Consider the following 57,671-nt stretch of genomic DNA (forward strand, 5'->3'; position numbering starts at 1 on the left):
CGTCTTTGTGATCAAAGTCTTTCATATTATGCGTTTCAGGATTATAACTGATCACGCCATTGTTGGTAGAAAGCCACAAATTGTTCTGATCATCCTTTACTATTCCCTGTACAGTGCTGTTCTTGAAAGTCTCATGAATATCTTCAGCAGAGAAGGTCAGCTTTTTCGTATCAAAGGAAATGAGTCCATCTTGTTTTGTGCCCAGCCAAAGTATATTCCCGTCTTTACACATATCCAGAACATTGTAAATATTATTGCTGTTATCCCACTGATAGACAGCTAAGCTATCTTTGGCCGGATCAAAATATACCACTCCCCTTCCAAAAGTTCCCATCCATAATTCATCTTTTTCCGTGCCCGATATGGCCCGGATATCCAGATCATAAACGCCTGATTGCCTGGTGAGTCGCTCATTTTTTTCATCAAAGTAATACAGCCCTCCCCAGTTGGTGCCTGCATAAATTGTATTAGAAGGAGATTCATAAAGGCAGCGAATATCGTTTACCGTCAATTCAGAATCAGCACTACCTGTTCGAAACGATTGCACCTTCCCGGTTCGCCGGTCATACACGTACAGTCCATTTTGGTAAGTTCCTATCCAAACACGGGACTTATGATCTTCCAAAACACATAAAACAGCTTTATTCTGAAGCTGAGGCACGTCCAGGTCCATTACTTCTCCTTTTTTGGAGTCGTATAGGTTCAGTCCCTTCCCATCGGTACCCACCCAGATCAAACCTTCTGACGACTCGGCGACCCCCCATACATTCTGATAATTTATGGTGTTCAAACTATTCGGAAGATGGGTAATGGTCTGCACCTTTACTCCTTCAGGATCGAACACATTTATCCCTCCGTTATGCGTTCCCAGCCACAGCAGTCCGGTCCTGTCAGTAAATGTTTTGCTGATCGTCCGGTGGGAAATACTGTTATCGTTGATAGATGGCAAAAAGTGCATAACTGCCGCCTTCCCCTCAGCATAGGCGGACATTTCAAATCCAAAAAGCCCGTTCTGCCGGGTCCCCATCCACAAATAATTGTTGTGGTCCAGACTCATGCTGAGGTAATCATCAGCCGGTAACTGATCCGGCAACGCCCTGACAATGCCATAGCTGTCGTTTTCCTCCTTTTGTATCAGATACGGACCATTATCAGTACCCACCCAGACACGTTCCTCTTTGTCGGCAAAAATTTCATAGATACGGGTTTTACGCTGACCATAAATCTCTTCAGGCCTGAAATAGGTGAAGGTGTTATCCTCCAGGTTCATACCCAACACTCCGTTTTCCCAATAGGTCATCCAAAGTACATCGCCGGCAATGGTCATATTGGTGATCCGATAGTGGTAAGGGTCAGTATCGTTTCTATGACCATAAAGAGGCAGAAAATTAATAGTGTCATTAGCGATGCGCCATAATCCTCCGTCCTGTTTATCGACATAGCATACACCGCCAGTACAGAACATAGCCTGGGTGGCTTCATGGATCTTGTCAGGGGCGAATCGCACAATAGCGTCATTTTCATAACTATATTTCCCTATTCCTGCCTGTGTCAGTATCCAGAGGTCATTTCTTTCATCTACATACAGGCCATTGATGTGATTGTTGGGTAAAGAATTATTGTTGTGGCTTTCTTTCACAAACTTTTGGAAGCCATCATCCCCCAGGTAACGGAACAAGCCGTCTTCGGTTCCCACCCAGATATGACCCAACGTATCCTGAATAATATCATTGATAATATTGTTGGTAAGTCCTTCCTCTTCTGCTAAACGATTGAATTTATGCTGTTTGAAAAGGGCATGTTCCTGACACCATATACCGGTCCGGAACAATAAGACATTAAAAAATAGAATGGGTATCCACTTTCTCATACACGTCTACCTATGCACTACACAAGTTACAAAAGATCTTTCGGGTACTTCGATAAGCTCATTTAGATTTCTCTCTCCTTTATACGCCAGATTATCGCCTTCTTTGGCTGAAGTTTGATAAACCTCAACTATCTTAAAATCAAAAGGTAAGCCTGAAATTTTAATGCTCTTTTCCCTATTGCTCTGATTGACTAAAACGAGTACATATTCCTCATCCCCCTGGTACGCTGAGATCAGAAGTTCAGTAATGCTTAGCACCTTACTAAGGCCGTCAGATCTGGAAGTACCTATTCTGATCATACCAGGCCTCACAAACCTTGAATAGTGCCCCAACGCCCAGAGCATTTTAGACTCATATATATTTCCTCCGGACTTACTATGATCAATATATACCAAACCATCCTTATAATCATAAGGACTCACCGCCAGCCACCACTGCCACGCAGCAGCGTGGGCAAAAACGAGGTCTGCATGGATGACACGGGCCATGTAAAGCGCAGGTTCCATCCCCAGATCACGTCCGTTTCCTTCTATTTCGTCATTGTTCTCGAGAAGGGTATACTCACTCATCCAATACTCCAGGCCAGAATAACTGCGAACCTTGTTATGAAGTGCCTGTCTGTGGTCAATGAGCTGTTCGACACCCCATGTAGTGAAATAGCTATGGCCGGCTATCTTTTTGGCTACCGTGTTCAGGTTGCCAATATAAAACTCAGACGACATGTCAAAAAAAGCGCTCACCTGATCATCTCTGTTGGAATCTCCCAATTCCTTATATAAAAAATCGATCTGGCCGGCTTCTGTCACCTCAATTTTGGAAGTGATATTATTGGCAATAAAAGTGCTGTCAAGCGTTCGTACCATTTGAGCAATTTCATGATTATTCCACGGCGAACCTTCCTGTCCACAGCATTTCCATTCCCATTGAGGTTCATTGAATGGGCTGATATAATCAAAAGTAACCCCGGTCTCAGTAGCAACACCTTTTACCACATTACTTAAAAATTCAGCAAATTTTCCATAATTCTCTTTACTTAGATTAGCCGACTTCCCATCTTCAGACCATGCTTTTCCATTTCTGGTAAACACCACCGGAGGGCTGTTTACAAAACCGGTAAAAGTCTCAACACCTCGTGCTTTTGCCTCGCGCAAAAACCATAATTGACCGCTCTGTCTGGTCCAGTCATAGGTCTCATTTCCATCTATAAAACTCTCTGCTCTCCGCCATTCATCTTCGATCTTACTTCCTGCTCCCTGCGCTGCACTACCCCCGCCAATATTGAATCTCCACGCAGTAAGACCTATTCCTTTTGGGCTTCCGTCTTGGGCATTCTCCGTGCTGAAGAGAAGCTCGGCTATTTGCTTTCTGCTGGATTCGGGCCAAAATTTACCTACAAATTGAGCAGACCAGGCATCGGAAGCCCCAAAATTGCGGATCGTCTGAAAGGTGGCCGTGGTGTCCAGGCTAATGGTTATGAACTTAGCGGTATCAGCTACATCCGGTGGTACATTGGAATCTTTAATTCCGGAATCATCTCCGCATGCGGTTACGCAACAAAGGAACATTATCCCGTAAAACAACATTATTCTTGTCATCATAAATGTCTTTTTGTAGTCCTTATCTACTTCTCTGTTTGCCATAAGCAGGAAAGGACCACTGCTTTTATTAAGATTATGCCTATTTTTAAATAATTGAAAATCAAATATATATGTCTGAATTTGGCCATACAGAACTCATTGTTAATAATAATACCAATGGCTCAGAAAGAGCTTGTTTTGAATGATACCCGAGGATAAAGGAAACACTATTTCCGGACAAAACAGGGGTTACTATTATGCATAAACAGGGGGATAAAGACTAAATTCATAGATCCAATAGGTAATCCGTTAAAAGGCTGCCCCCGAAAGGGCAGCTTTCAAAATTTGTGTGTAGCATCCTATTGGTGACGGTTTTTATAAAAACCGTCAACTGATCCTACCACATTCTCAGTCGGTCAACATGGACCCAGTCAACGTGCATGTAAGTATCTCCTCCCGGCCCGTTATTACCGGACGACCCTTCCATCTGCAGGTTAAGGATAACCCACAGGTCTTTATTGGCAAAATTAGTACCCCTATGCTGTGCCTTCCAAACACCATCTATGTAATAATGAAGATCCACATCATTACCATCTTTTCTCATCCACATTTTGTAAGTATGGTAAGCGGTTGGTGTAGCAATCCAGGTCTCCTGCCCTTCCCAGGCCAGGTCATAGGTATTTTGCCGGCAATAGTTGCTACCTACGAATTCCATAATGTCGCTCTCTGCATCCCAGGGACCATCATGTGTGAGCCAGAAGGCAGGCCATATTCCCGGGCCGGTATTCGTAGCCACTCTGACCTGGGCGCTCCATTCCGGAAACTGATCCGTAACCCGTACTTTGTTTTTGGCATGGATGGCTCCTGAATGATATCGGATGGGCAACCATGGGTCATGAGAGCTGTTACCTTCATTCCAATTGATCCTGGAGGCTTTCAATACCAGGTATCCCGACCCGCTTTTGTAAATATGATTATGGTCGGTAGGGCTTCCATACATACGGGCAGAGCCATTGTGGTCGCTGCCCCAGGGGTACAGGTAATTCCACGTATTGTGAAAACCGCTGTAACCGGAACCATCAAAACCATCCCAAATAACGGTTTCCCAACTTCCCGAAGCAGCAGTTGACGGAGTTGCTGTGGACTCATCACCCGCTGCTGTCGTTAAAGGTTCCACAGCCGGTACGGCAGAGGGTTCAAGTGTATTCTCATTACAGCCAAAAAAGCAGGCGCTTAAAGTGGCATACATAATAGCAATAATTATCTTTTTCATGTTGGTATTTGTTTTGGTTATAAAAGATTTGCACGATCTACTGTTCTTCTTAAAAAAAATCAAACGTTCCACCCATCGCCATGAAGATCGTTATCTCCTGACAGGAATGATTTCAGGTGTAGTGAACACCTGAATTTTTAGGAGCGTTTTAGTGAGCATCGTTCAGTGCGTAATTCACCGTTGTGATTGAAATAACGCCATATTTTTTCAATTCAATGGGGGAACTATTAATCCGAATTCGGGGATAAACGGGTGTTGAAAGGTATTTTTTATTGTTACTTCTTTTTCATTGATAATGGCGTGATGAAAAGTATGTTGAAATTCACTTTTATCATTCTGTTATCACCATTTCAGGTATTCTTTAAAAATCGTAGAACGGGCTCTAATCCCTAAAAGAACAGGGCGCGTATTACACCGGGAAATGACGCCCAGTCTCTGAACTCCGGATTATTGCTGCGAAACTATTGTTTTATCAGTTTCCTGATCCGTAATCCTGTGGACGATTGTATTCTTACCATGTAAACACCTGTACTCAGATGACGTACATCAATAGATGTATCCATAGCATGGTTTTCATAAAATCCAACAGAGGTGCCGCTTGCATCGAGAATCTCAACATTTGAATTATTCATTAAGGTCATGCCCTGATCCTTAAAAGACAATTCCCCCTTCACCGGATTGGGGAAAAACAATACATCTCTGACATTTTCAGGGTCAATAGATAGTACAACGGAGGGCGCTTTGTAAAATTCAATTTCTGCTACCGTACCATAACTATTGTCAGGAGACAGGTACCTGACATAACGATACTCCTTCAAAATATCCGTACTGATACACTGCCAGTCATCCCCGCTGATGTGGTCAATGGTATAAAGGCCCGTAGCTTCATCAAAGCCCGCTGAATTTGAGGCCTGGAACTTACCTCCGATCATTTTGTCTGATTCATGCGCACGTGGGTGAAACCGTAATGCGCTGATTTTATTCTTAGCCCCGAGATCATAACCAATCCAGTGGCCATCCGCCGTTCCCGCTTCAAAATAGGTGCCGACGGATCCATCAAAAGCTTTTCCTGTCACGTTTTCATCTATGACCGAACTGATCAAAGATCCTGTCAATACCTCATCGCTATAATAACACATGGATCCCGGCGATACGATAACGTCCAGCTCTGCCAGGGATGACCATGGATTTTCATCAAATCCTGAAAGGGCATCAAAACGTATGTATCTGCCTTCTTTGGGACTAATGGTCACTTCTTTTTCGGAACGGGACAGTGTGAAGTTGTTTGACGAGACAGGGTTACCCCAGTTTTCCGGTTGCTTACTTATGTACAGATCATATCGCTTCACCATTCCGTTTGAATTGCCGTCCTGACGTGGAAGAAGCCTTAGTTTTTCAATGGTATAATTAGCCCCCAGATCAATTTGGAACTGATGAGGGTGGGAAGGCCAATGGTCTTTCCAATCAGAATGCCAGAAGGTGAGTGGGTCGTTGTCATAAACATTCTCTGCCATACTACCATCAAACGCCTCCTCACTACTCACATACTCTAAGGTCCATTGCCGCTTATCTATCGCCTGGGGATCTGTATAATCATTCCAGTTACCGGTATTGACATCAATTTGCCATCTCAGACGATAGTTAAGTGTAAGTTTGTTACCGGAAATTTGCAGCGGCAACCAGATATACTTAGACCTCTGCAGATCAGGATCCTGCCAACGATCACCGGAATAAATAAAAGTAGTTTTTTCAGTACCCACTACAGGTATAATGTAATTGGGCTGTGAATCAAAGGTAGAGCCATTGCCCAGGTCCATCAGGTCTGACCATGGACCTTCAATGGATTGAGCGTAGGCGTATTTACCCTGATTGGGGTCCCATCCGGTGGCACCGGAGGTGACTAAAAAGTAATACCCATTATGCTTGAACATGGCCGGGGCTTCACGCCACCGGCCTGGCCAAAGGGTCCGGATATTGGCCTCTACATCAAGATAATCCGCTGTGAGCCTATATATCTCTATATCGGCATTTTCGTTGGCAGCTGCAATGAAATAAGCCATACCATCATCATCCTTAAAAAGGGTACAATCTCTGGCCATTTTACCAAAGGGTCGAAAATGACTATGCTGAATGTAATCACCGTCGATCTGATCACTATAGAAAACACCAGCCTGAGCCATACCATAGTTGCCGGACTCATAGTGGAGCCATACAACATATTGCCGCGTTTGATCATTGTACAGGATCTTTGGCCGTTCTATGACCCTATCATTGTTATTCAGATCAGTGTGAGTATTTTTATCAATGATTGTCTTTACAAATGTCCAGGTCATGAGATCTGGTGATGAATAGAGATTCACTCCTTTAAAAAGATGTGCGTTGTGGGATTTGTCCTCACCGATCATATAGTATGTGCCATCCCTGTAGATAAATCCGGAGCCATGTGCTTCTATTGTGTTGCCATCCGTATCCTTCCAGATAAAGCTGTTTTCTATTACATTTTGGGCCGGGAGGATCAGTGCATTGAAAAGCATTATCAAAATGAAAGTATTACAGACCACTCTGTTTAATATTTTTCCTGAATCTATTATCATAAGAACCCTGGTCTTTGGTGTCATATTAACCTCCCTCTAAGTAGGTAAACACAGCGTTTACTGACAGGTGAAACATCACTTTAAAATGGGGTATTGATCAACCAACCCCCATGCCACAGGTTGTTTACGCCCCTGTCTTTACTCCTTTTCAGGAATGGGATTCAATGGGTATATCATTCTTACTCTACTGATCATTTAAGGCTATGGTCAAACCATCAGTGACCTCTCCTTAATCAGCATGTCTCTTATATACCCTCACATAGTCTACCTCATATCTACGGGGGAACCGGGTTTCTGAAGGATCACCTCCGTTCGATCCCAGCGCGAGGTTCAGTAAAATGTAATGAGGTTGATGAAAAGGATTAAAGCCGTCGCTATTGACTGTTTTTGTCAGATCTACTTCATTGAGCAATTCGTCATCCAGGTATAGCCTGATATCCTCCTCCGTCCATTCCATTTTCCAGACATGGAACTTATGGGGCCAGTTCGGATCCTGTTTTAGAAAGTGATCCAACGAACGTTGTTCATCATCCCAAACAGTACTATTCCAGTGATCTCCCCACGCGGCATTGGCCAGTATACTTGGTTGACTCTGAACCCGGTAGAACTCCATCACATCAATTTCTCCATTGGAAGGCCAGGGTTTTGTCTCGCCCAGTGTCCATATGGCCGGCCACATCCCTTTTGCCGTATCTATTTTGGCCTTCACTTCAAGGATACCATATTGAAAGAAAAACGTGCCTTTCGTGTTGATACTGGAAGAGGTGTATTCAGCAAATTCACGCTGTTTTCTCCAGTCGTCACTTGCAGGATCATACTCCTCATTTTTCAGCTTTTCCCTTCTGCCCTCGATTACGAGTACCCCATCCTCACAAATGGCGTTTTCAGGCTGATACCACTGCAATTCATCATTACGGACAAAACCATGCTCATAAGCCCATCGGGTAGTGTCAGGCTTTCCATCCGTATCAAATTCATCACTCCAGATCAGGTGATGTCCCGGTATTTCCCCGGGAGGATCAAGAGATTTTCGATTGGCACCATCGCTTTGACAAGCCAAAAAACAAAAAAAACCGAAAAACAAGGTACTGTCGCCCAACCATGATTTCATTCTATTCACTTTTTAATCATTTGTATTTTTTTCACCCTCGTTACTCCAGTCTGGTAAGCGATAGCCTTTTGATCTTAAAGCCTTGCCCACTTCCGTCAACAAAGTCTACCGCCACACCCAGAGAGACCTCAGTGGCCACGGCCAACGTAAATTCAACCTTGCCGCTACTCAGAGAGCTGTAATTCAGCGCATTGTTGTTCAGGGCATTGATATCCGGTAATCCGTTCCCTTCCGCTATTACAAAATACGCGGGATCACTATTGATACCATTCCAATCCCATTCCGCTACTTCAAAAGCGTATTTTCCGGCCGGAAGTGTAGTGGTCTGATATACCTTACCGTTGGGTATATTCGGTGATCCCCAACCTGATTCCAATCCAAACGTTCCTCCCGCATCGGAGTTGAAACCACCATATCCGCCATGGCTCCTGGCCGCATCATTGGCTGACCAGTCATCCAGGTTTCCCCAGCGTCCCCCTTCGTATTCTCTTTCCGTTGAAATAAAGGGATAACCTGTGTTTTTGAGATACTTCTCTGTCACATCCCCGATCTCACTCAGTTCTATGGCGGCTTTTGTATTAATTAAAATAATGGCGGTATTCTCAGGCCCCATCAGTGTATGGCTTGAGGTACCCGTAATACTCACTGCTATAGCGAGGGTACTGCCAAAAAAATCTTCAAGAGTACTGAAATCCACTACTAAGTGAAGTGGTGCACTTATTGTATTGGCCTGGACCTTTACTTCTGACGGTATGGAGTAGTCACCCTCAGGAAGCAATACAGTATTTTTAAGGGTGCCATTGGAGATTAGTTCGGTAATAATAGCCGTATTCACTGACACATCCACTTTGAATGAATCCAGCGTAACCGTAGAAAGTGTTACTCCAAGCGGAATTCTGAACTCTGTTTTATCAGGGTCAACCGAAAAATTTCTTTCTTCTGTCACATTCAGCTGTTCCCCGCCCCACCGGATCGAAACATTCACTAAAGGCTGGGTTATTATTACTTCTTCGGGATCTTCCTGGCAGGAAAAAAACATGCCCGCCAAAAGAAATAATTGCCCGCAAGCTATTTTGGTCATTATTCTCTTTATATGTCTCATGATGTCAATGTCTTTTTTGTATTTCGTATGGTCTACCAACCGGTATTTTGAGTCAATGTACCATTGGTTTTAATGATCTCCTCTCTTGGAATTGGATACAAATACATCTTTTTTTCAAAGATTCTCTGCTCTACCGGGTCGTTTGAATATTCATAAAGAAAATCGTCTGAATTTTTAGTGACCCTTACTCCATAGATAGGGCTCCCCAGAGACTCTTCGCCAATCATCCAGCGCCTGGCATCCCAGAACCTGTGTTCCTCAAAGGCGAGCTCAACACGCCTCTCCCTTCGTATTCTTTTTCGGAATTCTTCCTGAGAACTCTCAGCTATGTCAGGCATATTGATTCCGGGCCTTTGCCTCACCATATTCACAGCATCTTGGGCACTTAGTGAAAATCCAGCGCTGTTATCCGGGCCATAAGCCTCATTCATCGCCTCTGCATAGTTGAGTAATACTTCAGCATACCGAAAATAGACCCAGGTATGCACGCTGGTTCGATTTTGCGTAAGATCCAACCCTTCATCAACGTATTTTTTCAGGTAGTAGCCTGTTCGGGTACCTCGGGGCTTATCCGGTGCGTCTTTGCCGCCGTCCCAGATCTCTATCCTTCGCCCTTTGTATTCCGAATCATTGACTATGACCGTCATCGAGAGCCTTGGGTCACGATCCACATAAGGGTTCAAAGAGTCGTACGAAGGGTCGTCAGCAATGGAGAGTCCATTGATCGTTTCATATACATCCACCAGGTTTTGTGAGGGGTTGGTACCCCCCATGGCTCCCTCGAAACCTACAGGATAGTTTAACCTTTCAAAATCAGCGCTGGCAGCGTAGCGACGGGCAAGGATAAACTCATCACTAGTGATCGACCTGAAAAGGTTCCTGTAGTTTCCTTCCAGAGAATATTGGTTCAGTAGTATTACTTCATGGGCCGCTTCAGCAGCCTTCTGCCATTTCTCTATGCTATTGCCCGTATTATGTAACGGACTGGCTGCATACAATAATGCCCTGGCTCTAAGGGCTAAGGCTGCCCCCTGTGTTGCCCGGCCTACCTTTTTGTCGTTATCGAAACCGCTCCATGTCAGTCTGAGATCATCCATAATAGAAGTGATCTCTGTATCAATAAAGCTGATACATTCCTCAAAGCTATTACGTTCCCGCGCCGGGCTTTCCGGTGACAATACTTCGGTAATGATGGGAACGCCACCATAACGTTTTGCTAATTCAAAGTGAAAAAACGCTCTTAAAAAACGTGATTCGGCCCTGAGCCATTTCAGATCATTGGTTTGATTCCAATAATTCTGCCGGCCCTCATCCGAGATGGTATCGCGAAAGACGATGGTTTCATAATCTACGGTTTTTTCCAGGAACAAATTCACCTTTCTGATCCCTGAGTAAAAACGCCCCCACTGATCATCCGGGTTATTGAGCGCTCCCCAGCTACCATTGGTTAAACTTTGAATGGCCGTGCCTGTTCCACTATGGAGAGCGTCATCAGATGCGGAGGCCAGCATAGCTCCGTTTATCCTGCTGAACCCCTCCGGTAAATAGGCATAAATGCCAGTGCCAAAGTCCCGAATAGTGGTGTAGGTAGAAAAAACCTGATCCTCGTTGTAATTGGTATCCAGCTCCCGGTCAAGAAAATCATCCTCACAAGCAAAGAGCACGAAAACCACCAGTAATAAAGATTGATATATATACTTTTTCATTTTTCTTTTTTTGATCAGTACTAGAATTGAATTCGGCCCCCCAGACTATAGGACCTCAATACCGGGTACCCACCCAGGTTCTCAGGATCCACCGCATCCACATTGTGCCAGGTAAACAGGTTCACCCCGCTTACAAAAATTCTCGTTTTGGAAATTCCCAGTTTACTGACCCATTGTTCCGGCAGTGTATAGCCAACTTCTATATTTCGAAGCCTCAGGAAACCTCCTGACTGACTCCAAAATGTAGATCTGCGATAGTTATTTTCGTTAGGCTGGGTGGTCAATGCCGGATAACTGGCGCTTACCGGGTTATCAGGGGTCCATCTGTTCAAAATATTGGTCCCTGCATTGTTGTCATCTACAAATGCCCAGAAATAGGTCCCGTTCAGGTAAACGTCCCTGTTGGCTGCTCCCTGAAAGAACAGTTCCAGATCAAACCCCTTGTAGCTGCCTCCTAAATTGAAACTGTAGGTCAGAGACGGCTCCCATGGATCTCCTATGGCCATTTCGTCGTTGTCGTCGATCAAGCCATCACCATTTACATCTTTGTAACGGATATCCCCCGGCCGAACAGGCGAAAAGGCAGATACCGGTACGCCTGGCACAAGGTCTCCGTTGGAGTCAAAATCATTTTGCTGATAGAATCCTATGGCTTCAAGGCCGAACGGCTGACCAATGGCCTCACCGGTTCTGTACAGATAGTCTTCGGCTCTTACCACCTCATTCATCTCTTTTATTTCATTCCGAGCATAAAATGCGCTGGCATTAATAAAATACCCAAATTCCCCAATCTGATCACGATAGGTCAGGCTAACTTCAAACCCACGATTATTGACCTTTCCCACATTTTCAAAGGGAGCATCCACCCCTACATAGGCAGGAACTGTAGCATTGGCACTGGCCAGGACATCCGTTCTTTTTTCAAAAAAGAGATCTACCACAAAGTCCAGTTTTGAAAACAAACTACCTTCAATTCCCAAGTTGTATTTCAGGGATTTTTCCCAGGTAATATTGGGGTTAGCAAGGGTTCCTTCTTCAATAGCCCCCGACCACGCCACATCCGGCCCGAAATAGTACCCTCCTGAATAATTATAATCCTGAGTATAGGCAAATCGATTTCCAACGAGACGATCGTTACCCACAAGACCTGCAGAAGCACGTGTTTTGAGGAAAGTCAGGGTTTTACTGTTTTTGAGGAAATCTTCCTTACTCACTATCCATGCAGCGGATAAAGAAGGGAAAAACCCAAACCTTTTCCCTTTGGGAAAGCTTTCCGAACCACTATACGCATACCCAAACTCTGCATAATAACGAGCATTGTAATTGTAGTTAACCCGCCCCATTATACTTTGATTGGCAAAAGGCACGTTATTCCCACTGACATCCAGTACATCCTGGTGATACATCACCAGAGCGGATATCCCGTGCTTATCAAATTGTTTACCATATTCCAGGGCCATTTGTATATTAAATCTATTGAACTGGTCATTTCCTCCTTCATTCACCTCAAAATCTGTATCGATTCCCTGCTCTACGTAGATAAGGCTATCACGGCCATCTGCAGAGGCGCCTCTTACTAACTCCTGAAATGAATAGCCTTTGGTCTTATTGTAGTTACCCCTGTGCCAGCTATTCACTGAAATTGCCTGCCTGAACCTCAAGCCTTGTGCAATAAAATCCAGCTTTTCGGATAGCCTGAGCGTAGCCATTACATTGCGGTCATGCGAAGAAGTATACCCCCGATCCAATATGGACGCGACCGGATTGTCCGGATATATGGAGTTTCCACCCCATGTGCCATCAGGATTTCTTACAGGATAGGCATTGGCCGGGTAACCGGCCATATTTTCCCACAGCTGTGCCCCATTGAAGTTAGGGAAGAACCGATCTTCTATCCTACCCCCAAAGTCAAGGGAAGCATCTACCACCGGTGACAATTGAAGATCAATGTTTGAACGGAAATTATATCTTTTGAAATCCGCATTGGAATTGATCTTCTGATCCGGATCCGTATTGTCATAGAGCCCCTGATTTGACATATGTCCCAGAAGAACAAAATACCTCGCTGTCTCAGACCCTCCGGAAAAGGTTAAACTGTAGTCACTAATAGGTGCGCTTTCTCTCAAAACTTCATCATACCAATCGACATCCGGATGTAGAAAGGGATCACTTCCATCCTGATAGGCTGCCAACGCTTCATCCGAATAACGGGCAGGAAGGCCATCATTCTGCAGCGCTTCGTTGTAAAGCCTTGAGTAGTCATAAGCGCCTAAAAATTCCGGCAACTCAGTAGGTTGTTGCCAGCCTGTTCTTGCACTCAAAGAGATCCTGGTCTTGCCTATACTGCCCCTTTTGGTGGTAACCAGAATGGCTCCATTTGCTGCTCTTATACCATAAAGAGCAAGGGCTGCGGCATCTTTCAAAACAGAAATGCTCTCTATTTCGTCCACCGATAATTGATCAAAAGAAGCCTCAAATCCGTCAACGAATACCAAAAAATTATTGTTGTTGTACGTTCCCTTACCTCTGATAAGCATGGAAGGTGAATCATAACCAGGCTCTCCACTACCCTGCATTACCGTCAGGCCAGGTAAACGTCCGAAGAGTGTATTGCTCAATGTTGGAGCAAGTGTTTTGCTCATTTCCTGACCTCCAATGGTCGAAATAGCCGATGTGATTTCCTCTTTTTTCTGCGTTCCGAAGGCCACGGGTATGGATTTCTCATCTTCCGTAGCATCTTCATAAGTCACAATGACTTTTTCCTCGGCAGACTGGGCCCATCCTGTGGCATAAAGGCAACAAAAAAGGAGTATTGCAAAAAGATTGAATTTTATATGAGTCGGTAAAATTTGTTTCATTTCATTAGATTTTTTCATTATGGTCCCGATTACCATCCGGGGTTTTGTTTCAAATACCCTTTATCAATTTCCCCCTGTGGTATAGGGTACAGATACAGCCTGTCATTCCACACACGGGTTTCAAAAGGTTCTTTTTGATACAAGAAACTCCCATCTGCCTGTTCATAAAGGTTGAGTCCGTGCATTTCACCTTGCATTACTCCTTCCTGTCCCGCTATCACCCATCTGCGTACATCAAAAAAGCGATGCTCTTCAAAGGCGAGTTCTACAGCACGTTCTCTTCTGATAGCTTCTCTGAACTCTTCCTGTGTATCGTATCGTGGATCAGCGGATGAAAGCTGAGGTATACCTGCCCTGTCCCTTATGGTGTTAATAGCGTTAAAAGCCCTGGGGTCCAACGGGGATACTTCATTCAATGATTCGGCATAGTTCAGGTAAAACTCTGCCAACCTGAAAACGATCCAATTGTATTGCCCGCCACCCCAATTTCCTTTCACTAAAAATTTACGCATAAAACCGACGCCGTTGACCGGTGCATTGGAAGACCATGTGCCTCCGTTTGTTCTAAAAAAATTAACTACACCTATTTCATCATTCCAAACCCCTCCGGAATACAGTACAGAGTACTGGAACCGTGGTTCCATTTCCTGCATTTTGGATAGGTACTCACTGCCCGGGCCACTATCAGGCCAGATCTGGTCACCACCACTTTGTGTATAATATTTCTGTGCATGCTCCAGGGTCACTCCATGTCCATACCACCCACCGTAAATGCCTCGGGGCATGGCAAATTGCTGAAACATAGGCCAGTCGGAATTCCACCAGCCCTCAGATTGGCTGGATAAAATGATCTCCGGATTATGAGTCAGCTCAATGGCATTTCGATAATTCTCTTGCGGGTCGGGTGATTCTGTGACCAATTGTATGCCGGCACCTGCCGCCCAGTTCAGCAGTGCCTGACTGGCATCAGCTGCCAGTTGCCACCGGCTCTCATCATAAGAAGGGTAGCCGGTATATTCCCTGCCTTCTCCCATGTAGGGTGTATTGGTATTGTGAAGAGGGCTGGCAGCGTATAAAAGGACCCTGGCTTTCAGCGCAAGGGCAACCCCTTTGGTTATTCTACCCGTTTGGCTGGCAGGGTAGCTATCCGGTAGTATCGCAGCTGCCTCATCACAGCTTTGTACAATGAAATCTATACATTCCTCATAGGTATTGCGTGGTAACAGGATATCATCTTCTGTGGAAAGAACAGAGGTGATCAGTGGAACAGCACCGTACCTCTTGATCAATTCATGATACGGCAGAGCCCTCAAGATCTTTACCTCCGCTTTCATCCTACTCTTTTCATCTTCCGGTATCTCCGATACCCTGTCAATATTATCCATGAAAATAGTGGCATTCCGAATGCCTTTGTAGTGCCAGTCATAGTTGTCTTCTCCCGTATATGTAGTGCTTACGTTCCCGGTATTATGATTATTCGAGGATGGCCAGGAGTCATAGACATCTCCTTCATCGCAGGCCGCCATCAGCATTGATGCATACAGGCCGTTGTGACGTCCCCAATCGTAGGGAAACCCAACAGGCATGCAAGTCCTGTAGCTTTCCCATAAAAATGATTCGGCATTAATTCGTGTAGAAAATATTTCATCGATGGTAACATCATTACTTTCGGGCTTTTCAAGAAAATCGTCGTTGCACGCCACCAGGTTCAAGAAAACAACCATTCCGATGGTCCTGTAAAACCGTATATTTTTATATGTCTTTTTCATTCGAATAGATTTTATTTTTTCAGAACTGAACGTTCAGGCCTACGTTGTACACCCTCATGTGAGGATAGAATTGTCCTCTTCCGGCCGGCGCTTCAGGATCATATGTTTTCATCCTGGTCCATGTGATCAGGTTGTTGCCATTCACAAAAAGCCTCGCACTACTCACGCCGATCCCTTTAAGGAAGCTATTCTTAAACCGATAGGCTACTTCTACATTTTTTATGCGCAAATAGCTTGCATCCTGTAACCAGAGATCTGAAGGTCTGTAGTTATGGTTTCCCTGGGTAGGTGACAGCTCTACACGTGGATAAGAGATCTTTTCACCCGCCTCATATCGTTCGGGGTTCCACCTCTCCAGGTGTCGTGTGGTGGCATTTCTCCAATCCGTATCAAAGGCCCATGCCGCCATTTGATCCAGGTAAGTAGATGTCCTTTCTGCCCCCTGGAACAAAACAGAAAAATCAAAACCTTTGAAACTACCGCCAAATGATATTCCATAAACCACCTGGGGTAACCTGGAATAGCCTATGGGTACTTCGTCATTTTCATCAATGACACCATCGTCATTTTGATCGACATATTTTACATCACCCAGCTTTAACTCGCCGGTGAATGCAGACAGGGGAGCTGAATTCAGTTCCTCTTGTGTATTGTAGAATCCTTCATTGACCAATCCCCAATACTGACCCACCGGATTGCCCGTCCGTTGCAACCATGGATGTGCCCGAAGTGGTTCATCCATATATTTAATTTCATTTTTAGCGAATGAGTAGTTGCTTCTGACCCAATAGTTGAATTCCCCTACCTGGTCACTGTAGTTGACTTCAATCTCAAAACCCCTGTTTTCAACTTTCCCGATATTTACGGGAGGCAGTTCTGCCTGAACATGTGCAGGGACTGTACCCAAATACCATAAGATATTATCCCTTTTCTCCATAAACACATCGGCATTGATTTGAAGTCGATCAGCAAAAAAACCCGTCTCTATGCCAATATCAGTCTTTTTAGCTCTTTCCCATGTAACGTTTGTGTTTCCGATCCTGCCTTCTGAGGATCCGACATAACGTTGGTATAAGCCACTGCCGTAATCTCCAAAATAATACCCACCGGAGTTGGGATAGTAGACCGACGGCAGGTACAAAAACCTGGCACCACCTATTTTATCATTTCCTACCTCTCCATATGAACCCCTGATCTTCACAAAGGACAACAGGTCATTTTTGGGAATAAAGGATTCTTCGGTCAAAACCCAGCCAACAGACAGTGAAGGGAAGAAACCAAAACGGTTATTCTTTGGGAAATTCTCAGAGCCATTGTATCCCATGTTAAATTCTGTGAGGTATTTCTCTCGATAATTGTAAGTGATACGACCGACCAGCCCCTGATATGCCTGAGGAACATTGAACTCTTGCCCCGGTTCCCTGTACTTTTCCTGCATATATAAAGCAAGCGCGGTTACATTGTGGTAGCCAAAAGCTCTTGCATATTCAATGGCCCCTTCCGCATATATCTTTCTGTTTCTACTATAATTCTCCCAAAAAGAAAAAGGAGCATCGTTTCCTTCCTCCACAAAAACCGGTGTGGAAGGGTCATCAGGATCTCTTATAATGCGGTAAGTATTCATAGCCTTGTTACGTCCTACGGCATGCTGATAGTAATTGTCATAAGCTACCATTGCCCTTATCTTCAACCCCTCGGTAATAAAGTCCAGCTTATGCTGGAGGCCGACACTCGTATTAAGCGTACTGTTAAAATTTCTCTGATAACCATTGTTGACAATGGCGTCCAAAGGGTTACCTGAAGTTGAAGGCAGACCCTCTACGTTCGATATTAATTGACCATTTATTATACCCGGATTCATCAATGGATTGGAAGTCAGTATCCGGAAGAATATGTCTCCTGCACCGATTCCGGGATAATTCGAATCAGAGAATTGTCCGCCAAGTTTGATGGCCGCGGAAAAATTTTCATTAAAATCAATGTCTACATTCGAACGCAGGTTATATCGGGTAAATTTTGGGTTTGCTGAAAATGCATCCTGAACATCCTGGACATCGTAGGCACCGTCCTGGTCAAAGTACCCCAGTGAAATAAAATATCTGACATCTTCAATACCCCCTCTTATATTAAAATTATGTTGATGCTGGAAGGAATTGTCCTTTAAGATCAGATCAAACCAGTCGATGTCCGGGTGAAAGTAGGGATCCGTTCCATTTTTATACAGTTCCAGGTCCTGATCAGAAAAGTAGGGTGTTTGGCCCATATTTTCGCTTGCTTCGTTCCGAAGCATGGCATATTCGTAGCTATTTAATAGCTCAGGTAACTGAGTAGGTGCCTGAACACCAAAATTAGCCGTGTAACTCATTTGAGGTTTACCTGTCACTCCGGACTTGGTAGTGACCAATATAACACCATTAGCACCTCTTACTCCAAAGACCGCTGTGGCCGATGCATCCTTCAGAATACTTATGGATTCTATCTCATTGGGATCAAGCTGATTAAAATTACGTGGAACCCCATCTACCAAAACAAGCGGATCGGACTCTCCTCCTGCATTCAGGCTGGCGACCCCCCTGATCCTTATACTCGATTGATCAAAGCCAGGTTCTCCTCCGGACTGAATGGCCATCAGACCCGGTAACCGCCCGACTAATGAATTACTGATGTTAGCTACCGGAGACTGAACCAGTTCCTTTGTTTCAATAGTAGAAATGGCCCCGGTGAGTGTCTCTTTCTTTTGTATACCATAGCCAACAATCACTATCTCCTTAAGGGAAGCTATATCCGGGGTAAGACTCACAGTAATTTGCGACCGGCCATTTATCAATATTTCCTCTTCCTCATATCCTACAAAAGAGATCACCAGTACAGCTGTTTCTGATGAAACTGTCAGAGAAAAATTACCATTTACATCAGCAACTGTCCCATTTGTGGTACCCTTTTCCAATACAGTCGCTCCCGGAAGTCCATCACCATATTCATCGGTGATCCGGCCTGAAACGTCAAAGGTGAGAGAAGCAGTGATCGATTGTAGTCCATTTCCGGACCAATCCCGTTTTAAATGATCAACATGGCCGGATGTCAGATCTCCGTTATCCTTTCCGTCAGCGTCATAAAACACGCCGGTATCAGATCCTCTGATCAATGCGCTTATTCCGGGTGGTGTCCTTTCGGAAGAAAGCCCCTTCACCCCTTCCCGGATTGTAGGATTGCCCTGGCCCTGCACAAAGGCCATAGGTACTATCCATACGATCATGAAAGTAAAAAAAGGATTACAACATAACGTTAGTAGCTTTTTCATCATAGAATAGTTGTTTGAATTTCGAAACATATTTACAGGCACAAGTAAGCAGAATTCCGGGATACAAGCAGGGGGGCTATTCTTCAAATAAGGGCTATGCATAATGCACGCGCTTAAAATGACAAAAAAATATAATAGACTAATGATCAGTTGAATATGAACAACATACCTTTCAATTGAGTAGTTTACCGGGAACTCAATCGGATAGTTGGTTTTTGAATATCATGAATTACTCAACAACCTGAAGGGGGGTTGTCATTCTCCTAATTGGGGGTACTGATCCTTACAACGTAACATGACGTTAGGATGGCTTTTGCAATAGTATTACATTACTCACCCAAAGGGAGCGGACGAGTAAATGTTCAGAAAAATTGAGGTTTAGAATAGTCCGGGCTTAGAAAATAAATAAGAAAACAACAATGAATAAGATAAAGCTCACTCATGAAAGATCTTAAAAAAAGCTTGGTGTATCTCCTTATACCGACCTGTACCATCTGTTTTAATGCATGTGGTCAAACGACGAAGCAATGGCCTTCTGAAAAGGCGTGGAACTGGTACAATCAATATGATTGGTTCGCAGGTACAAACTTTAACCCCAGCACGGCCATCAATCAATTGGAGATGTGGCAGTCTGAAAGTTTTGATCCTGAAACCATTGACAGGGAGTTAAAGTGGTCTGCCGACCTGGGTTTTAACATGCACCGTGTTTTTCTTCACAACCTGGTATGGCAGCAGGACGCAGAAGGATTCCTTGAAAGAATTAACAAGTTTCTTAAGTTGGCAGACAAGCATAATATCAAGATCATGATGGTATTGCTGGATGACGTATGGGATCCACTGCCGGTACCTGGTAAACAGCGTGAACCAATACCCGGTCTGCATAACTCGGGGTGGGTGCAGGCTCCCGGCCGGGAGTTTCTTGAAGACCCTTCTAAGGATCCACTTATTGAATCCTATGTCAAAGGAGTCATGGGCAGGTTCAAAAATGATCGTAGAATTGCGATCTGGGACCTTTACAATGAGCCTGGAAATTCGAACGGAAATTCCTACGGGGCAACGTCTGAACATAAAACGGAACTGACTCCTAAAATGAAAGATGAACATTCATTGCGCCTGGTTAGAAAGGTATATCAATGGGCCAGGGAAATTAATCCTTCCCAACCTCTGACGATAGGGATATGGCGTGGTGAAGCACAGCAGTGGGGATCACCGGAGAAACTGCCGGAACTGGACCGGGTGATCATGGAGAATGCGGATGTAATCAGCTTCCATACCTATGATAATAACACCCGGGATGTAAAAAGAAAGATAGAAGAACTCAAAAAGTATGGTCGCCCTATTATTTGTACAGAATATATGGCCAGAACCAATAACAACACCTTTCAAAACATGATGCCTGCTTTCCGGGAAGAAAAGATTGGCGCTATAAACTGGGGATTTGTAGCTGGCAAGACGAATACCATTTATCCATGGCAGACATGGGAAAAGCCATATGCCGAAGAACCTGAAGTCTGGTTTCACGACATATTAAAGCCTGACGGCACGCCTTTTGATCAAACGGAAGTGAATTTTATTAAGTCTATGACAAAACGGTAAGAAAACTTCATGTTACAAAGCGCAAGGTCATGCCACCCCTCAAATGGCGTTCAAACTATTTTTTTGGTCTCATTCCCAAAGTCGGCAGTAGGCAAGGAGCAGTAGGCAATCTGTCCCGTGTCCCGTCCTAAATAGAGGCTACACATCAAGTAGCAAAATGTACAAAAATGACCACATCATCAGACGGTATAGTGAAGGTTTCAAACTCTCGTGAATAAAGAATTTTCAGGCAACTATCGAACAAAGAGTTTCTTATAAACGCACGGTTCAAGCGTTATTCACGACCGGTGCCGGCATGAACAGGTCTTATCATGAAAGAGTAATGGTATTTATGCTCCAAAAGACGGTATTGTTCATGTGGGCGATATCCCCAGCTGTTGTCCCCTCCCACTCCCATTTGCTTGTGGTCGACCGTGATCTCAACAAAAGCTTTTGAAGGCAGGGAGAATCGATGACGCGGGTACTGATCCAGGTCCTCAAGCGAGTAGGGATGAGCACTCATTTCGAGAGGTTGCTCTCCACGAAATTCAAGACCGATTCCATCATCGGTTAGGAACTGCATCCACCGGATACCAGCTCTGTTGCCATTTTCCTGGGGCACAATGTATGGAGTACCAAAACCTTTGACGGACGACTTATATAAACCAATATAACTTCCTGATTTTCTGTCAATGTAATTCTCAAAAGGTCCTCTGCCATACCAGGTAATATTATGATATTCATAGGGCATTTTCAGGCGCATTCCCAGTCTGGGCAGTTCAGGCAGGGATTTGTCTTTCCGGAAAGACATCTCTGCGTAAATTTCTCCGGTTCCATACACACTATACGTATTGGAATAGCTGGCTTTCCCATCCAACAGTTGATACCGGGTTTGCAGTTCTATCCTGTCATGGTGACCTTCAATGACCTTTAGGTCTGTCAACTTTCTTTTGCTGACAGCCTCTTTCCATACACCCAAATGCTTCAGCATATTATATCCACGGTCATTACTGGTGGGATTACGCCAAAAATTAGCGGTCAAAGGCCCTTTCAGCAACACACGCCCTCCATGTGTATAGGAAGTCAATTCCCCCGTAGTCTTTGAAAATTCGGCTGTAAAATTTTCTCCGGCAATACGATACCTATCCGTTAATTCCTGCAAGGAAAGTTCAGTATTCTCTTTACTTACAGGGTTGAACGATGTAGCTCCAGCAGATAGTTGAAACTGTTCCGTCGCCAGTAGGTGACCACCCGGTAGTCCCGGAATAGCAGAGGGCAGGCTTACTTCAAGGTTCAGAAAAAATTCCTGGTTCGGTACATTCTGCCAGTTCCGGGATATCACCATTTCTCCCTGACCCAGCGGTTCAATATTCTTAATGGTAACAGGTCCGCCTGCTACTTCTTTACCATTGGCCAGAACCTGATACCTGAAGGACAGGTCTTTGGTATGAGTAAATGAGAAGAAGTTATAAACGTCAAAACTGATCTGTTTTTCTTCCATCACAGGATTTCTGAATTTTATATTTTGATAAACTTTTTTGACCTCTTTCAAGGCTGGTTTTATAGTACGATCCGGGAAAATCAGGCCATTGAGGCAAAAATCCTCGTCACTCGGTGTTCCTTCCGGGCCGAAGTCCCCTCCGTAAAAGTAATCTTTGCCAGTGGGAGTGTCCTTCAGAAGTCCCTGGTCCATCCAGTCCCAGATAAACCCGCCCTGGAGCTGTGGCTCGGACTCGATCAGATTCCAATAGTCAGCGAGGTTCCCTACGCTATTTCCCATGGCGTGTGCATATTCACACATAATAAAAGGCCTCGGGTCGTTCAGCGAAAGAAATTCGCGGATATGTTCCAACTGCGGATACATGGGCACCACAATATCTGTGTAATCTTCCAGCCATGCCTGTTCGTACTGTACAGGGCGCGAAGGGTCCCTGGATTTGATCCATTGTGCCGCGTCCTCGAAATTTTGACCGGAGCCTGCCTCATTGCCCAATGACCATATGATAATACTCGGATGGTTTTTGTCACGTTCCACCATTCGTCTAACCCGGTCCAGATGGGCAGCTTTCCAATCTGGATTATTACCCAGTGTCTTGTCCAGGCTGTAGTCATGATTGAGCCAGCTTCCCATGCCATGGCTCTCAATATTGGCCTCATCCACTACGTACAACCCATATTCATCGCAGAGTTCATACCACAGAGGGTCATTCGGATAATGGCTGGTCCTAACCGCATTGATATTATGCTTTTTCATCAAAATAATATCTGCCAGCATATCCTCCCGGGTGACCACATGACCATCTTCTTCGTCATGCTCATGTCTGTTTACTCCCTTCAGAAAAATCGGCTTGCCATTTACCATAAGCTGCTTTTCTTTGATCTCCACCTTACGGAATCCGACCCTACCACAGTACCAGGTCCTTTCCATTCTGCCTTCCAATGTTATGATCAGGGTATAGAGATGAGGATACTCCGCAGACCATTTTTTTACATGGTCGATCTCAGTTTCCAATACTACGGATTGTTTCACGGGCTTACGTTCCTCAAAAACGGTGTGCCCCTCAGCATCTTTGAGGTTAAAGCGGACCATACCTTTTTTGGGTTTTCTCCCAAAATCTGCTTCAATGGTCAGCTCACCATGGGTATAGCCATTGTCCAGCGAGGCTTTTACAAACAAGTCTTGCAAGTGAATGGAAGGCTCCCTGTAAAGGTATACATCCCTTTCTATACCACTCAACCGCCACATATCCTGATCCTCGAGGTAACTACCGTCACTCCAGCGGTATACTTCTACGGCCAGAGAATTGGCCCCTGGTCTGAGTAAGCGACTGATGTCGAACTCACGAGGAGTTTTACTGCCCTTACCAAAACCTGACTTTTTTCCATTGACCCATACAAAGAAAGCTGAATTGACGGCGCCAAAATGAAGCACCACCTTCTCACCTACCCAATCTTTGGGTAGATCAAAAACACGACGGTATGAACCCACAGGATTAAAGTGAGACTGAATATGGGGTGGTTTTTTTTCAAAAGGATATTTTACATTCGTATATATAGGTATTCCGTATCCCCTCATCTGCCAGTCTGAGGGTACGTCTATTTCAGCCCAATGATCAACGTTAAAGGTTTCTTTGAAAAAATCCACTGGCCTGACACCTGGATTTTCAGCCCAGTGAAATCTCCATTTTCCATTCAATGACAGATAATTCTGGTCATGTGACCTGGTATTTCGGAGTGCTGCTGCACTGTCTGCAAATGGATAAAATGTCGCCCTGGCGTCGAGCGCATTGATAGAAAGAACAAAAGGATCCTCAATTTCCGCAGGGGTTTGAGCCAGCACATGATTCATGCAAATGGCAATCATCCCGATTACCCAGGCCATGCAATTATGTTTTAAAAGCATATGATGATTATTCTTAAATGAAATACCAAATGTCGGCAGGTGGCCTATACCAGCACGGGGGTATATCAACCTCTGACAGGTGAATGATCCTTCTTTTTGTGCGACCCATGCCCTGGCAGCTGATTTTTAATATCGGTTATTGCAGAGGAATGAGAATCTTTGTCTGAACGGACACGTGGCCGAAAGGCTCTGTCAAAGCTGTCCGATCGCCTCCTCGTAATCTGCCTGAAGGTCTTCATGGAGCCCTTCCAGCACTTTGTTTATTTTTTGCACCATCCTGTCATACATATTGGTGATCACCGAACTTCGGTGGACAGCTATGGGTGATCTTCTGATGGCCTGGCAAAAGTGCAGTAGTACCTCCATTTCTGTTTGTTTATGACCGGAGTAACGGATGTATTTGTTCAGGTTTCTCAAAATTTTACGGAGACCTTTTTTCGCATAATACAGATTGCTCGTATTGATCTCTTCCATCAGGTCGTCAATTTCATATTTGATCGACTCTACATAAGCCTGCTCGTCGTAAGCATCAAACAGCAAATACGTTAGCAGTTCCTTGTTATCTTTTTTGAAGCGACCAAGCCGAAGGCATATTTCCGCGATCTCACTTGGGTCAAGTGATTTTAACTCTTTTCTTATCTCCGGAAGTGTGGCTGCTTTCATGCCCTGAAAGATAAACATCTGGAGGTTGATTACAGAAAAATGGCCCCGGAGATTTAGCGTATGAATTTGCCATATCCCGGGTTTCCATTTACTCCTTAATTCACGATATAATAATCAATATTTGTATACCGCTTCATTTTGTCTTCCACTCTATGCAACTCATTCCTGAGGAATGAAATGAAGTTCGAATCGTAGCTTTCCAGCATCGCCTCGTTCAGGATCTCCCTGGACCGGGCAAAGTCTTTTAGCAATTCATAAATAAGGGCTTCCAGACGCATAAACTCCGGTATAGTGGCCCCTTTCAAACCAGATGCATACTTTACAAGTTTTAGCGCTTCCTTAAATTTTTGAGTACGGATCAAGAGCCATGCAAAGCTTTTGCAAGTATTGATATTCTCTGGTTCCGATGCCATGGATGCTGTAAAATATTCTTCCGCCAGGTCAAATTTCCCGAACTGCTCCATGTATAATCTTCCCATCAAATAGTTCGCCCCCGCATGCTCCTTGTCATAACTAAGTGCATAATTCAAGTTCTCCACTACCGCCTCCAGGTCATAGTCATAATCGTCCAGTGCTTTCAGGTAGTATTGATCCGCTAATGTTAGTGCCATGATAATCACTTTTGTAGCCAGAGAATTCTCAAACTTTATTTGTCTGGCCAGATTGACATTGATTGATGATGCCGGAAACGGCATAAAAAAACCCGATCTTAACAGACCGAGCAAAATTATCTTTCTTCAGGTTTTGGGCTACCTGAACTCGGTCTTTATTGCGATATGATAATTTTGCACTAACATAAGCTTCAGTTTGAAGTTTTTCAAGGAGTGCAAATTTAAGAGTATTTTTGAGAAACTTGCAAGCTTCGATGGTTAAAATCCACACCATTACCGAATATTTTTGGGGATGTGGGGGAGTTTCCTCCACTGACCAACATCGTATGTGCTGATCTTAGAACAGGATTTATAATCTGAGCTTTGTCACATTGGCAGAGTAAAAAATGCTCAGCAAACATATTTTTACCACACAACACGGTATTAACATTGTCGAAAATGAATGCCGAAACATTATCCGTATTAAAGTGCCGAGTATTTTCTAACATAAAAGAAAATCCAGAACGCATTACCCTTCACTAAATGTGTCCTAGGTGGAATAGTAATACGAACCCGTAATCTGACGTTTAAGTAAAACTAAATTTCTGCATATGTTCATATGTTCAAACATATCATTATCTTTGAAAAGAAACAAGACGCGTTGATCTTATGAAGCAAACTACTCAACAAATTTTACTGCTTCTTTTAAAAAATTCTTTAAAAGATGGAGCATATTATATATGTCCCAACTACTCTGTAAAGCGAGATTCAATTTATTCAGATTACCAGGCCCTGGCAGGTAATGAGTTTGTCAACTCATCCGGACCATTTTTAAGAAGTTGTGCTCAATGAGTTTGAAGATACGATAGAGATCTTTTCAAATAACCTATATCCTATATATGGTGCCGGTTGAGGGAACCTCCGTGAATATAGAAGTGAATCAAACCCATAGTACAGCGTTCAATTATAACGGGACCCTTGTTGCACCTATTCATTTTGACACCTTCAAATTGACCCATTCGGAAAAACGTGCTGTAGAAGTAATTATATCTTATGTTGAAAATAAATCCAGTTAATCAAACAGTTATGAACCTAAAAACCAAATGGTTTCTATTAATTACAATCACGATATCATTTAATGCTTCCGGACAAAAACCCATTTGGCAATTGGGGATATCGGACAACAGTGCTGCTGAATTTGCGCTGGCCCCATCCGATTATAGCAAGTTTTTGGAAAAGGATTTTGGCTGGGAAGACCGTTTTTTTGCCATTGGGTATTCAAGTGAAAAGGAGGATTTACCTTATGTGCTCCCGGGTGCAATAGATTATTGGGGCGGAACTTCCGGGCTGGCAGGTATCAGGCCTCATGAATTGAATTTACTTTTTTCTTTAGACGAAGTGCCTTCCGTTGGTTCCTACAAACTGACGATAGATATTCTGGATTGTAGTCCCGAAAACCCTGCGCTCTTTAAAGTAACGTTGAATGATTCGATATGGAAATTTCAATTAGAGCATGGTAAAAGTGAAAATGCACTTAAGGGTGATGGAACTGATTTTAAGGAACAGATTCTGGGGATCCCAATCGACGCCAGGGCTCTAAAAAAAGGGGGAAACACGTTACAATTAACCACACTCCAGGGAAGTTGGCTGGTTTTTGATCACATAAAACTGGAAGGGCCTGAAACCTCAAAGCTGGTCAAGCCATCTGGTTTGTTCATAAGAAATGTGAGCATGGCAAGCTATGAGATTTCGGATTCAGGTAAAGCATACCAACCCTTGTTGGTTGATTTACAACACTTACAGGGTTCACCCGTTTTAGAGGTTCATGTGGACAACCAACCACTATTCAGAACAGTCGTTGAGTCTGGCCGGCACATTTTCGAGGTTCCTGTCAAGACGGTCAAAACAGCCCGTAAGAGTACCTATCAAATCTTTATTGATGGAAAATTAACGGAGGAAGACGAAATTAAAAGAACACCTAAGCATCCTGCTGATCTAGTGGACTATGTGGACACTAAAATCGGCACAGGTCATTCCCGTTGGATGATTGCGCCCGGCCCCTGGATGCCATTTAGTATGGTAAAAATCAGTCCGGACAACCAGCAATCGGGATGGCAGGCGGGTTATCAACCTTCTTTTGAAAGTGTGGGGACTTTCAGCCATATACATGAATGGACAATGGCTGGTCTGGGTACTTTCCCCACCAATGGCCCGTTAAGGACCAACATCGGAAAACAGGGAAATCCGGACAGCGGGTATCGCTCCAGAATTGATAAACGAACAGAAGAAACCCCTTTGGGCTATTACGCGGTGGTATTGGAAGATTACGATATTAAAGCAGAATTAACGGCGACTACTCGTTGTAGTTTTCAACGATATACCTATCCCGAAAACAGTGTTGATTCCAGGGTGTTGGTCGACCTGCAAATACCAGCCGAATATGGATACACTATTGAGGAAGCCTATTTCGAAAAAATAGGTAACAACAGGCTGATAGGCTATAGTAAGCAAATATCACCCTCCGTATGGGGCGAAGGATATTACAGAAAGCAATTTATAGAGGGAGGGGAAGAACCCAAAGAATGGGACGATATCCAACAAGAATATACGGTTCATTTCGCCATAGAATTTGACAGTCCCATAAAAAGTTTTGGGGTTTGGTCTGATGGCAAGGAAAACGGGAATTCAGATGAGACCTTACAAGAAAATGTGATCAAGGTCAAATTCGAAAGCCCGGAAGATGCGGTGGGCATTGTAACGTTTGATACCTCAAAAAAGAGAGTGGTGCAAATGCGAACGGGAATTTCATACGTAAGCATGGAAAATGCGCAGCTTAACCTCAGTGAGGAAATAATCAAGCCGTTTGATTGGGGCTTTGACAAAGTGCGTAAAAGTCATGAGGAATCCTGGGAAAACTTGTTGCAAAGGGTCAAAATCAAGACGGATGACCGTATGGAAAAATCTCGTTTTTACTCCAATATGTACCGTGCTCTGGTGAGCAGGAATACGTTCAGTGATGTAGATGGTAGCTGGATGGATGCGGAAGAAAAAATTCAGAAGTTTGATAATCCTGAGAATATAGCACTAGGATGTGACGCTTTTTGGAACACCTTCTGGAATTTAAACCAATTTTGGAATCTCGTAACTCCTGAATGGTCATCCAAATGGGTGAATTCGCAACTGGCCATGTACGATGCCCACGGTTGGCTTGCCAAAGGGCCTGCCGGAATGGAGTATATACCTGTGATGGTCGCAGAACATGAGATACCTCTCATCGTAGGGGCCTATCAAATGGGCATAGGCGGTATAGATGCTGAAAAAGCCTTCCGGGCAGTGTACAAAATGCAAACAAGCCCCGGGCAAAAAGTAGGTAACGGTTATGCAGGTAACCGAGACTTAAAACCGTACCTGGAATACCATTATGTACCTTACAATAAAGGACGTTTCTCCAACACACTGGAATATTCTTTTGACGATTTTTCCGTTTCTCAGCTTGCTAAGGCACTTGGAAAGGATAAAGTGTATAAAGAATTTATAGACAGAGGGTATTGGTGGAAAAATGCCATCGACCCGGAGATAGGTTTCGCTCGTTTAAGGCATTCTGACGGTTCCTGGTACCCTAATTTTGATCCTATCAAGACAGCAGGAAATTTTCAATTTGTGGAAGGAAATGCATGGCAGCTTTCATTTTTTGTTCCGCAAGATGTGCCGGCATTGGCAGAAATTATAGGTGAGGAGGAATTTGCCAAGCGATTGGACGGTGGCTTCAACGTCAGTAGCCCATGGCGTTATAATGCTCCGAACGAATTGTACTGGGATTTTCCGGTTACGCAGGGCAACCAACAGTCCATGCATTTTTCCTTTTTGTTCAATTGGGTCAAAAAGCCATGGTTGACACAAAAATGGAGCCGGGACATCATAGATAGATATTATGGCTATGGCGTTTCCAATGCTTACCTGGGTGATGAAGATCAGGGCCAGATGAGTGCCTGGTTCCTTATGGCGTCCCTGGGTCTATTTCAAACTGATGGCGGTGTTCGCACGGATCCGATCTATGAAATTGGCAGTCCTGTTTTTGAGAAGGTTGAAATAGATCTGGGAAGTAGATATGGAAGGGGAAATACTTTTATCATTGAAGCAAAAAACACTTCATTTCATAACAAATATGTTCAAAGTGTCACCTTGAATAACAAGGTGTTACAAAATTTTTGGTTCCCGGCAAAGGAACTCCTCAAAGGTGGTAAATTGATCCTGGAAATGGGACCTGAACCCAATAAAAACTGGGGCGTTTCAGAGATGCCGGCATCATCAAAATAACGCTCAAAATGTAACACGTTTTGGATTTATAGGGCAGGGAAGTGAAACTTCATAAAAACGTATATCATATCGTTTCTTAGTCGCTTTGGTTTCGATTGTATTACTTGCTACAAAAAACGGTATTAAAATCATTGAAAATGAGTGCTACAGTATTATCTGCATTAAACAATGCTTAGTATTTTCATTTGGAGCGCATTACCCTTTGCTAAATGAGCTCTAGGAGGAATTTAGATTCATGTAGTCAATACCGATATGAATTTTATTCAAAATCCATTAGATTAAGGTTTTGATAAAATAAATGTAAGTACCACATTGTATTGTATAGTCAATTGTCATGCTTAATTATGTCCTGCACTGCAAATAACTTAACCGAGTTTCTCATGACAGAACAGGAGAAGAGAAAATCAAGATCGGAAAAAATACTTACAGATTTAGGATCTGATTTCATACCGTATCTTCCTTTAATTGAATTTAAGGCGGACGCCAAAATTCGGACCCCAAGGGAAATTGGCTTAAGGATACTTTGCCTATTTGGTGTAGCTGCAGCATCTCATGGTGTAGACTCATCAATAATTATTGAATGGTTAAAGAGAGAGTCTGTTTTTTCAAGTTTGAGCAGAGAAGAAAAAACATATCTTCAAAAAAATGACAAGAGCGAAAATGAAAACTTTCAATTTTCCTGGCGTTCAGAGTGTATTTGGCTTTTGCTTTGGGCGATTGGTAAAGTACAAAGAGACCTTCCCACCGCACAATGCAATGTTGACGAAATGTTGCAAGTACTACCATCATTGAATGGGTCCACAGAAAAATTTTTAGAATCCATCGAGTTAAGGAGTACCAAAGAAATATTAGATCAGTCAGATTTGATCTATAGAGCACATTGGGCGATAAGACAATATGGGTTAGACGAAAGCGTTCGTATTGGCAATCTTGATCCAGATGTTGTTATGGAGTGGCACTTGGCAATAAATTGGTTAACCAACTACGGTGAAACGGACTACTGGGATGAGGTGACTACTGATACCTAAACCGTGGACAAAAACAATTCAAATGCACATAACAGACCATCATCAACAAGCTAACTGAACTGTTTGCAAAAGGATGCTGAATCAGATGCTTTTGAGATATATGAAGAGCTCAGCCGACAAGAGTTTAACTAGACCTGACATACCATACGTTTAGTATCTACAACATATAATTTCAGCTCCTATCGTATCAACCCTATCGTATCCAACTGGCGCCCATATAACGACAGCGTCTGCTGATATTGGAATAGGGTTGTAATCCGGGTACATTCTAAGGAGCTCGGCTTTTAGACTGGAGTGTCTCAACATTTTATTATTGGACCTAAATAACACCAGTTCTCCAAAAATATGTCATAACAAATGTTTGGCCTTAAAATCAAGATTGGAACGCATTAAGCTTCACTAAATGAGTTTAGAAAGGAGTATGTGCTACCTTATCCGATCTTATGGTCTCCGCAGGTAGTTCCTTCAGTACAGATACCGCAGCCTGGCTTACTTCAGTTCTAACCTCACGATTAACCATCTTGTATTTACACTAAAACTTCAGCGACACATACGCCACTTGCTCAGCTCAGGATAACAACTCCCCTGCTCACCCCCTCCTTAATCAGCTATCTTCATCGTTCAAAGCGTATACAAAAAGGTATAGCATATGCCTAAACCAGGCAATTTGAATGTGCACTGCAAATCTGATATTTTAGTAGATATTATAAGAATCCAGAGGCACGAGCAATACCTAGATGTCTTACACAATTCATAAAAAAATCAACTTCAAATTGAAAAAGATCTGATTAAAAATGAACTCAGCACAAAAATTGAGCTTCTCAGAAAACACCAAATTATTGATAATCCACGCAGACGATGCGGGACTTTCTCATTCCGAAAATATGGCTACGATTCAATCACTGGAGAAAGGAATTGTGAATTCTTATAGTATAATGGTTCCCTGCCCGTGGTTTTATGAAATGGCGGTATATGCTAAAAACAATCCTCAATTTGATAACGGGATTCACCTGACCTTAACTTGCGAATGGGAAAATTACAAATTTGGACCAGTGTTACCTGTTTCAGAAGTTCCAAGCTTAGTGGATGAGAATGGACATTTCTTTAAAAAAAGGGAACTGCTTAGAAAAAATGCATCTGCTGAAGACGTAAAAAAAGAGCTTCAGGCACAAATCGAAAAAGCGATCAAATTCGGATTAAAACCAACTCATATTGATTCACATATGTATAGTGTTGGATCACACCCTGCATTTTTCAAAATTTATAAAGATTTGGGTGAAAAATTCGACCTTCCCGTTTTGATAAACGAACAATTGATGCAGATGGTCGGACTGAATCCTAAATTAAACATCAAAGAAGGAGATTTTCTAATTGACAAAACTTATGTTGGAGAATTTGAGTATTTCAGAACTGGCGAACTAGGCGAATACTACAATAGGGTTTTAGAAAATTTAACCAATGGCATAAACCTTATCTTAATCCATCCGGCATTTGATGATAGTGAAATGAAAGGAGTTACGATAAACCATCCGAATTTCGGCTCCGAATGGAGACAAATAGATTTTGACTTTTTTACAAGCGAAAAAACCATGTCAAAGCTCAAAAAGAACAATATCGAATTAGTTACATGGAGTGATATAAAAAAAAGAAAAAAAGCACATAATTGAGTAGGAAGCTAAGCAATTACGACACAGTCTTAAAGCCTCAGCGACACACATGCCACTTGATTAAACTGAGGCTCCACTGCGAGGCTTCCCACCCTTTGGAACGCTCAACTTCATGATCTATATTCACCATTCAAGACGTATACCAGTGATAAAAAACATAGGGTTTCTACCATTCGAAAGTGCATCGGACGCTGGAAAGTCCGTCAGGAAGAATATAAATTTGAAAAACAGTCCTGGCTTGTAGATTAAAGAAAGTAAGGAGGAACTCACTCGATATGTTTTTTTATCAAGGAATATTCTATTTGATTGATAATGCCTTAAGGCAAAAGATATGAACTTGTATATAAAAACAACGAAGTTACTATTTGGAGTCTTCTTTTGTTTGAATGTTTTTGGACAAACCCCTCCTGAATATTTTAAAAACCCCATTTTACCCGGGTTTTATCCTGATCCTTCCATCTGCCGTGTGGGAGACACCTATTATATGGTGAATTCCAGTTTCGAATGGTATCCGGGACTACCCATTCATCGAAGTAAAGACCTGGTCAACTGGGAAAAAATCGGCCATGGCATTCATCGTCCCGATCAAATTGTATACAAGGACGGTTTGGATAATTCGAACGGAATATTTGCTCCGACTATCCGGTATCATAAAGGCACTTATTACATCATTACTACTATGGTGGGACAACAAGGAAATTTCATCATCACCGCTAAAAACCCTGCCGGTCCGTGGAGCGAACCTATATGGATAAAAGACGCACCGGGAATAGATCCTTCTCTTTTTTGGGAAGATGACGGACGTTGTTATTATACAGGCGCCGGGATTGTTGATGGGACACAAGGTGAATGGCCTGGGAAAAATGGGATCTGGCTGCAGGAAATAGACCCCGATAAAGGAGTATTGATAGGAGAAAAGAAACAACTCACTTATGGTCACGCCTCCAATGCCCGCTGGGCGGAGGGCCCTCACTTATATAAAATCGATAATGAATATTTATTGTTAATAGGCGAAGGTGGGACCGGAGAATATCACTCGGTTACTGTATTCAACAGCAAAAATCTGTGGGGTCCCTACGTCCCTAATCATGCTAACCCGGTTATGACACATCGTCATTTGGGAAAAACACATTCAATAGGACAAACCGGTCATGCTGATATAGTACAAACCCAAAACGGAGACTGGTGGAGTGTAATGCTTGCCAAGCGAAAAATAGACGGGTATGTTACACTGGCCCGCGAAACATTCCTTGCAAAGGTGATAATGTCCCAACAGGAAAGCGGTATTACACCCATTTTCAACCCGGGTATCGGTCTTTTGCAGGAGGAACAAAAACGTCCTGACCTAAGCTGGAGTCCTGTACCGGAAATTGCAGAACGAGACGATTTTGACGGAAATTCACCTGGATTGGAATGGAATTTCTTACGAACACCCCGGTCTGAATGGTATAAGCAAAAGGACGGGCAAATGGAGATCATGTTACGCCCTGAAATGGTCACAGAATTGGTTAACCCTTCGTTTATTGCACAACGTTCGCGTTTTTTTAACTATGAGGCCACCACTAAACTGTCCTTTAAAACCAAAAAAGACAATGAAAAAGCAGGACTGGTCATTTATCGCCGGCATGGTAATAACTACCAGCTGCTTAAAAGGAAAGAGGACATTGTTTTGATAAAAGCATTTCAGAAAGGAAACGAAGGAGAATTCGAGCCGAAGGTGGTTGCGTTGGTTCCTTACAAGAGTAAAGAGGTAGTGTTAAACGCAAAAGTGAAAGGCCTGAAAGTACAGTTCTTTTTTGGTGAGAGTGAAAACAGTTTAAAACCGATAGGTGGTATTCAGGATTACACGCTCGTTTCGGATGAAATTGCCCGGAAATTCAATGGCGTCTATGTTGGAATGTATGCCACTTCTTCAGGTAAGAAAAGTGATTCGATTGCAATGTTTGATTATTTCTCTATGAGAGAAAGTGACTGATATAACATTGTTGCCTGAAGATCATTAACACTGCACAACACTACGTTCAAATTCAAAGAGTGAAGCACGCTTCTTCATTTCTTCTATTGGATAAGCCTGAAACCCACAGGGGCCATGACCTTTTGGATGAAACCGTACAACTCTTCTTACGTTCTGACTTTATGAATGAAACAGGCTCTGGCATTTACGACAATCCAGGAAGTGACAGAAACAGGCATGCCCTGTTTTATACTTTTGGCCCGGACATCCTTTAAAAAATCCCAGCGCAAAACAATTTTTTAACGAATGAAAGTAAAAAAAATCAGTATTTTATTTTTGATGGCAACTACCATGGCACACGCACAGAAAGATGTTGCCAGCTCAAAAGACAGCGAACTACTTTCGCGATATCCCGAATCCTGGATAGTACAATATTCGCAAAAAGAGTATGAACGTTATACGGTTGCTTTGGATAATACTTACCCTGACGGTAAAAGTAAGGTAATAGAAGGGAAACATACTTCCATTGACTATGAGTTACCCAAGGGCAAGTCGCAATTGGAGTTTTACAAAAATTACGAGGACGCATTTACCCGAAAGGGGTATGATATTTTGTTTTCCTGTTATCAGGAAGAATGTAATCCTAAGCAGGGCTCATTTACCTCCATACCTTATGCATTGTACCAGAAAAAACTACTGCCTGGATTAGCCAATGGAGGTAACACATATAGAAAAAATGCCTCTACCTATTTAATTGCAGAAAAAACCATCAATGACAAAACCGTGACCATTACCGTCATGAGTGGTTTTGAAAGTTATAGTAATGTATATCGGTTTGATATTGTAACATCCAGGCCATTGGACTTATCCAAAGTAACGATAAATGACATAGAGAGTAAGCTTGAAGAAGAAGGCAGGATTGCCTTGTATGGTATTCGCTTTGATTTGAACAGTGCAAGGCTAAAACCGGAATCCCAAGAGTCTATAGAATTATTGGCTGATTACCTTAAAGCTAATCCCACCATCAACCTGTTCGTCGTAGGCCATACGGATGCTTCCGGTGACTTTGAAAAAAACATGACGCTGTCAAAAGAACGTGCCATGGCTACGGTAAAAGAATTAATCGATACCTACGGAATAGCTTCCTCAAGATTGACTGCAGATGGTGTCGCTATGCTGGCGCCTGTTGCAAGTAATGAGAATGAAAAAGGCAGGGCGCTCAATAGAAGGGTAGAAATAGTAAAACGCACCAACTAAGGAAGTTTGGGCTTCCTGATAGTGTTGCCCGATCTGCCTGCAAAGCTTACAATTTTTAAACGCAGTGCGACATCACCCATGAACCGTCAGCCACACCATTGAGAGTGAATTGTCACAGCTTGATTAGGGGGGCTTTTGAGCAAAATTCACCTTGCTTTGTAAAATTTGCTCGACCTAACCTCATTAAATTGAATGATCAAAGAATCAGTTGAAAGTTTAGAGACAAGGACTGTATCCAGATAATCCGGGAATATCAAAAGAATACCTTTTGAAGAATTAGATAATATGAAATTTTCTTCTTTCATATTCACATTGGCTTTGGCTTTGTTTTTAAGTAATTGAGATAGATCTACATAACCACTATATACAATTCCAACACTATCATTTATAAATGTGAACTCGCTTAACTCAATCCTATCAACAGAATCAACCTGAATTAGCTTAGACGAATCTTGAGTATATACGTGCCTAAAAACGCCGGAGTCTGTCCAAATCGTATGGGTAATATCTGAGATGTTACCTTCTCCAAACCTATCATTGACTTCCGTATATAAGGTATCGTAATTGGGCTGACCATGATTGTAAAAACCCAGGTGAAACCATCTAGCGGAAAGTAACTCTTTTGTATTAGAGTCTTTTTCATTACACGATATAAGAGTGACCATTAGAAGAACAAAGATTTTAAACTTCATAGATTCTCAAGACTTCGTGGTGAAGGTTCTAGATGAAATCTAATCAAAAGCCCCTTATTTGCCGGGCCTGGATCAAAAAAACCTAAAATTATTAACCGATAAACATCTACAATGCGGAGGGTCTGCACCGAACGTCCTCAATTACTGATCGAGGATCAAAACGATTTAAACTAGTTAGCATTCTGATACTTGTGCTGAACATCGGACTTACTCCTGCATCCAGGGATCGCTACACTAAAAACTAAGATCGGACGAAAAAAAGGATAACAAAAAGTATAAAAACAGTGATGCAGTTACTTCCTCCTGCACCACTATTTTTTCTATAAGTACCTATTCAGTTTACTTTATGTAAGCTAACAAGAGAATTAATCCTCCTCATACCTTCACATAAAGGTTACCAACTCTAATTTTCTTCCGGTAAAAAGGCATACTGCTTACCATAGTAAAGCATCTGCTCCAGGAAGTTCTCAGGATAACTAATGGCTACATTTGAGGCATTGCCTTCCTCATCCAGATCTGCAGAGATAATAGGGTTTACAAACCCGGAATAAGGAGCAGATTTAAATTGACTATTCCTGTTCAGCACCTCTTTATGAATAGCTTGATCCACCTTTACTCCATAGCCTTCAATCAAGGCACTGGCTGCTTCATAGTCTCCTTCCGATTTGATGCGTTGTGACTCTCTCAGCAATTCACCAAATAACGTGTGGAGTTTTTCGTAATCGTTGATATTAAAATAAGTTTTGCCATCCCGGTTTACTTTTTCAATCACATTATCTGCCTTCCCTTTTTCATACGCCCAGCCGGCAACCATTTGTCTGTTACGCATGTGGGCTTCTTCAATGTCACTTCCAGGTTGTAAACGGGTCATTTGAGTTACAAGTGCATTTCTGATGTATCCGTCATACGAAGCCTTTCCTAATTTTTCCCAATCGTCTACCAGGCCCAGCTCCTGTAGTTTAGGATTGTACAAAAAGTATAACCCCACCAGGTCGGCGCGACCTTCTTCCATGGTAGAAGCATAGTTTTTTAATGTTTCCTTGGGTTGCCCCACGCCGGCATTGATCTGCCCTGAGGCATGACCCACTACTTCATGCAGCGCAGTAAGCATTTTATCGGCCAATATACCATACTCTTTTTCAAGCTGGATCTCCTCTTCATCATGAGCAAATTCTTTTAACTTGGCTTCATTACCGTCCTGGCTATAGGCAAAAATGATATTCCCCAGTGAAACGGATTTAGAACCGTGTTTTTGACGTATCCAGTTGTTATTGGGCAAGTTGACCCCTATGGGCGTACTAGGTGATGCGTCACCTGCTTCCCCTGCCACGTTCACTACTTTATACTTCACGCCCTGAACGTTTTTCTTTTTATGGGAATCGATTAACGGGGAATTATCTTCGAACCATTGGGCATTCTCCGATAGCACCTGCATTTTTTGGGACATATCGAAATCAGTGATCTGTACTATGGTCTCATAAGAACCACGGAAAGCTTTCGGGTCATTATAAACTTCCACGAACCCGTTGATATAATCTATATCAGTTGCATTTTCTACCCATGCTACATTGTATTTATCCCAGGTTTCAAGGTCTCCTGTACGGTAATAATCTATCAGCAAATCAAAGGCTTGTGCCTGTTGTTCGTTTTCTGCCACTGTTTTTGCCCTTTCCAACCAGTAGACTACTTTTTCTAAGGCCTCTCCATACATACCTGCAACTTTCCACACTCTTTCTTCCATAGTACCATCTGGATTTTTTACCAGTTTTGAATTCAGTCCCAGCTCTAAAGGTTCTTCCCCTTGTGCAGCAATTTTCTCCTTATAGTATTCATCCACCTCCTGAACAGTAAGGTCCTCGGAATAAAAGTTGACGGCCGAACCTTTAATCAGTCCTTTCGAGGTATCTAGGTTTACTTTCTTTGCATCAATGGCCGGATCGAACATGGCTTCCAGCACTTCGGGGGCAAGCTCATGCCCCACTTCAGACAATACTGACCGGAAATACTCTTGCGAAAACCCGGGTATTATTTTATCATTGGAATAATGGTGGTGAATGCCATTCGAAAAAAATACCCGTTTGGCGTAGGTCACAAACTCCTCCCACTCATTACCGGTCTTATCGCCGGCATAATTTTCCAGGATCTTTTCCAATGCTTTGCGGACCTTTAGGTTATGACGATAGTTTTGGTCCCACATGATGTCACGTCCGCTCAAACCTGCCTGGTTCAGGTAATATACCAGCTTTTTCTGCCGGTCGGTCAATTGGTCAAAACCCGGCACCTGATATCGGAGCACTTTAATATCAGCAAACTGGTCAACTTTCCATTGAAATTTAGTTTCATCAGTAGTTTTTTCCTCAACGATTTCTTCGGGTGGCTTCTCTGCGCATCCTATTAATAGTGAGGATAAAGCGATGCAAAAAATATACTTTTTCATTCGTGTAGTATTGGTTTAGGTAATCAACAATGGCCTTTGGATCAAGGTGGCCTTTCCCTTGTTTCGTTGTTCTTGAGCATCATCACGGGTATAGCAGTTCATCAGAATGTTAAACCAGACCCGTAATGGCCGTTGAGTGTTATTTCGGTAATAGCCAAAAGCTACTGTGTCTGCGTCCAATATCGCCATTATTGCCTTTTTCCCAAAGTATGGCATAATCATTTGTCTGTTCAGAAAACAAAAATCCCTTTACTGGTCCTACGTTTATCGAACGAAGGTCAGATGAAGCTAAAGATACGAACGGATCAGTACTTCTAATATGATCCTGAACACTGAACTTACTTCTGGGTCTCAGGGCTTAACACATGCATTATTTCTATAGCTGCAAAAAATACTGTCATTCATGAAATCTGTGTGGAATCGATCAGATAGTGAGACATAGGGAAGCTATGGTAAACCCAAAATCAGGCGAATGAATTATCGAAGGTTTTAGTAAGTACTATTGAGAATACTTTGTTCTTTCATCAGGCATAACCTCAGAAAGTATTAGCTGTGTTGATGTATCCCCATATTGCATGATTTGATCAATAAGCTCCTGTAACTGGAGCCTGTCCTTTACCACAACTTCCAAATGTACATTTTGTCCGCCTGTGATGCGATAGGCTTTTCTTAGGGCCGGATAAGTTTTTAGCACCTCCAGAAACGGTTTTAACCTGCCATGAAAGGTCTTTACGGATATAAAGGCTTCTATATCATAGCCCAACAACCGGTGGTTAATCTCTATCCCATATCCCTTAATGACATCCATTTCTTCCAACTTTTGCACACGCTCTCTCACTGCAGAGGGAGAAAGGCCTATTTTTCGGCCTATTTCTGCAAAAGACAACCTGGAATTCTTTTGTAAAACATCCAGTATTCCTTCGTCCAAAGCATCAATCATAGAATCAATGGCATTTAATCAAATAAACAATTCATAACACTTAAATTAATCATTTTATCAATTGAATCCACTTTATAACGAAAGAATCAGCTACTATTTTTGTATAAAAAAAACATGAACAACCTTAATCCATTCCACCTGGCCATTCCGGTAACAGACCTAAATAAGTGTCGAAAATTTTACAGGGAAATATTAGATTGCCCGGAAGGAAGAAGTGATAAAAAATGGATCGATTTCAACTTGTTCGGACATCAACTGGTTATCCATCAAGCTTCAACCCATCAACTATCTGGTCACCGGGTATCCAACCCGGTAGATCAGCATGACGTTCCTGTTCCACATTTTGGAGTGGTGTTGGATTGGGGTGAGTGGACCAACCTAGCCCAAAAACTAAAAAACAAAAAGGTTCAATTTGTCATTGAACCTTGTATTCGTTTTGAAGGGAAGGCCGGAGAACAAGGGACCATGTTCTTCTTAGACCCTGAAGGAAATGCTCTAGAGTTTAAAGCCTTTAAGAATATGGATCAACTGTTTGAAAGGGACTAATCATAACTTAAATAAAAAATCATAACAAGGTAAAATTATTGGCTATGAAAATGTAATGAAACTTGGGAACTCCACCACAAAGTGTAAATTTACTTTTCAAGTATGGCTTACATCCGTTTGGAAGGTTAGAGCTTTCTGATTTCTACTCATTACAACCAAGCCTAATTCATTATCATCTCAAGTAAAAGATACATAGAGCAATGAAACCAAAGAATAGCATACTTATAATGGCTTCGATAATCATTCTGAGCTGTAATTCAGAAGGACAAAAGAGTGATACATTGATTCTTGAAAAAATGCGTTACACCGCAGAAAATTTTGATATGGCAGTAAATTCGTTGAGATATGAAAATAAGAACCTTCTCAAAAGAATTCACCAAGAGGTTAAAAATAAAGGCAATAGAAGCTATGATGTAGAAATAGCTGAAAGTGGAAAAAAAGTAGTACTACTCACAGACAATCTATTTACGGCTTTAGGCGATATTAAATCCCAGTTGAACATTATGGTAGAACATGATCTGGCATCTATTGATCAACAAAATGAATTCATGCTCACTGACGGTAATGGTGACAAAATCAAAGATTTAATCAATAATTATGTTAAGGAGCTTAATGCCTTTACTTCAAATAATTTTGAACCTGTCATTTCCGAATCAGGTACACCGTATAGCGAGATAGAACTTTTCTTCAAGGATTCACCAGCTATTGCAACCTTTGCCACCCTGGTATCCTTTGAAAATCAACTATGTAATTACGAACGTACAGCATTAAACAAATACGCCATGATGACAGGAACAAGGTAAAACTTGTGTAAGACATAAGCTACAAATAAAGGGAATTCAGTAACTCATCAATCCTGATATCAAGAACACCGCTTTCCTCAAAAATTGTAATTTTCAATAATACTCTTTTATTAATCCCTTTTTAACAAATAATATGTGGTCACGTTCATCCAAATCTAAATTGGTAACATATGGAATGTGATTTTTAGGTATAAGCGTTTGTGTATACTTTGCATTTAGCCTCCGGTGTCGTTGTTTTCTTTTAAAGTACTTTCGGCTTTGCATCAACTCCTTCAGTTTGGGCTTTTTATTTTCGTCCAGGCAAATATCCCGTTCAGTCATGACCCTAAAGCTCCAATCATAACCTTTTCTCTTTATATAATTTTCAGCAACCGTTCTTTTTGCCAGTATCAATTCATCCTCTAAAAAACGGGTAGGCTTTATTTCAATTAAGTGAGCGGTATTCGATTTTAACTTTCTGACCAAGAAATCAGGCTCGTATTTATGCGGGCATACTTGCTTATCGAATTTGGTAAGATCATTTTTATCATACCAAATGGTAAGGGGATGATATATGTATTCACATAAGTCTTCAATTAGAAGGGCGAATTTTAATTCCAATGTCGAATCAAATAATATCCCATTGTATTCTACCGGCTTCGCTGTGAGTGGCATAGATAGGGATCAGTTATCACTAATATAAACATCCCCGTTTATTTTGAATGATACTCCATTCGTGGATAGTTGAATGTGATCATCCGCGATTTTCTGGCGATTTTTCACATAGTCTGATAGTGTCCATTTAGGTTCGCCTCTATTGGTTTGGTAGATTTTCCGTACCCCTGACCCCAAAAGCCTTTCAAGATTATCCGGATAGGGATGTCCATACTTGTTTTCCCCGCAAGATATAATGGCATACTCCGCCTTGATCAGGTTCAGGAAAGCCATTTCAGAGGTGTTATTTGCACCATGGTGGTTCACCTGGAAGACATCTATATTAATCATATGATCACGAATGTATTTGCCTAAGTGATATTCTAACCTGGCATCTTCCGGGCCACTCTCGGTGCCTCTTTTACCAATCAGGTCCCCACCAATTAAGTAGTCAAAAGCACCATACTCTATCAAAAAAGTAATGCTACGCTCATTTTCCGACTTCGCCTTATCGATTAACCCGGCACCTTTTACATATCCATTTGCGGTAAGGCATGACATGCCGGCTCCGGCACCCAGGTCAATCGTGTAATTTTCAAAATCAGATGGCTCTTCAAGCGCTATGTATTCAGTAGCTTCCGTTAATGCCCTGTACTTTTGATACGTTTTGGAAGTAGGTGTACTCGTACTGCCACGATCAACAATTTTTTTCACTTTAATATCATCTCCCTTTCCCCATTCTGAAAAATCAAATTTTATCTTATCATTATCCAGCCAGTCTTTATCGCCATCATTGTCATCATCTCCGAGGGCCCCTGGCACATTGTCAGGCCCCATCGCAAAACTCGATCTATGGAAATTACTTGTACCATAAATGGCACCTCCCAGATGGTCCGCATCATAGTGTGAAATAACCAAATAGTCGAGTTCTTGTACCCCTTTATCTTTAAGGAGGTCATATATGATCTTGCCACCATCTTTATCGCTGCCCGCCGTAAGTGTCTGGCCGCAGTCATACAAAACAGATATGCGCCTGCCATTAACCTCCGGGCCTAATATTAACGTAGATGAACCCTGCCCTATGTTGATATGGATGATCTGTAAGTCAGATTGGGCAACAACAGAGAGACTCATGTTAACGACAAGTATAAGTACAGCTAAACATTTCATAATAGTAGGGTTAATGCAAATTCTTCCTTAGCTAAATATAACTGTTTGCCTATCAACAGAAAATACCCTATATCGGGTATTTTGATCCCAGATTATGCTCCGTATTCAAAAACCAGGATTCGAGAGGGCATCGTCAGCAGGTCTTCAAAATATGTAAAATAGCCGTTGGCCGATTTTAGTTGGAAGAGAACCAGCTTATATCATTTTTCAGGATGATTATGTCCATACACGACAAAGTGGCCTGGCGTATGTTCAAGGAAATTAGTTTATACCTTAAAACTGTAACTTGCTACCGAAGAAGAGTTATAACCAATAGCGAACAAACTCTGTTTATTCGATGGCCCTGACGAACCAAGGGCAAATTCAAAACCTATAAACAACAAATTATGAAAGCTTTAAAAAAGTCCGGTATACTGTTATGGTCAGCCATACTCCTCACTACAATGAGTTTGCTAACCAGTTCATGTTCGGACAAACCTACTTCAGAGGCTGTTACTGAAGAAAAAGAGCCTGAGGTGGTAACCGAAGAAGTGAAGTACGATGTCAACGATGTATCGAGCATTATCAAAGCAGTAGAAATGGCTGCCGGTAGCTGGGACAAACTATGGGAACAAAAAGATGTTGAATTCAATTACCAGTACTTACAGGCGGATGGCAAAAAAGACATCTCTGTAGAGCGTTATATTTTTGACAATGAAGCATCATGGGCCAGGTATACTACCCATGAGGTAAATGTAATGCCTGATGCAGAAGGCGAAGTAATTCAGTCATTCAATGGTGAAAGCGCTTCAGCAAGTATGGATGGAAAAATCATGGAAGACCCTGCCGCAGTGGGATTAGCTGATTTTTTAAGAAGAGCCAATTACTTTTGGTTTACCATGAATTTTAAACTGGGTAATCCGGGAACACGTCACGAATACATGGGACAGGAGACGGTCAATGGGAAAACGTATGACAAGGTTTCGGTTTCTTATCATGCAGAAGCGGTAGGTAAGCCTCAAAATGATGTCTATATTGTTTATGTCAATCCTGAAACAAAGCTGATAGACAGGTTTCTGTTTTCTCTTCCGGCATTTGGTGTTAATGACCCGGTGCTACTCATGGAAGTGGGCTATTCTGATATCAATGGACTGAAACTGCCAACGAATCGTAACGTCTACATGCCTAATGAACAGGGAGAATACCCTGAGACTCCTTCACTCCGTCAAATCTCCGAAAATGTTAAATTCAATAATGGCTTTAGTACAGAGGATTTCGTATTGTAATACTATTTAATCGTAAAGAAAAAGGAGCTCCGCATGTAGAGCTCCTTTTTCTTTGTATAACATTACGTCTGTTGCACTCAGAAACCAGGTACAAATCCATTTAGATCAATTAACAAAAACCTTCGCTATTAACTCTATCTTGAAAGGATCATAGATGAAGAACTCGTATTCCTCAAGCCCTCCAAATTCAACATCTTTTTTAATATTTGGGGTTCCTGGTGTGTAAAGCAGAGTATTAAACTCAGCTTCAATCTTATAGTCCCTAAGTCCGGTAGGGCTGCCTATAAAATCATCAAAAAAATTGACCTGGACGTATAGTCTGCCTTTTTCTCCATTACTTATTACATCATGGCTACCAAAGGAGTTGTCTTCTTTTAAAATGACAAGGTTATAATAGTTTTTGGGGGTAGGTCCCGGTGTTTCGGTCACTTCAATAGTTGACACAGACAGGTCAGAGGTAATGGGGTAATTCCCATAATTGGTAAAGCTGACAACGTTATCATAACTGACAATCCCGATGGGTATTAAATTGCCATCATTAATAGTGACACTTGTTTCATCAAAAATAATAGGCTCTTTAACTTCAACGATAACACGGTATTCCGAAAATTTTGACCTGTCACCATTATACACTCTAAAATGGATCAGGTTAGGATATTTAAAATTTAACGACGTTCCTTTATCAAATACTTTAAAATCTGAGTCACCTCCATTAAACGTGGTATGGTATGTCAGCGTACTTCCTTCAAAATCAATCGTAGGGACGAGGTCTGAAAAATCCGTTCCATCAGGCACTATCATTACAATGGTAGCCTCAAATTTGCTAAGAGCTGGTGTTTTTCTTATCTCCGTACTTATTATATCTGTATCAAGGCCAGGATTATTCATACTTAAAAATCGAAATCTGTCTATGGCTAATGCCTGGTCTGGAGGTTTCGGCCCTTTTATCATCACCCGAACATCATATCGCAGAGAAACAGAAGAGTCACTCACAGGAGTTATGGTATAAGTTATCGTTTTGCCTGGAATAATGCTTCGCTCTCCTACTCCTGGAGAAATGCTGAACATGGAAAGGTCAAACTCTACCTCTTTCAGACTAAAGGAAGCTATATCTGTATAAGAAAGCGTCAAGGTGATGCTACCATTATTTTGTGGTACTCCATTTAACATTGAGGGTTGTCTAATAGAAAACCCTTCTATTTGTCCTTCTTCGACCTCGGATAAAGGAAAATAATTCAATTGGGCTTTTTCAAAATTGACCACTTCAACAATCTCTTCTTCCACATCGTCGCTTTCACAATGCATGTTAAAAAGGCCAATGCTAATGATGATAACTACAAGGAATGTATTGTTTGTTTTCATGGAGGCGTTTTATTTTACCATACAAACATAAAGCAATATATTGATTAAAAAGCCAAAACAAAACCAAAAAACATTTTATTAACTAAAAAATTATTTAAATAATAATACAAAATTCACGTCATAGCAGATTGTTATTCTTTTTTTTTTCTAATTGTTTGCATACTACTTCTGACACTTCTGTTTATCAACCTGCATATTAACAGGCAGTTATAATCAATTCTTCCAGTATGTAAGCCAGGTCAACCGGTCCTGGTTTTCGCCTTTGTTTAATGAGAGGATCTTATATGATCTACCGAGCCTTGAATCAATTGCTTCAACTGGTCCGGATCAATCTCTGTCAGACCTTTTACGTATAGGCAAGACTTTCCAATTTTGTACTTACCTAACTTTTGCATAATGGTTTTGTGCAGGTCAAAACCTGAGATAATGTAGATGGATAAAGCACTTTTTCGAATAGAAAAACCGGTAAGCAGCCAGTCTCCTTCTCTACCCGAATCATATTTATAATGATAGGAGCCAAAGCCAATAATACCTCCTGCCCACACTTTGGGAGGTTCGCCCGTAACGCCAGACATCATTTCCAGTAATTGTAATGCCTCTGCCTGCCTTTCAGGAGTGCTCTTCTTAATTACCTTACTAACCTCCGGGTCTAAATCTTCTATATTCATTTCACGTATAAGTCAATTTTCCATGAACTACTTAACCTCATTGAGATATGTTAAGCTTTGTTTTTTTGAGACAGGCTATACGCTATTTTGTACCTGCGAGCTAAAATTAACAGTAGAGTAGCAAAAGGTATTGTATAAATGCGAAACCCTATCCTAAGAATTTATTTTCCCATAAAAATAGTCCGCTCATCTACAAAACATATCGGGTTCCCAAAAGGATCGCGGGCATAAAACAAGGTTTCCCCCCAGGGCATCGTTTCAATCTCACTGGTAATAAATTGGCCGTCCATAGTTTTAAGTGTTTTGTAGATCTTCTCCAGGGCTGTAGTGGCAATATAAACATACTGGTTCTCATGGAGCAGCCATCCTGCTCCTAAACTATCTCCGTCTGCCTTGGGGTCATAACATGCCAATATTGTACCTCCCAGATCGAAATAATGTCTTCCAGGCGAAACACGCATCCCATCTTCGCCCAGAACTTTCGAATAAAATGATACTGCCTGATCAATATCCTTCACAGGGAGGATAACTCTGTATAATCTTAACATTTCATCCTGTTTCTTTTGATGGTCTCAACGGTTCTTCAGTTGTCGCTAAATTATTGATGTGATGGGATAATTTGGATTCCCTGATATCTCACGCGGAAATTTCCAGGTAATTACCCTCCGGATCAAGCACTACACTCTCATAATAGCCGTCACCTGTGGTTCGAGGTTCACCGGCTATGGTGTACCCGTCTTTGCGTAACCGTTCGGTAAGATTATCTACGGCTTCTTCACCACCAACGGATATGGCCATATGTGCCAATCCATGGTCAAAACCCCTGTCACCCTGTTTAGGTTTGGCATCCGGTAGGGTCATAAGTTCTAAACGAGTGCGACCAGGTCCAAAATGGAGAAAATAGGAAGTGAAGTTTTTAGTTTGGTTCACATACTTTGCACTGGCCTCAGCTCCGAAATACAGGACATAAAAGTCTTTCATTTTTTCCAGGTCCTGCACCCACATTGCTACATGTTCAATGGTCATCTTCTATTCATCTTAAATATTTCTGTCTTTATTTTGTCTCCTGATCTCATCTTCAGACGGATCTCCATTTCATCCGCTGACTTTCGCTCAAAGACCAGGCCCTTTAGTTCAATCCTGTCCTTCGAATGGTTTATCATTCCGAAGGTAATATAGTCTTCCTTAGTTTCCCAGCCGGCCATATCGGGATTAAAGTGTTTCAGTCGCAGACCCGTTTTGTCCAATACCATGAACTCGTAAAAGTTGAGAGATCCATCTGCCTTATGATGTCTGAAAACACCCATCATCGTTCCATCTTCAGACGGTGGGGACCAAACCTCTTCAGAAGTACCTCCAAACCCGTCCCCTATCCAACTACCGGCTAACCAGGCGTAGTCATAGGCATCCGTTTTCACTTTCTCCGGCCCATTAAAGGACAAAAAAGTAAGCAAAGCCAAACATAATACTGCAAATAAATTTCTTTCGGTTTTCATAATTATGTGTTGTTTATCGAACCATATAAGGTTTTACTTCAATTATACCACCATATTTAACATGTGGAGTTTCTTTTGCTACTTGTATGGCATCATCCAATGACGCCGCCTCTACTAAAAAGTAGCCCGTCGTTCGCTTGTCCACATCTTCATCCAAGACTTGCGTTCTTCCATCGGGATTTATAAGTACTGCCTCATTTTTCAATTCCTGCCCGGTAATTTTCACTCCCTTGTTAAATGTATTCTCCATCCAGGCCTTATATTCTTCGAACATCGTCATAGGCTCCCCGGGCTGAAACCGTTCATCTTCATGTAAAAGGAGCATATAGCCCCTGTCAGGCTCTATTTCTACCCTATCTATATTGCTTGATTTTCCGTAATAAGTACCGCTTAGAAAGAGTAATATCCCCGCTGCTACTGACGCAGCCCATTTTATGTATACTTTCATTGTCACTGTTTTTCGTAGTTGGCCTTCTTCCATAAGCTTCGCAACCACCTTTTTTTCAAGGTGTTTAGGAGGCTGCTGCTCCTTTTGAAGGTCCTGAAACACTCTTTTTTCTAAATCTGAAAGACGCTCTCCATCCATAGCCTTAACGTTTAGCTGAATCTTCACTTAAATACGCCCTGAGTGCTTTTCTGGCATGGAAAAGCTGGCTTTTACTCGTCCCTTCCGTAATATCCAACAGGCGGGCTATCTCTTTATGCTTATATCCTTCAATGTCATGAAGTACAATAATTTGCCGGTAGCCAGGGGGAAGCCCGGCAATACCATTTTCCAGATCACGTGTGGTGACCAAAGACATTTCAAATGATACTTCAGTCCCAGTCATGCCCTCCGTTAATGCCTGCATTTTTTCCTGTTCTTTTCTCCTGGACCTGAAAAGATTGATCAAAATGCCGGTAAGCCAGGTCTTTAGTTCCGAACGCCATTCAAAATCTGCCAGCTTTCGAATGGCGATGATCCACATTTCTTGGATAAGTTCTTCCGACTGATGCTTATCTTGAGTGAGTCTAAGCGCCATTTGATACAAATGCGGTGTTTTTGACCTGTAAAGACTGAGAAAAGCACCTTCGCTGCGCGTATCTAAAAAATCCTGAACTAGTTTTTGGTCTTTCAATAGATTGGCATTTGTTATTAGTGGCAGTCAGCACATAAAAGGTTGGTTGACGTAAGAAAAAAATTAATAATTATAAAACGACATCTACATATCTCTGTCACTTTTAACCCCGGACTAAAAAACTAAGGCATCCTCTATTTTCTCAAAACTCATCAGGCTAAGAAAAATAAAGATTAGAAAAGAGGTAGGCCTGTTTCTTACCCGGAGAAGTGACATGGCTTATGTACTCACCGGGAAGCATGCCTGTTTGTTTTTTTAGATCATGTAAGAAATGAGATTGATCGTAATAGCCATCCGGTATCACGGTGTCAAAATCATGCCCATTTATTAATTGATAGGTGTGATACTGCATTTTAATGATGCGGCTATAGGTTTTTGGAGACATTCCCCAATTTTTACGGAACAGTTGTTGAAGTCTTCGCTGAGTTAAATTAGTTTCATGTGACAGATCAGGGATACGCATTAAACCATTGCGATCCAGTAGCAGATCTAATATAAAACTCATTCTTGGGTCTGATTCCAATGTGCCGCAGTAATCAAGCAGAATATACTCACATCTTCTCAGGACAGAAACACTATCTGAATCACTAAAAACCTCCTCCTCAAGCCTATTTGCAAGCTCAGGATTTATCTCTGACAAACATAACCTGCGATTGTAGAGGTCCCGTGCCGGTAATCCAAAGATATAAGGTATGGCAAACGGGTGTAACTGAATAGTCAATGCCCGTTTCACAAAACTCATATTCAATTTGAAAGGTGTACTCGCCGGGCCGGACAGATAACCGGATGCTTTTAAAACGGGGGACTTTGCACTTTCTATTAAAAACTCCGCACCATTTATAACATTCAAAAAAGGATAACCTACCGGGAATGCATTCACCTGGATATTAGTGCCACTCTCTTCCTCAATCATCCACATCTTTTTAACAAAAGAATTTAAGCCTGTTTTAGGAAGGTGTACGGCAATCTGCATTCCTACTTTTTGATTTAGAACAGTTTACTAAAATAATGAAAATACCCTGGATAGAATGATCAGTAATTCTATTGCAATATAGCAGGCGGGATAGACCAGGCGAACGTTAAGGTCAAATATACCTGCTATGCCCCAACGTACACCTGATCATTTCGTATCACCTGGCATTTAACTATCCGTCAGGCCATTCGAATTTTATTCATTGATTTAAAATATATTTTGCATGGAAAATGGCGTTGCTCATTTTCTCATCTAATTCCATGATCTTTTGTTTTTCTATGAGCAGGTACTCTCGCTTGTCTTCTTCCGAAAGCTTGTTATTTCCCTCGAAAGGCCCAACCTCATCATGATGATGATAGCCATGACCTTTTAAAGTGGCATCCGGAAATTGTGTCAGAAAATTTTGCATCCACATCATCATACCTTTATGGGCATCATCCAGGCGCTTTATCGCCATCGTGTGCTCCTCCTGCCGGGTGGAATCTGTCGATCGTCTGAGCTGATTTTTCAACCGTATTTTTATGCCCACCTGATCTATCGCTTCATTGTAAATGGCTATAACCTCGCTTTCCAGCGGGTCGCTTGGTACGTTTCGTTTTTCCGTGTTATGTACACATGAAATAGTCAGTAAAATCAATAATGTCACTGATACACTTATTCGATGTTTCATTTTAGTTGGGTTTGTTTGGTTTCGTTGAAACCTGTTAATTTTTAGCAGATTTTTGTGCTCATGTCTCCAGATCCTGAAGACACTTATCCCACACAAGGGCAGTAAAATGCTTCGTAAAGCATTTTCAGATCAAAAAAGGTGAGAAAAGCCATTCCCCCGTAAGGCCAGCAACATAAATGGGTAGTGCCAGGAAGTTATTTACTATAAGTATTCCCGATTTCAACAATAAGTTATGATGCAAAAAAAGCCTATACGCTGGTTATTCAAACTAAACGGATATCACATGAGTCTGCGCTATGTCAGCTACCTCTGACCTTCAGGATAATTCAAAAGCTTTTTGGCGGATGGAAAATATCTTCGTAAAAAGAGGATGGTGAAAAAGCACTATCATATGACATGTATTCTTTCTCACGTTCTACAGGTAAGAGTGAAGAGATCAATGACATCAACTCCTGGCTGAAAAATGAAATTTCAACTCCCCTTTGAGTGCCGGCGGACTTTTTATCTTGATTTTCTGAAACCTTTCCAAGGTTTGTGTCCAAATAACATTTACCTCCACACATTGTGATAGGTTGATCACGATTAATACAAAGTGCCTTAGCAATATAATCACGGCGAACATTAAAGTCCAGGTATATCAAAGGCACTGTCAATGCGCTTAATAGCGTATTGATAATCAATAAACCTATGATGCAATTTTTAAGCACTCTCACCGATGCAAATATCCGTGACATTCTCATCAAAGGCAAAAGAAACAATGCTCATAGCAATTGTATGAAAGGTTTCTAGCTGGCAAAACTCTGTTGATCAAGAATTATCCCAGGCGTATATAATAAAACATGTATGGACTTAAAGAGAAACAATCCACACAATTTTACTCTTCATCATTATCATCCCCTTCAAACACTTCCAGGAAAAAATGAACCATAGCTCTCCAGCCTCTTCGACTGGATAACGCATGGTAGAACATTCCTTTTTCAGGAAATTGGGCCTTAGGGTTTGTAAAAGCATGACCTGTATTTTCAAAAGAAAGTAACTGCCAGTTTGCTTTACGCTGTGTAAGCTCCTTTGCCAGTTCAACAGTTTGGTCAGGTGGGGCCAAAGGATCATCCCATCCATGCAATACCAAAATGGCCGCTTTCACAGGACTTTCATGGTTAATGGATGGTTTATCATACAGTCCATGAAAACTCACTACGCCTCTAATATCAGCACCGGACCTTGCAAGGTCTAAAACACATTTACCACCAAAACAAAATCCAATCGCTCCAATTCGCTTATTGTCCACCTGCTCAAATATCATCAACGTATTCAACGATAATTGCATTCTCTTTAAAAGTAGTTCTCTATTGCTATCAAGCTCGTTCATTAAGGCCTGTGCCTCTTCGTTGGAAGAAGCTCTTTTCCCTTTTCCGTACAGATCTATAGCGAAACCAACATACCCTAGCTTTGCTAATTCAATAGCTTTGTTCCACTCAAATTCAGATTGCCCGCCAAACGCATGGGCTATGAGAACACCCGGTTTTTTACCGGGCTTCGAATCCTCCCAATAAATATTTCCTTCGAAGGCCTGTACTCCTTCATTATAGTGCAGTGTTTTTTTCCGGATCATTCGTGCATTATTGGTATTAATCTCATCATAAAGAACGTCCATCTGAAAATGCCTTGCAAATTATCGTTCTGCTCACAAAAAGAAACGTAACAACAGTATTTGAACTACAAAACCCGTTGAATCATGAACCGAAATGCCGATGAATTAACATTGTCTCCATCTTCGTGAATTTTAGGTTGTGTTTTCAATCTGCACAGGAAGTACCAATTAAAAAATAATTCTATAATTGAAAATTAATCCCAATATGGGAAATTAAGTGAGTGATATTATGCCCTATCTCCTGATAAAACCCGTTTTTGACTTTTGGCACATACTATGCTTTATTATTGGAGAACATACTTATATTAATAGAAATGATAATGAAAGGTAAAGATTTAAATTTTTTCAAATGGTTTGTCGGAGTAATCTATTTAGTATTACTGATTATGATGATCATCGCCTTCACCATATGAGAACGCTCCTAATTTTTCTTCTTACTCTTCAAAGATTTGAAGAATTTTGCCCAATTAAACGGGTTGAGGAATGGGTTTGGTGGAGCACCAAATCGATTCGCCTGATTTTGTGCCCACAAGTCTTGCGCGTACCGGTAGTTCAAAGCCCCATCATATGGGGTGGTGCGCAGCATTAATGCCAATAAGTCATCGTTATAGTTATCACCTGATACACCACGCTGATCAATAGGTAGATTCAAAGCTACGATAGCCTCCTTAAAAATTTCTTCTGTCGGAAACGCCATGATCTCCACAGTTTCCAGGTAGGTGGTATCCGAAATCAACTCAATAACAATAGTGAGGTTATCCTTATCTGTCTGTGGTACTTTGAAGTATTGCCTTTCATAACCTACGGCGCTTACCGTTATTTCATCATTGGGTAAAACCGGCAGACTAAAATATCCTACACGGTTAGACGTTGTTCCCCTGCCAGCTTTAGGAACATAAACGTGCACTCCGGGAATACCGGATACACTATCATCTCCCAGAATGATCCCTGAGAGTTGAATAACCCTTTTTTTGCCCTGGGCCTTAAGCGGTTGTGTTGACGATAAAAAAGCCATCATCAAAACGATGCCGAGAGTAAAAAATATATTTCCTGATTTTAGCTTCAAGATTAAGTTATATGTAGAAATGAATTTCTAAATTATCAATAGAACCGCAATTATCAATATAATGTTCTTTATTTCTTATAAATTTGAAATAGCTCATGAGACTTAAAAATTTTAGTCTGTCTATAGGTTCGCAAATTTTTAAAGCATGTTCGGACGAGTCAAGGTTACGTATTCTAAATCTCATCTTACAAAATAAGGAGATGTGTATTTCGGATTTGGAATTGATCCTTGATTTCACTCAGACCAAAACTTCACGACATCTCATATACCTGAAAAATTCCGGGATACTGACTACACGAAAAATGGACCAGTGGGTATTTTATTCGTTAAAAGAAGAAGTTTTTGAGATCGTTAGCCAAATTTTTCAATTTTTGTCGAAAGACCAGGTATTAAAAAAAGATAATGAAGTTTTTAAAACAATGTATTCAAACCGTGAGTTAGCGTTGAATAGGTTTGGAAATACTAGTTGGCAAACTAAATGAAACACTATAAAGTAATATTCTTTGATTTGGACCACACGCTGTGGGATTACAAAAAAAACTCTACAGAAACACTCACTGAATTATTTTATGAATATAAGCTTTCGGACAGACCAACATTAGAACTCTCAACGTTTTTGGACACTTTTGAAAAAGTGAATGCTAAGATGTGGTCTAATTTTAACAAAGGCCATATCGATAGAGAGGTAATCAGGAACCAACGTTTTAAAAAAATCCTCAAAGCGTTTAATATACGTCATGACATTATGGCGAGGAAAATGTCTGAAGATTATATACTCCGGTGCCCTGGTAAAACACATTTACTTCCTCATGCAAAAAGTATGCTTGAGTATTTGAAGCCTCGTTATGACCTTTACGTGCTGACGAACGGTTTTGACGACGTACAAAGCATAAAAATGGCTACAGCGGAGCTTGATATATTTTTTAAAGGTGTGATCACCTCAGAATCATCAGGACATAGAAAGCCTTCCTCTGAGATATTTAATTACAGCCTGGATCTGGCAAGGGCCAAACCCGGAGAGGCCATTATGATCGGTGATAATCTGAATGCTGATATGACCGGTGCAAAGAATGCGAACATTGATCACATTTATTTTAACCCGGCCAGGCTAACTCATCGACAAGTAGTTACTTATGAAATAAACTGCCTCAGCCAGCTATCAAATATCCTGTAGGCTAATTCTTACCTATTACCTACCTTTGCGCTCCGAAATCGATTGAACAATTTAAAACAACAAACCTATGCCCAAAGGAGTGTATCAAATACCCACACCTGTAAATGAACCGGTTTTAAGCTATGCTCCCGGTAGTCCGGAGAAAATCGCTGTAAAAAAAGCACTGGATGAAGCCCGTAGCCAAAAAATAGACATTCCTATGTATATAGGCTCTGAAGAGATACATACGGATAATAAGAAGCCAGTATCTCCTCCACATGATCACCAACACATCCTGGGTCATTTCAGTGAAGGTGATACATCACATGTAGAGCAGGCGATACAGGCAGCGTTAGGTGCTAAAGCTGCCTGGGCAGAGCTGGCATGGGAACACAGGGCTAGTATCTTCTTAAAAGCCGCCGACCTTCTGGCAGGGCCTTACCGTGCCAAAATCAATGCCGCTACTATGCTGGGCCAATCAAAAAATGCTTACCAGGCAGAAATTGATTCTGCCTGTGAATTGATAGACTTCCTGCGATTTAACGTTTTTTACATGTCCCAGATCTACGCCGAACAACCCGGATCTGCCCCTGGAATATGGAATAGATTGGAACACAGACCTTTGGAAGGTTTTGTCTTTGCTTTAACACCCTTTAACTTCACAGCCATCGCCGGAAATTTACCTGCTTCAACGGCCTTGATGGGGAATACCGTTGTATGGAAACCGGCCTACACGCAGATCTATTCGGCAAACATCATTATGCAGGTGTTCAAAGAAGCCGGCTTGCCGGATGGAGTGATCAACCTGGTTTATGTGAATGGCCCGGATGCCGGGAGCGTTATATTCAATCACCCTGACTTCGCCGGATTACATTTTACCGGAAGTACTGGTGTTTTCCGTCACCTTTGGAAAACAATAGGAGACAACATCGAGAAGTACAGAACCTATCCACGCATTGTCGGTGAGACCGGCGGTAAAGACTTTATTTTAGCCCATAAGTCGGCCAATGCACGTCAAGTAGCCACCGGCATTACACGAGGGGCTTTTGAATACCAGGGACAAAAATGCTCTGCTGCCAGTAGAGTGTATGTACCCGCTAATATTTGGGATGATGTAAAACGGTATGTGATCGCTGATCTGAAAACCATGAAAATGGGGCCTACGGAAGATTTTACCAATTTTATCAATGCCGTTATCGACGAAAAGTCTTTCGATAAAATTGCGGATTATATCGAAAAGGCCAAATCCAATGACATGAATGAGATTATCGCCGGCGGGAATTATGATAAGTCTAAAGGGTACTTCATTGAACCTACTGTTGTCGTTACGAAAGACCCAATGTCACTTACCATGTGCGAGGAAATATTCGGTCCGGTAGTCACCATTTATGTTTACCATGAAGAACGTTTTGAAGAGACTCTGGAACTACTCGACAATACATCTTCTTATGCTTTGACAGGTGCTATATTCTCTTCTGATCGTTATGCTATAGATCTGGCCACCAAGCGATTGGTTAATTCTGCCGGTAATTTTTATATCAATGACAAACCTACTGGCGCAGTAGTAGGACAGCAACCTTTTGGAGGAGCCAGAGGATCAGGAACCAATGATAAAGCCGGGTCTATGCTTAATTTATTACGCTGGGTATCGCCACGAACAATTAAAGAAACATTTGTACCTCCTACAGACTACACTTACCCTTTCTTAGACGAGAAATAGCTATAATTTCGTAAAGATCTAAGCCCGGATACAAAATAATCCGGGCTTTTTGAGCTTTCTGAAATTTAGTGAAGTTCAAAAAACTCAAAACCATACAAACGTTTGATTACTATTTTTTTTAAGAAAATAGTCTGTTTTCTTTTCAACAAAAAACTCAAAAAGCAATCTAAAAAAGGGCTTTAAATCCATTTATGAAGCATTAATTTACCATTCATAAAAACATGCCTACTCTTCAGTATATATTTTTTGTATATTTGAAGATGTAAGGTTTCAGCTGAAAGCTGAAATATTTTAAAAACAGAATGGTCCTTAACCTATGCCTTTCTTTTCTTTGAGCAAAGTAGATCACTATCGTAATTCTCAGTCAAAGAATGTACCCGATGTGATTGACATTAAGTTTCCTTCTGAAATAAAGGAAGTTGATATGGGCACCCTCGAATTATTGATCTTTATCGTGGACGATGACCCTAAGTTCATGCAGATACTGAATACGCACTTCTCTAAATTACGCTTCAAGAAAGACGATAAGGTCTTCCGCTTTAAAGTAAAAAATTTCGCCACCGGCAAAAGTTGTATTCAAGAACTTTCGTCTCATCCGGACGTCATCTTCTTAAACTATTATCTTAACCGGGAGATGAAAAACATAGAAAGCGGAAAAGAAGTACTTGATCAGATCGTTGAAATCAACCCAGGTCAAAAGGTAGTGATCTTGAATGAGCTGGATGATAATCTCAAAGATGCTTTCGTGGAAAATGGCTTGCGGGACTACATTATCCAGGATAATCAAGCACTGGATAATCTCAACGATCTTCTGGAAAAACTACTGTAACAGGAAGTCTTGTTTCCTTTAAATTAGGTTTAGTTACTGCAGATGCATGCTTTAAAAATCCCATTTGCCCCTGCCAAAATTGGCATTCCTGTTTAACAGAAGTGTACTTCCCAAACATTTCTTAGGTTTACACGTCATAACTTTGTACCAGTAGATACTATGGAAAAAGCCAACTTAAAAGTCTGTATGGACTTTCTATCTAAACTCAGCAATAATAATAACCGGGAATGGTTCAACGATAACAAATCCATTTATCAGGAAGCTCATCAACACCTGATCCTTTTTGCGGATGAATTGTTAGCTATCATGAACTCACATGATCAGATAGAAACGCCAAATGGCAAAAAGAGTCTGTTCCGTATCTACCGCGATGTGCGATTTTCCAAAGACAAAACCCCATACCAAACGCATTTTTCAGGTGGGTTCAGGCGGGCTACTTCCTTTCTTCGAGGGGGGTATTACTTCAGGATCCAGCCGGGTAATTCCATTATAGCAGGAGGTTTTTGGGCACCCAATTCTGAAGACCTCAAGCATATCCGCGCGCAAATTGCACAAGATGACGAGCCTCTGAGAGAAATCATAAACGACAAAAAAACAAATTCATATTTCGGAGGACTGGAAGGGGAGCAAGTAAAAACAGCGCCGAAAGGATTTTCCAATGGCCACCCTTCCATCGACCTGCTCCGCTATAAGCAATTGATACTGACCCATCATTTTTCTGACAAAGAAGTAATCGATAATGGATTTGTTAAGAAAGTTAACACAGGCTTTAAACATATGCGTCCTTTTTTTGACTACATGAGCGATATCCTTACAACGGACTTAAACGGCGCTCCTCTACTTTAGACACCATCCGTCGATAA

46 protein-coding genes (1 of these 46 only partly in view) are annotated in these 57,671 nt (G+C 41.9%); 15 read left to right on the top strand and 31 right to left on the bottom strand.

Annotated features, from left to right (window positions below; genetic code table 11):
• The 10 genes from FNH22_RS10955 to FNH22_RS11000 all read right to left on the bottom strand — a co-directional run.
• Positions 1–1,870, bottom strand: the start of a protein-coding gene (locus FNH22_RS10955; protein WP_143398419.1) for a two-component regulator propeller domain-containing protein. It extends 2,189 nt beyond the left edge of the window; 1,870 of the gene's 4,059 nt are visible here — the first part of the coding sequence; the start codon lies at positions 1,868–1,870; its stop codon lies beyond the left edge, outside the window.
• Positions 1,871–1,876: 6 nt separating this feature from the next.
• Positions 1,877–3,469 carry a glycoside hydrolase gene (locus FNH22_RS10960; RefSeq protein ID WP_185154177.1) on the bottom strand — a complete coding sequence of 531 codons (1,593 nt, stop codon included), beginning with the start codon at positions 3,467–3,469 and terminating at the stop codon, positions 1,877–1,879.
• A gap of 376 nt (positions 3,470–3,845) precedes the next feature.
• A complete protein-coding gene (locus tag FNH22_RS10965; protein WP_221420257.1) occupies positions 3,846–4,721 on the bottom strand; it encodes a family 16 glycosylhydrolase in 876 nt (291 codons plus the stop codon).
• Between the two features lie 461 nt (positions 4,722–5,182).
• Positions 5,183–7,315, bottom strand: a complete 2,133-nt coding sequence (locus FNH22_RS10970) for a discoidin domain-containing protein (protein WP_185154178.1) — start codon at positions 7,313–7,315, stop codon at positions 5,183–5,185.
• 229 nt (positions 7,316–7,544) lie between these two features.
• Entirely contained in the window at positions 7,545–8,426 is an 882-nt protein-coding gene (locus FNH22_RS10975) for a family 16 glycosylhydrolase (RefSeq protein WP_143398422.1), read from the bottom strand.
• Positions 8,427–8,466: 40 nt separating this feature from the next.
• Positions 8,467–9,528 (bottom strand): DUF5013 domain-containing protein, encoded by a 1,062-nt coding sequence (locus FNH22_RS10980; RefSeq protein WP_143398423.1) that lies wholly within the window; start codon positions 9,526–9,528, stop codon positions 8,467–8,469.
• A gap of 32 nt (positions 9,529–9,560) precedes the next feature.
• On the bottom strand, positions 9,561–11,234 hold the full coding sequence (locus FNH22_RS10985; protein WP_143398424.1) for a RagB/SusD family nutrient uptake outer membrane protein: 1,674 nt from the start codon (positions 11,232–11,234) through the stop codon (positions 9,561–9,563).
• Positions 11,235–11,254: 20 nt separating this feature from the next.
• Positions 11,255–14,092, bottom strand: coding sequence for a TonB-dependent receptor (locus FNH22_RS10990; RefSeq protein ID WP_185154179.1), 2,838 nt, complete (start codon positions 14,090–14,092; stop codon positions 11,255–11,257).
• A gap of 29 nt (positions 14,093–14,121) precedes the next feature.
• Positions 14,122–15,861 carry a RagB/SusD family nutrient uptake outer membrane protein gene (locus tag FNH22_RS10995; protein ID WP_143398426.1) on the bottom strand — a complete coding sequence of 580 codons (1,740 nt, stop codon included), beginning with the start codon at positions 15,859–15,861 and terminating at the stop codon, positions 14,122–14,124.
• Positions 15,862–15,880: 19 nt separating this feature from the next.
• Positions 15,881–19,165 carry a TonB-dependent receptor gene (locus tag FNH22_RS11000; RefSeq protein WP_221420258.1) on the bottom strand — a complete coding sequence of 1,095 codons (3,285 nt, stop codon included), beginning with the start codon at positions 19,163–19,165 and terminating at the stop codon, positions 15,881–15,883.
• A 438-nt stretch (positions 19,166–19,603) separates the two neighbouring features.
• Between FNH22_RS11000 and FNH22_RS11005 the strand changes: the two genes are divergently transcribed.
• Complete coding sequence (locus FNH22_RS11005) at positions 19,604–20,758, top strand: cellulase family glycosylhydrolase (protein ID WP_143398427.1); 1,155 nt, start codon at positions 19,604–19,606, stop codon at positions 20,756–20,758.
• Between the two features lie 274 nt (positions 20,759–21,032).
• Here the strand turns inward: FNH22_RS11005 and FNH22_RS11010 are convergent, their stop codons facing one another.
• The 4 genes from FNH22_RS11010 to FNH22_RS11025 form a co-directional block, all read right to left on the bottom strand.
• Complete coding sequence (locus tag FNH22_RS11010) at positions 21,033–24,119, bottom strand: glycoside hydrolase family 2 TIM barrel-domain containing protein (protein WP_185154180.1); 3,087 nt, start codon at positions 24,117–24,119, stop codon at positions 21,033–21,035.
• 213 nt (positions 24,120–24,332) lie between these two features.
• Positions 24,333–24,803, bottom strand: coding sequence for a hypothetical protein (locus tag FNH22_RS11015; RefSeq protein WP_143398429.1), 471 nt, complete (start codon positions 24,801–24,803; stop codon positions 24,333–24,335).
• A 95-nt stretch (positions 24,804–24,898) separates the two neighbouring features.
• On the bottom strand, positions 24,899–25,414 hold the full coding sequence (locus FNH22_RS11020) for a M48 family metallopeptidase (protein WP_143398430.1): 516 nt from the start codon (positions 25,412–25,414) through the stop codon (positions 24,899–24,901).
• A 28-nt stretch (positions 25,415–25,442) separates the two neighbouring features.
• Complete coding sequence (locus tag FNH22_RS11025; RefSeq protein ID WP_143398431.1) at positions 25,443–25,688, bottom strand: hypothetical protein; 246 nt, start codon at positions 25,686–25,688, stop codon at positions 25,443–25,445.
• A 791-nt stretch (positions 25,689–26,479) separates the two neighbouring features.
• Here FNH22_RS11025 and FNH22_RS11030 point away from each other — a divergent pair.
• From FNH22_RS11030 to FNH22_RS11055, 6 genes are all read left to right on the top strand, one after another.
• Complete coding sequence (locus FNH22_RS11030) at positions 26,480–29,710, top strand: GH92 family glycosyl hydrolase (protein WP_143398432.1); 3,231 nt, start codon at positions 26,480–26,482, stop codon at positions 29,708–29,710.
• A gap of 380 nt (positions 29,711–30,090) precedes the next feature.
• Positions 30,091–30,738, top strand: a complete 648-nt coding sequence (locus FNH22_RS11035) for a DUF4272 domain-containing protein (RefSeq protein ID WP_185154181.1) — start codon at positions 30,091–30,093, stop codon at positions 30,736–30,738.
• A gap of 794 nt (positions 30,739–31,532) precedes the next feature.
• Positions 31,533–32,405, top strand: coding sequence for a polysaccharide deacetylase family protein (locus FNH22_RS11040; RefSeq protein WP_143398434.1), 873 nt, complete (start codon positions 31,533–31,535; stop codon positions 32,403–32,405).
• Between the two features lie 331 nt (positions 32,406–32,736).
• A complete protein-coding gene (locus FNH22_RS11045) occupies positions 32,737–34,380 on the top strand; it encodes a glycoside hydrolase family 43 protein (RefSeq protein WP_143398435.1) in 1,644 nt (547 codons plus the stop codon).
• Between the two features lie 59 nt (positions 34,381–34,439).
• Entirely contained in the window at positions 34,440–34,634 is a 195-nt protein-coding gene (locus FNH22_RS11050; protein WP_143398436.1) for a hypothetical protein, read from the top strand.
• A 31-nt stretch (positions 34,635–34,665) separates the two neighbouring features.
• Positions 34,666–35,616, top strand: coding sequence for an OmpA family protein (locus FNH22_RS11055; protein WP_143398437.1), 951 nt, complete (start codon positions 34,666–34,668; stop codon positions 35,614–35,616).
• Positions 35,617–35,762: 146 nt separating this feature from the next.
• Here the strand turns inward: FNH22_RS11055 and FNH22_RS11060 are convergent, their stop codons facing one another.
• From FNH22_RS11060 to FNH22_RS11070, 3 genes are all read right to left on the bottom strand, one after another.
• Positions 35,763–36,281 (bottom strand): hypothetical protein, encoded by a 519-nt coding sequence (locus FNH22_RS11060; protein ID WP_143398438.1) that lies wholly within the window; start codon positions 36,279–36,281, stop codon positions 35,763–35,765.
• Positions 36,282–36,711: 430 nt separating this feature from the next.
• Positions 36,712–38,745, bottom strand: coding sequence for a dihydrofolate reductase (locus FNH22_RS11065; RefSeq protein ID WP_143398439.1), 2,034 nt, complete (start codon positions 38,743–38,745; stop codon positions 36,712–36,714).
• Between the two features lie 499 nt (positions 38,746–39,244).
• Positions 39,245–39,685, bottom strand: a complete 441-nt coding sequence (locus FNH22_RS11070; RefSeq protein ID WP_143398440.1) for an Lrp/AsnC family transcriptional regulator — start codon at positions 39,683–39,685, stop codon at positions 39,245–39,247.
• Positions 39,686–39,799: 114 nt separating this feature from the next.
• On the opposite strand from FNH22_RS11070, the gene FNH22_RS11075 reads away from it, so the two are divergent.
• A complete protein-coding gene (locus FNH22_RS11075; protein WP_143398441.1) occupies positions 39,800–40,231 on the top strand; it encodes a VOC family protein in 432 nt (143 codons plus the stop codon).
• Between the two features lie 200 nt (positions 40,232–40,431).
• Positions 40,432–41,034, top strand: a complete 603-nt coding sequence (locus tag FNH22_RS11080; protein ID WP_143398442.1) for a hypothetical protein — start codon at positions 40,432–40,434, stop codon at positions 41,032–41,034.
• A 93-nt stretch (positions 41,035–41,127) separates the two neighbouring features.
• Here the strand turns inward: FNH22_RS11080 and FNH22_RS11085 are convergent, their stop codons facing one another.
• Together FNH22_RS11085 and FNH22_RS11090 are read right to left on the bottom strand one after the other, a co-directional pair.
• Complete coding sequence (locus tag FNH22_RS11085) at positions 41,128–41,688, bottom strand: TnsA endonuclease N-terminal domain-containing protein (RefSeq protein ID WP_143398443.1); 561 nt, start codon at positions 41,686–41,688, stop codon at positions 41,128–41,130.
• A 9-nt stretch (positions 41,689–41,697) separates the two neighbouring features.
• Positions 41,698–42,837 (bottom strand): ComEC/Rec2 family competence protein, encoded by a 1,140-nt coding sequence (locus FNH22_RS11090; RefSeq protein WP_143398444.1) that lies wholly within the window; start codon positions 42,835–42,837, stop codon positions 41,698–41,700.
• A gap of 386 nt (positions 42,838–43,223) precedes the next feature.
• Here FNH22_RS11090 and FNH22_RS11095 point away from each other — a divergent pair, with 386 nt between their 5' ends.
• Complete coding sequence (locus FNH22_RS11095) at positions 43,224–44,102, top strand: DUF6503 family protein (protein ID WP_143398445.1); 879 nt, start codon at positions 43,224–43,226, stop codon at positions 44,100–44,102.
• 105 nt (positions 44,103–44,207) lie between these two features.
• Here FNH22_RS11095 and FNH22_RS11100 read toward each other — a convergent pair whose 3' ends face one another.
• The 12 genes from FNH22_RS11100 to FNH22_RS11155 form a co-directional block, all read right to left on the bottom strand.
• Complete coding sequence (locus FNH22_RS11100; protein WP_143398446.1) at positions 44,208–45,464, bottom strand: hypothetical protein; 1,257 nt, start codon at positions 45,462–45,464, stop codon at positions 44,208–44,210.
• 266 nt (positions 45,465–45,730) lie between these two features.
• Positions 45,731–46,132, bottom strand: a complete 402-nt coding sequence (locus FNH22_RS11105) for a DUF1801 domain-containing protein (RefSeq protein ID WP_143398447.1) — start codon at positions 46,130–46,132, stop codon at positions 45,731–45,733.
• 161 nt (positions 46,133–46,293) lie between these two features.
• Entirely contained in the window at positions 46,294–46,680 is a 387-nt protein-coding gene (locus tag FNH22_RS11110; RefSeq protein ID WP_143398448.1) for a VOC family protein, read from the bottom strand.
• Positions 46,681–46,768: 88 nt separating this feature from the next.
• Positions 46,769–47,158, bottom strand: coding sequence for a VOC family protein (locus FNH22_RS11115; protein WP_143398449.1), 390 nt, complete (start codon positions 47,156–47,158; stop codon positions 46,769–46,771).
• The gene (locus tag FNH22_RS11120) at positions 47,155–47,628 is read right to left on the bottom strand and encodes a DUF6265 family protein (protein WP_143398450.1); all 474 of its coding nucleotides are present in this window, start codon (positions 47,626–47,628) and stop codon (positions 47,155–47,157) included. The genes FNH22_RS11115 and FNH22_RS11120 overlap by 4 nt, the downstream gene beginning before the upstream one ends.
• Positions 47,629–47,641: 13 nt before the next feature.
• A complete protein-coding gene (locus FNH22_RS11125) occupies positions 47,642–48,214 on the bottom strand; it encodes a YciI family protein (RefSeq protein WP_143398451.1) in 573 nt (190 codons plus the stop codon).
• 4 nt (positions 48,215–48,218) lie between these two features.
• Positions 48,219–48,746, bottom strand: coding sequence for an RNA polymerase sigma factor (locus FNH22_RS11130; protein ID WP_143398452.1), 528 nt, complete (start codon positions 48,744–48,746; stop codon positions 48,219–48,221).
• A 157-nt stretch (positions 48,747–48,903) separates the two neighbouring features.
• Positions 48,904–49,719, bottom strand: a complete 816-nt coding sequence (locus FNH22_RS11135) for a helix-turn-helix domain-containing protein (RefSeq protein WP_143398453.1) — start codon at positions 49,717–49,719, stop codon at positions 48,904–48,906.
• Between the two features lie 199 nt (positions 49,720–49,918).
• The gene (locus FNH22_RS11140; protein WP_143398454.1) at positions 49,919–50,389 is read right to left on the bottom strand and encodes a hypothetical protein; all 471 of its coding nucleotides are present in this window, start codon (positions 50,387–50,389) and stop codon (positions 49,919–49,921) included.
• A gap of 326 nt (positions 50,390–50,715) precedes the next feature.
• Positions 50,716–51,123 (bottom strand): hypothetical protein, encoded by a 408-nt coding sequence (locus FNH22_RS11145; RefSeq protein ID WP_143398455.1) that lies wholly within the window; start codon positions 51,121–51,123, stop codon positions 50,716–50,718.
• A 140-nt stretch (positions 51,124–51,263) separates the two neighbouring features.
• Entirely contained in the window at positions 51,264–52,043 is a 780-nt protein-coding gene (locus FNH22_RS11150; RefSeq protein ID WP_255518030.1) for a dienelactone hydrolase family protein, read from the bottom strand.
• A gap of 418 nt (positions 52,044–52,461) precedes the next feature.
• Complete coding sequence (locus tag FNH22_RS11155; protein ID WP_255518031.1) at positions 52,462–53,106, bottom strand: carboxypeptidase-like regulatory domain-containing protein; 645 nt, start codon at positions 53,104–53,106, stop codon at positions 52,462–52,464.
• A 95-nt stretch (positions 53,107–53,201) separates the two neighbouring features.
• Between FNH22_RS11155 and FNH22_RS11160 the strand changes: the two genes are divergently transcribed.
• From FNH22_RS11160 to FNH22_RS11180, 5 genes are all read left to right on the top strand, one after another.
• Positions 53,202–53,588: a metalloregulator ArsR/SmtB family transcription factor gene (locus FNH22_RS11160; RefSeq protein ID WP_143398456.1), complete on the top strand. Its 387-nt coding sequence runs from the start codon at positions 53,202–53,204 to the stop codon at positions 53,586–53,588.
• Positions 53,585–54,280: a YjjG family noncanonical pyrimidine nucleotidase gene (locus tag FNH22_RS11165; protein ID WP_143398457.1), complete on the top strand. Its 696-nt coding sequence runs from the start codon at positions 53,585–53,587 to the stop codon at positions 54,278–54,280. The genes FNH22_RS11160 and FNH22_RS11165 overlap by 4 nt, the downstream gene beginning before the upstream one ends.
• Before the next feature lie 67 nt (positions 54,281–54,347).
• Positions 54,348–55,979 carry an L-glutamate gamma-semialdehyde dehydrogenase gene (pruA, locus tag FNH22_RS11170; RefSeq protein ID WP_143398458.1) on the top strand — a complete coding sequence of 544 codons (1,632 nt, stop codon included), beginning with the start codon at positions 54,348–54,350 and terminating at the stop codon, positions 55,977–55,979.
• 316 nt (positions 55,980–56,295) lie between these two features.
• Positions 56,296–56,808 carry a response regulator gene (locus tag FNH22_RS11175; protein ID WP_143398459.1) on the top strand — a complete coding sequence of 171 codons (513 nt, stop codon included), beginning with the start codon at positions 56,296–56,298 and terminating at the stop codon, positions 56,806–56,808.
• 159 nt (positions 56,809–56,967) lie between these two features.
• Positions 56,968–57,654, top strand: coding sequence for a DUF2461 domain-containing protein (locus tag FNH22_RS11180; protein ID WP_143398460.1), 687 nt, complete (start codon positions 56,968–56,970; stop codon positions 57,652–57,654).
• Positions 57,655–57,671: the final 17 nt, after the last annotated feature.

Source organism: Fulvivirga sp. M361 (genome assembly GCF_007097395.1).
Taxonomy (GTDB): domain Bacteria; phylum Bacteroidota; class Bacteroidia; order Cytophagales; family Cyclobacteriaceae; genus Fulvivirga.

What these genes read in the sequence shown, in the direction of transcription:
- FNH22_RS10960 (WP_185154177.1), bottom strand. Translation starts at nt 3,469, where the DNA reads ATGATGACAAGAATAATGTTGTTTTACGGGATAATGTTCCTTTGTTGC.
- FNH22_RS10965 (WP_221420257.1), bottom strand. Translation starts at nt 4,721, where the DNA reads ATGAAAAAGATAATTATTGCTATTATGTATGCCACTTTAAGCGCCTGC.
- FNH22_RS10970 (WP_185154178.1), bottom strand. Translation starts at nt 7,315, where the DNA reads ATGATAATAGATTCAGGAAAAATATTAAACAGAGTGGTCTGTAATACT.
- FNH22_RS10975 (WP_143398422.1), bottom strand. Translation starts at nt 8,426, where the DNA reads ATGAAATCATGGTTGGGCGACAGTACCTTGTTTTTCGGTTTTTTTTGT.
- FNH22_RS10980 (WP_143398423.1), bottom strand. Translation starts at nt 9,528, where the DNA reads ATGAGACATATAAAGAGAATAATGACCAAAATAGCTTGCGGGCAATTA.
- FNH22_RS10985 (WP_143398424.1), bottom strand. Translation starts at nt 11,234, where the DNA reads ATGAAAAAGTATATATATCAATCTTTATTACTGGTGGTTTTCGTGCTC.
- FNH22_RS10990 (WP_185154179.1), bottom strand. Translation starts at nt 14,092, where the DNA reads ATGAAACAAATTTTACCGACTCATATAAAATTCAATCTTTTTGCAATA.
- FNH22_RS10995 (WP_143398426.1), bottom strand. Translation starts at nt 15,861, where the DNA reads ATGAAAAAGACATATAAAAATATACGGTTTTACAGGACCATCGGAATG.
- FNH22_RS11000 (WP_221420258.1), bottom strand. Translation starts at nt 19,165, where the DNA reads ATGATGAAAAAGCTACTAACGTTATGTTGTAATCCTTTTTTTACTTTC.
- FNH22_RS11005 (WP_143398427.1), top strand. Translation starts at nt 19,604, where the DNA reads ATGAAAGATCTTAAAAAAAGCTTGGTGTATCTCCTTATACCGACCTGT.
- FNH22_RS11010 (WP_185154180.1), bottom strand. Translation starts at nt 24,119, where the DNA reads ATGGCCTGGGTAATCGGGATGATTGCCATTTGCATGAATCATGTGCTG.
- FNH22_RS11015 (WP_143398429.1), bottom strand. Translation starts at nt 24,803, where the DNA reads ATGAAAGCAGCCACACTTCCGGAGATAAGAAAAGAGTTAAAATCACTT.
- FNH22_RS11020 (WP_143398430.1), bottom strand. Translation starts at nt 25,414, where the DNA reads ATGGCACTAACATTAGCGGATCAATACTACCTGAAAGCACTGGACGAT.
- FNH22_RS11025 (WP_143398431.1), bottom strand. Translation starts at nt 25,688, where the DNA reads ATGGTGTGGATTTTAACCATCGAAGCTTGCAAGTTTCTCAAAAATACT.
- FNH22_RS11030 (WP_143398432.1), top strand. Translation starts at nt 26,480, where the DNA reads ATGAACCTAAAAACCAAATGGTTTCTATTAATTACAATCACGATATCA.
- FNH22_RS11035 (WP_185154181.1), top strand. Translation starts at nt 30,091, where the DNA reads ATGACAGAACAGGAGAAGAGAAAATCAAGATCGGAAAAAATACTTACA.
- FNH22_RS11040 (WP_143398434.1), top strand. Translation starts at nt 31,533, where the DNA reads ATGAACTCAGCACAAAAATTGAGCTTCTCAGAAAACACCAAATTATTG.
- FNH22_RS11045 (WP_143398435.1), top strand. Translation starts at nt 32,737, where the DNA reads ATGAACTTGTATATAAAAACAACGAAGTTACTATTTGGAGTCTTCTTT.
- FNH22_RS11055 (WP_143398437.1), top strand. Translation starts at nt 34,666, where the DNA reads ATGAAAGTAAAAAAAATCAGTATTTTATTTTTGATGGCAACTACCATG.
- FNH22_RS11060 (WP_143398438.1), bottom strand. Translation starts at nt 36,281, where the DNA reads ATGGTCACTCTTATATCGTGTAATGAAAAAGACTCTAATACAAAAGAG.
- FNH22_RS11065 (WP_143398439.1), bottom strand. Translation starts at nt 38,745, where the DNA reads ATGAAAAAGTATATTTTTTGCATCGCTTTATCCTCACTATTAATAGGA.
- FNH22_RS11070 (WP_143398440.1), bottom strand. Translation starts at nt 39,685, where the DNA reads ATGATTGATGCTTTGGACGAAGGAATACTGGATGTTTTACAAAAGAAT.
- FNH22_RS11075 (WP_143398441.1), top strand. Translation starts at nt 39,800, where the DNA reads ATGAACAACCTTAATCCATTCCACCTGGCCATTCCGGTAACAGACCTA.
- FNH22_RS11080 (WP_143398442.1), top strand. Translation starts at nt 40,432, where the DNA reads ATGAAACCAAAGAATAGCATACTTATAATGGCTTCGATAATCATTCTG.
- FNH22_RS11085 (WP_143398443.1), bottom strand. Translation starts at nt 41,688, where the DNA reads ATGCCACTCACAGCGAAGCCGGTAGAATACAATGGGATATTATTTGAT.
- FNH22_RS11090 (WP_143398444.1), bottom strand. Translation starts at nt 42,837, where the DNA reads ATGAAATGTTTAGCTGTACTTATACTTGTCGTTAACATGAGTCTCTCT.
- FNH22_RS11095 (WP_143398445.1), top strand. Translation starts at nt 43,224, where the DNA reads ATGAAAGCTTTAAAAAAGTCCGGTATACTGTTATGGTCAGCCATACTC.
- FNH22_RS11100 (WP_143398446.1), bottom strand. Translation starts at nt 45,464, where the DNA reads ATGAAAACAAACAATACATTCCTTGTAGTTATCATCATTAGCATTGGC.
- FNH22_RS11105 (WP_143398447.1), bottom strand. Translation starts at nt 46,132, where the DNA reads ATGAATATAGAAGATTTAGACCCGGAGGTTAGTAAGGTAATTAAGAAG.
- FNH22_RS11110 (WP_143398448.1), bottom strand. Translation starts at nt 46,680, where the DNA reads ATGTTAAGATTATACAGAGTTATCCTCCCTGTGAAGGATATTGATCAG.
- FNH22_RS11115 (WP_143398449.1), bottom strand. Translation starts at nt 47,158, where the DNA reads ATGACCATTGAACATGTAGCAATGTGGGTGCAGGACCTGGAAAAAATG.
- FNH22_RS11120 (WP_143398450.1), bottom strand. Translation starts at nt 47,628, where the DNA reads ATGAAAACCGAAAGAAATTTATTTGCAGTATTATGTTTGGCTTTGCTT.
- FNH22_RS11125 (WP_143398451.1), bottom strand. Translation starts at nt 48,214, where the DNA reads ATGGATGGAGAGCGTCTTTCAGATTTAGAAAAAAGAGTGTTTCAGGAC.
- FNH22_RS11135 (WP_143398453.1), bottom strand. Translation starts at nt 49,719, where the DNA reads ATGCAGATTGCCGTACACCTTCCTAAAACAGGCTTAAATTCTTTTGTT.
- FNH22_RS11140 (WP_143398454.1), bottom strand. Translation starts at nt 50,389, where the DNA reads ATGAAACATCGAATAAGTGTATCAGTGACATTATTGATTTTACTGACT.
- FNH22_RS11145 (WP_143398455.1), bottom strand. Translation starts at nt 51,123, where the DNA reads ATGTCACGGATATTTGCATCGGTGAGAGTGCTTAAAAATTGCATCATA.
- FNH22_RS11150 (WP_255518030.1), bottom strand. Translation starts at nt 52,043, where the DNA reads ATGGACGTTCTTTATGATGAGATTAATACCAATAATGCACGAATGATC.
- FNH22_RS11160 (WP_143398456.1), top strand. Translation starts at nt 53,202, where the DNA reads ATGAGACTTAAAAATTTTAGTCTGTCTATAGGTTCGCAAATTTTTAAA.
- FNH22_RS11165 (WP_143398457.1), top strand. Translation starts at nt 53,585, where the DNA reads ATGAAACACTATAAAGTAATATTCTTTGATTTGGACCACACGCTGTGG.
- pruA (WP_143398458.1), top strand. Translation starts at nt 54,348, where the DNA reads ATGCCCAAAGGAGTGTATCAAATACCCACACCTGTAAATGAACCGGTT.
- FNH22_RS11175 (WP_143398459.1), top strand. Translation starts at nt 56,296, where the DNA reads ATGCCTTTCTTTTCTTTGAGCAAAGTAGATCACTATCGTAATTCTCAG.
- FNH22_RS11180 (WP_143398460.1), top strand. Translation starts at nt 56,968, where the DNA reads ATGGAAAAAGCCAACTTAAAAGTCTGTATGGACTTTCTATCTAAACTC.